The sequence below is a fragment of the Geodermatophilus sp. SYSU D01180 genome (genome assembly GCF_054050415.1).
The window spans coordinates 399309-456612 of record NZ_JBJGZH010000001.1 but is presented as its reverse complement, the minus strand read 5'-3'; the positions used below and the strand labels follow the sequence as shown (position 1 = coordinate 456612).

49 protein-coding genes (2 of these 49 only partly in view) are annotated in these 57304 nt (G+C 75.7%); 23 read left to right on the top strand and 26 right to left on the bottom strand.

Annotation, left to right across the window (positions count from 1 at the left end; genetic code table 11):
• Window positions 1–1136, top strand: partial view of a DUF3500 domain-containing protein gene (locus tag ACI8AA_RS02005; protein WP_457042843.1) — the 3' portion only. 115 nt of this gene lie to the left of the window's left edge; the window shows 1136 of its 1251 coding nt (coding positions 116–1251); its start codon lies off the left edge, out of view; the stop codon is at window positions 1134–1136.
• Between the two features lie 7 nt (window positions 1137–1143).
• Here the strand turns inward: ACI8AA_RS02005 and ACI8AA_RS02000 are convergent, their stop codons facing one another.
• The 10 genes from ACI8AA_RS02000 to ACI8AA_RS01955 all read right to left on the bottom strand — a co-directional run bounded on the left by ACI8AA_RS02000 (window position 1144) and on the right by ACI8AA_RS01955 (window position 12535).
• Window positions 1144–2238, bottom strand: a complete 1095-nt coding sequence (locus tag ACI8AA_RS02000) for a hypothetical protein (protein ID WP_457042842.1) — start codon at window positions 2236–2238, stop codon at window positions 1144–1146.
• Between the two features lie 93 nt (window positions 2239–2331).
• Window positions 2332–2505, bottom strand: a complete 174-nt coding sequence (locus ACI8AA_RS01995) for a hypothetical protein (RefSeq protein ID WP_456928512.1) — start codon at window positions 2503–2505, stop codon at window positions 2332–2334.
• Between the two features lie 80 nt (window positions 2506–2585).
• Entirely contained in the window at window positions 2586–4052 is a 1467-nt protein-coding gene (locus ACI8AA_RS01990) for a rhamnulokinase (RefSeq protein WP_457042841.1), read from the bottom strand.
• A gap of 31 nt (window positions 4053–4083) precedes the next feature.
• On the bottom strand, window positions 4084–6120 hold the full coding sequence (locus ACI8AA_RS01985) for a bifunctional aldolase/short-chain dehydrogenase (protein ID WP_457042840.1): 2037 nt from the start codon (window positions 6118–6120) through the stop codon (window positions 4084–4086).
• A gap of 73 nt (window positions 6121–6193) precedes the next feature.
• Window positions 6194–7375 carry an L-rhamnose isomerase gene (gene rhaI, locus ACI8AA_RS01980; RefSeq protein ID WP_457042839.1) on the bottom strand — a complete coding sequence of 394 codons (1182 nt, stop codon included), beginning with the start codon at window positions 7373–7375 and terminating at the stop codon, window positions 6194–6196.
• Entirely contained in the window at window positions 7372–7734 is a 363-nt protein-coding gene (locus ACI8AA_RS01975; RefSeq protein WP_457042838.1) for an L-rhamnose mutarotase, read from the bottom strand. Before ACI8AA_RS01975 ends, rhaI begins: the two co-directional genes overlap by 4 nt.
• Before the next feature lie 66 nt (window positions 7735–7800).
• Window positions 7801–8889 (bottom strand): rhamnose ABC transporter substrate-binding protein, encoded by a 1089-nt coding sequence (gene rhaS / locus ACI8AA_RS01970; RefSeq protein WP_457042837.1) that lies wholly within the window; start codon window positions 8887–8889, stop codon window positions 7801–7803.
• A 58-nt stretch (window positions 8890–8947) separates the two neighbouring features.
• Entirely contained in the window at window positions 8948–9964 is a 1017-nt protein-coding gene (locus ACI8AA_RS01965) for an ABC transporter permease (RefSeq protein ID WP_457042836.1), read from the bottom strand.
• Window positions 9954–11033: an ABC transporter permease gene (locus ACI8AA_RS01960; protein ID WP_457042835.1), complete on the bottom strand. Its 1080-nt coding sequence runs from the start codon at window positions 11031–11033 to the stop codon at window positions 9954–9956. Before ACI8AA_RS01960 ends, ACI8AA_RS01965 begins: the two co-directional genes overlap by 11 nt.
• Complete coding sequence (locus tag ACI8AA_RS01955; RefSeq protein ID WP_457042834.1) at window positions 11030–12535, bottom strand: sugar ABC transporter ATP-binding protein; 1506 nt, start codon at window positions 12533–12535, stop codon at window positions 11030–11032. Before ACI8AA_RS01955 ends, ACI8AA_RS01960 begins: the two co-directional genes overlap by 4 nt.
• Before the next feature lie 246 nt (window positions 12536–12781).
• Here ACI8AA_RS01955 and ACI8AA_RS01950 point away from each other — a divergent pair, with 246 nt between their 5' ends.
• From ACI8AA_RS01950 to ACI8AA_RS01930, 5 genes are all read left to right on the top strand, one after another.
• Window positions 12782–13813 (top strand): LacI family DNA-binding transcriptional regulator, encoded by a 1032-nt coding sequence (locus ACI8AA_RS01950; protein ID WP_457042833.1) that lies wholly within the window; start codon window positions 12782–12784, stop codon window positions 13811–13813.
• Entirely contained in the window at window positions 13810–14583 is a 774-nt protein-coding gene (locus tag ACI8AA_RS01945; RefSeq protein WP_457042832.1) for a (Fe-S)-binding protein, read from the top strand. Before ACI8AA_RS01950 ends, ACI8AA_RS01945 begins: the two co-directional genes overlap by 4 nt.
• 11 nt (window positions 14584–14594) lie before the next feature.
• Entirely contained in the window at window positions 14595–16109 is a 1515-nt protein-coding gene (locus ACI8AA_RS01940) for a LutB/LldF family L-lactate oxidation iron-sulfur protein (RefSeq protein WP_457042831.1), read from the top strand.
• Window positions 16106–16726, top strand: a complete 621-nt coding sequence (locus ACI8AA_RS01935; RefSeq protein WP_457042830.1) for a LutC/YkgG family protein — start codon at window positions 16106–16108, stop codon at window positions 16724–16726. The genes ACI8AA_RS01940 and ACI8AA_RS01935 overlap by 4 nt, the downstream gene beginning before the upstream one ends.
• Window positions 16727–16881: 155 nt before the next feature.
• Complete coding sequence (locus ACI8AA_RS01930) at window positions 16882–19584, top strand: S8 family serine peptidase (protein ID WP_457042829.1); 2703 nt, start codon at window positions 16882–16884, stop codon at window positions 19582–19584.
• A gap of 41 nt (window positions 19585–19625) precedes the next feature.
• Here the strand turns inward: ACI8AA_RS01930 and ACI8AA_RS01925 are convergent, their stop codons facing one another.
• The gene (locus tag ACI8AA_RS01925; protein ID WP_457042828.1) at window positions 19626–19988 is read right to left on the bottom strand and encodes a thioredoxin family protein; all 363 of its coding nucleotides are present in this window, start codon (window positions 19986–19988) and stop codon (window positions 19626–19628) included.
• A 140-nt stretch (window positions 19989–20128) separates the two neighbouring features.
• Between ACI8AA_RS01925 and ACI8AA_RS01920 the strand changes: the two genes are divergently transcribed.
• Window positions 20129–21412 carry a PP2C family protein-serine/threonine phosphatase gene (locus ACI8AA_RS01920; protein ID WP_457042827.1) on the top strand — a complete coding sequence of 428 codons (1284 nt, stop codon included), beginning with the start codon at window positions 20129–20131 and terminating at the stop codon, window positions 21410–21412.
• Between the two features lie 24 nt (window positions 21413–21436).
• On the opposite strand, the gene ACI8AA_RS01915 is transcribed toward ACI8AA_RS01920, so the two are convergent.
• Window positions 21437–22279 carry a patatin-like phospholipase family protein gene (locus ACI8AA_RS01915; protein ID WP_457042826.1) on the bottom strand — a complete coding sequence of 281 codons (843 nt, stop codon included), beginning with the start codon at window positions 22277–22279 and terminating at the stop codon, window positions 21437–21439.
• A gap of 176 nt (window positions 22280–22455) precedes the next feature.
• Between ACI8AA_RS01915 and ACI8AA_RS01910 the strand changes: the two genes are divergently transcribed.
• Window positions 22456–24429, top strand: a complete 1974-nt coding sequence (locus ACI8AA_RS01910; RefSeq protein WP_457042825.1) for an alpha-amylase family protein — start codon at window positions 22456–22458, stop codon at window positions 24427–24429.
• 15 nt (window positions 24430–24444) lie between these two features.
• Here the strand turns inward: ACI8AA_RS01910 and ACI8AA_RS01905 are convergent, their stop codons facing one another.
• The gene (locus tag ACI8AA_RS01905; RefSeq protein WP_457042824.1) at window positions 24445–25242 is read right to left on the bottom strand and encodes an alpha/beta fold hydrolase; all 798 of its coding nucleotides are present in this window, start codon (window positions 25240–25242) and stop codon (window positions 24445–24447) included.
• A gap of 78 nt (window positions 25243–25320) precedes the next feature.
• Here ACI8AA_RS01905 and ACI8AA_RS01900 point away from each other — a divergent pair, with 78 nt between their 5' ends.
• The 3 genes from ACI8AA_RS01900 (at window position 25321) to ACI8AA_RS01890 (ending at window position 29472) form a co-directional block, all read left to right on the top strand.
• A complete protein-coding gene (locus tag ACI8AA_RS01900; RefSeq protein WP_457042986.1) occupies window positions 25321–26259 on the top strand; it encodes an alpha/beta hydrolase in 939 nt (312 codons plus the stop codon).
• 85 nt (window positions 26260–26344) lie between these two features.
• Window positions 26345–27853, top strand: coding sequence for a diguanylate cyclase domain-containing protein (locus ACI8AA_RS01895; protein ID WP_457042823.1), 1509 nt, complete (start codon window positions 26345–26347; stop codon window positions 27851–27853).
• Window positions 27854–28053: 200 nt separating this feature from the next.
• Window positions 28054–29472 carry an NAD(P)/FAD-dependent oxidoreductase gene (locus ACI8AA_RS01890; protein ID WP_457042822.1) on the top strand — a complete coding sequence of 473 codons (1419 nt, stop codon included), beginning with the start codon at window positions 28054–28056 and terminating at the stop codon, window positions 29470–29472.
• A gap of 59 nt (window positions 29473–29531) precedes the next feature.
• Here the strand turns inward: ACI8AA_RS01890 and ACI8AA_RS01885 are convergent, their stop codons facing one another.
• Together ACI8AA_RS01885 and ACI8AA_RS01880 are read right to left on the bottom strand one after the other, a co-directional pair.
• Entirely contained in the window at window positions 29532–30134 is a 603-nt protein-coding gene (locus ACI8AA_RS01885; protein ID WP_457042821.1) for a hypothetical protein, read from the bottom strand.
• Window positions 30127–31815 carry a PHP domain-containing protein gene (locus ACI8AA_RS01880; RefSeq protein ID WP_457042820.1) on the bottom strand — a complete coding sequence of 563 codons (1689 nt, stop codon included), beginning with the start codon at window positions 31813–31815 and terminating at the stop codon, window positions 30127–30129. Before ACI8AA_RS01880 ends, ACI8AA_RS01885 begins: the two co-directional genes overlap by 8 nt.
• 174 nt (window positions 31816–31989) lie before the next feature.
• Here ACI8AA_RS01880 and ACI8AA_RS01875 point away from each other — a divergent pair, with 174 nt between their 5' ends.
• Entirely contained in the window at window positions 31990–32697 is a 708-nt protein-coding gene (locus tag ACI8AA_RS01875) for a class I SAM-dependent methyltransferase (protein ID WP_457042819.1), read from the top strand.
• A gap of 69 nt (window positions 32698–32766) precedes the next feature.
• Here ACI8AA_RS01875 and amaB read toward each other — a convergent pair whose 3' ends face one another.
• From amaB to ACI8AA_RS01860, 3 genes are all read right to left on the bottom strand, one after another.
• Window positions 32767–34296: an L-piperidine-6-carboxylate dehydrogenase gene (amaB, locus tag ACI8AA_RS01870; protein WP_457042818.1), complete on the bottom strand. Its 1530-nt coding sequence runs from the start codon at window positions 34294–34296 to the stop codon at window positions 32767–32769.
• Window positions 34297–34394: 98 nt separating this feature from the next.
• Window positions 34395–35552 carry an NAD(P)/FAD-dependent oxidoreductase gene (locus ACI8AA_RS01865; RefSeq protein WP_457042817.1) on the bottom strand — a complete coding sequence of 386 codons (1158 nt, stop codon included), beginning with the start codon at window positions 35550–35552 and terminating at the stop codon, window positions 34395–34397.
• An 86-nt stretch (window positions 35553–35638) separates the two neighbouring features.
• A complete protein-coding gene (locus ACI8AA_RS01860) occupies window positions 35639–36475 on the bottom strand; it encodes an HpcH/HpaI aldolase/citrate lyase family protein (protein WP_457042816.1) in 837 nt (278 codons plus the stop codon).
• A 133-nt stretch (window positions 36476–36608) separates the two neighbouring features.
• Between ACI8AA_RS01860 and ACI8AA_RS01855 the strand changes: the two genes are divergently transcribed.
• The 3 genes from ACI8AA_RS01855 (at window position 36609) to ACI8AA_RS01845 (ending at window position 40321) form a co-directional block, all read left to right on the top strand.
• Entirely contained in the window at window positions 36609–37208 is a 600-nt protein-coding gene (locus ACI8AA_RS01855) for a TetR/AcrR family transcriptional regulator (RefSeq protein WP_457042815.1), read from the top strand.
• A gap of 6 nt (window positions 37209–37214) precedes the next feature.
• Window positions 37215–39398 carry an MMPL family transporter gene (locus ACI8AA_RS01850; RefSeq protein WP_457042814.1) on the top strand — a complete coding sequence of 728 codons (2184 nt, stop codon included), beginning with the start codon at window positions 37215–37217 and terminating at the stop codon, window positions 39396–39398.
• A gap of 62 nt (window positions 39399–39460) precedes the next feature.
• Window positions 39461–40321 (top strand): PhzF family phenazine biosynthesis protein, encoded by an 861-nt coding sequence (locus ACI8AA_RS01845; RefSeq protein WP_457042813.1) that lies wholly within the window; start codon window positions 39461–39463, stop codon window positions 40319–40321.
• Window positions 40322–40327: 6 nt separating this feature from the next.
• Here the strand turns inward: ACI8AA_RS01845 and ACI8AA_RS01840 are convergent, their stop codons facing one another.
• The 3 genes from ACI8AA_RS01840 to ACI8AA_RS01830 all read right to left on the bottom strand — a co-directional run bounded on the left by ACI8AA_RS01840 (window position 40328) and on the right by ACI8AA_RS01830 (window position 43390).
• Window positions 40328–40723 (bottom strand): VOC family protein, encoded by a 396-nt coding sequence (locus ACI8AA_RS01840; RefSeq protein WP_457042812.1) that lies wholly within the window; start codon window positions 40721–40723, stop codon window positions 40328–40330.
• Window positions 40724–40834: 111 nt separating this feature from the next.
• Window positions 40835–42184: an NADP-specific glutamate dehydrogenase gene (gdhA, locus tag ACI8AA_RS01835; RefSeq protein ID WP_457042811.1), complete on the bottom strand. Its 1350-nt coding sequence runs from the start codon at window positions 42182–42184 to the stop codon at window positions 40835–40837.
• Between the two features lie 96 nt (window positions 42185–42280).
• Window positions 42281–43390, bottom strand: coding sequence for a trans-sulfuration enzyme family protein (locus tag ACI8AA_RS01830; protein WP_457042810.1), 1110 nt, complete (start codon window positions 43388–43390; stop codon window positions 42281–42283).
• Window positions 43391–43455: 65 nt separating this feature from the next.
• Here ACI8AA_RS01830 and ACI8AA_RS01825 point away from each other — a divergent pair, with 65 nt between their 5' ends.
• Window positions 43456–44046, top strand: coding sequence for a helix-turn-helix domain-containing protein (locus tag ACI8AA_RS01825; protein ID WP_457042809.1), 591 nt, complete (start codon window positions 43456–43458; stop codon window positions 44044–44046).
• Window positions 44043–44771 carry a B3/B4 domain-containing protein gene (locus ACI8AA_RS01820; protein WP_457042808.1) on the top strand — a complete coding sequence of 243 codons (729 nt, stop codon included), beginning with the start codon at window positions 44043–44045 and terminating at the stop codon, window positions 44769–44771. The genes ACI8AA_RS01825 and ACI8AA_RS01820 overlap by 4 nt, the downstream gene beginning before the upstream one ends.
• Here the strand turns inward: ACI8AA_RS01820 and ACI8AA_RS01815 are convergent.
• Window positions 44750–45943 carry an NAD(P)/FAD-dependent oxidoreductase gene (locus ACI8AA_RS01815; RefSeq protein WP_457042807.1) on the bottom strand — a complete coding sequence of 398 codons (1194 nt, stop codon included), beginning with the start codon at window positions 45941–45943 and terminating at the stop codon, window positions 44750–44752. The genes ACI8AA_RS01820 and ACI8AA_RS01815 overlap by 22 nt on opposite strands.
• 126 nt (window positions 45944–46069) lie before the next feature.
• On the opposite strand from ACI8AA_RS01815, the gene ACI8AA_RS01810 reads away from it, so the two are divergent.
• Both ACI8AA_RS01810 and ACI8AA_RS01805 read left to right on the top strand, forming a co-directional pair.
• Window positions 46070–46489, top strand: coding sequence for a hypothetical protein (locus ACI8AA_RS01810; RefSeq protein ID WP_457042806.1), 420 nt, complete (start codon window positions 46070–46072; stop codon window positions 46487–46489).
• 220 nt (window positions 46490–46709) lie between these two features.
• A complete protein-coding gene (locus ACI8AA_RS01805) occupies window positions 46710–48623 on the top strand; it encodes an alpha/beta-hydrolase family protein (RefSeq protein WP_457042805.1) in 1914 nt (637 codons plus the stop codon).
• 50 nt (window positions 48624–48673) lie between these two features.
• Here ACI8AA_RS01805 and ctaD read toward each other — a convergent pair whose 3' ends face one another.
• Window positions 48674–50431, bottom strand: a complete 1758-nt coding sequence (gene ctaD / locus ACI8AA_RS01800) for an aa3-type cytochrome oxidase subunit I (RefSeq protein WP_457042804.1) — start codon at window positions 50429–50431, stop codon at window positions 48674–48676.
• A gap of 246 nt (window positions 50432–50677) precedes the next feature.
• Here ctaD and ACI8AA_RS01795 point away from each other — a divergent pair, with 246 nt between their 5' ends.
• Complete coding sequence (locus ACI8AA_RS01795; protein WP_457042803.1) at window positions 50678–51691, top strand: SGNH/GDSL hydrolase family protein; 1014 nt, start codon at window positions 50678–50680, stop codon at window positions 51689–51691.
• Window positions 51692–51762: 71 nt separating this feature from the next.
• On the opposite strand, the gene ACI8AA_RS01790 is transcribed toward ACI8AA_RS01795, so the two are convergent.
• From ACI8AA_RS01790 to ACI8AA_RS01780, 3 genes are all read right to left on the bottom strand, one after another.
• Entirely contained in the window at window positions 51763–52479 is a 717-nt protein-coding gene (locus ACI8AA_RS01790) for a cache domain-containing protein (protein ID WP_457042802.1), read from the bottom strand.
• Window positions 52479–53228: a FadR/GntR family transcriptional regulator gene (locus ACI8AA_RS01785; RefSeq protein WP_457042801.1), complete on the bottom strand. Its 750-nt coding sequence runs from the start codon at window positions 53226–53228 to the stop codon at window positions 52479–52481. Before ACI8AA_RS01785 ends, ACI8AA_RS01790 begins: the two co-directional genes overlap by 1 nt.
• Window positions 53229–53306: 78 nt before the next feature.
• Window positions 53307–54206 carry an MBL fold metallo-hydrolase gene (locus ACI8AA_RS01780; protein ID WP_457042800.1) on the bottom strand — a complete coding sequence of 300 codons (900 nt, stop codon included), beginning with the start codon at window positions 54204–54206 and terminating at the stop codon, window positions 53307–53309.
• A gap of 248 nt (window positions 54207–54454) precedes the next feature.
• Between ACI8AA_RS01780 and ACI8AA_RS01775 the strand changes: the two genes are divergently transcribed.
• The 3 genes in view from ACI8AA_RS01775 to ACI8AA_RS01765 are tightly spaced (at most 38 nt apart) and all read left to right on the top strand, a layout consistent with a single transcriptional unit that may run on beyond the window.
• Window positions 54455–55633, top strand: coding sequence for an NAD(P)/FAD-dependent oxidoreductase (locus ACI8AA_RS01775; protein WP_457042799.1), 1179 nt, complete (start codon window positions 54455–54457; stop codon window positions 55631–55633).
• A gap of 38 nt (window positions 55634–55671) precedes the next feature.
• On the top strand, window positions 55672–57207 hold the full coding sequence (locus ACI8AA_RS01770; RefSeq protein WP_457042798.1) for an aldehyde dehydrogenase family protein: 1536 nt from the start codon (window positions 55672–55674) through the stop codon (window positions 57205–57207).
• Window positions 57208–57239: 32 nt separating this feature from the next.
• Window positions 57240–57304, top strand: partial view of an aminotransferase class III-fold pyridoxal phosphate-dependent enzyme gene (locus tag ACI8AA_RS01765; RefSeq protein WP_457042797.1) — the start only. Its footprint extends 1096 nt past the window's final position; 65 of the gene's 1161 nt are visible here — the first part of the coding sequence; its start codon is at window positions 57240–57242; its stop codon lies off the right edge, out of view.

The following is a 57304-nucleotide window of genomic DNA, read 5'->3' as shown; positions in this document are numbered from 1 at the left end:
CCGGCGGGCTGGTCGAGGGCTGGACGCCGCTGTACCTCGCGCCGTTCCGCGGGGTGACCGAGGACGGCACGCTGCGGCCGGAGGTGCACCGCTGGGAGCGCGCGCGCCCGGGCGAGGAGGCGCCGGTCGCGGCGATGGTCGAGGCGGCGGAGGCGCTGCTCTCGCTGCTGTCGCCGGAGGACCGCGAGCGGGTGTCGTACGCCGTCGACGCCCCGGAGTGGCAGACCTGGGCCAACCCGGAGTTCCTGCAGTTCGACACCGGTCTGCGCCTGGAGTTCCAGCCGCCGGCGGTGCGCGCGGCGGCGCTGGCGCTGGTCCGCGCGTCGCTGTCGCCCGAGGGCGCCGACCTCGTGCACGCCGCGATGCTGGTCAACGGCTTCCTCGGCGACGTCGTCGGCCTGCCCGCGCTGCTCGGCGAGTGGAGCTACAACCTCGCCCTCTACGGCACCCCGGACCCGCGCACGCCGTGGGGCTGGCAGCTCTACGGCCACCACTGCGCGGTGAACGTGCTCGTGGTCGAGGGCCGGATGGTGGTCTCGCCGGTGTTCGTCGGCGCCGAGCCCGACGAGATCGACGACGGCCCGCACGCCGGCGTCTCCGGCCTGTTCGCCGACCGGATCGCCGCCGGGCTCGCCGTCATGGCCGCGCTGACGCCCGAGCAGCGGGCCGCCGCCACCGTCTACGAGCAGATGGTCGACCCGGCGATGCCGCCCGGCCGGGTGCACCCCGGTGACGAGCGGCACCTGGCCGGCGCGTTCCAGGACAACCGGGTCGTCCCCGTCGAGGGTGTCCGCTGCTCGGAGCTGTCCGAGCAGGCGCGCGCCCGCGTGCTCGACGTCGTCGCGACCTTCCTCGCGCTGCTGCCCGCCGGTCCCCGGGCCGCGCGGCTGCGCGAGGTCGAGGCGCACCTGGACGAGACGTGGTTCAGCTGGATCGGCGGGTCCGAGCCGGGCGACGTCTTCTACTACCGGGTGCAGTCGCCGGTGGTCGTCGCCGAGCTCGACCACCACTGCGGGGTCTTCCTCGACTACGACACCCCGCAGCCGTTCCACGTGCACACGGTGCTGCGCACCCCGCACGGCAACGACTACGGCCGCGCCTGGGTGCGGCAGTGGCGGGAGCGCACCGGCGGCTGAGCAGGCCTCAGCTCGCCGCCTCCTCGTCCTGCTCGTCGTCCTCGTCGTCCGGCTCGTCGTCCGGCTGTCCCTCGTCGCCCGCCTCGTCGTCGTAGCCGTCCGCCGGGCCGGCCATGACGGCGTAGAGGTCCTCGAGGACGTCGAGCGCGGTGTCGATGTCCTCCGGCGCGCGGTCGGCGAGCGCCCCGAGCGACTTCACCCGCTCCTCGCTGAGCAGGTCGGGCAGCCGCTCCAGCAGCGTGGCAACCGCCTGCGGCCCCTGGCCGGTGAGCGCCCGGCCGACGCGCAGCAGCGCCCGGACCGCGGCCGCGCCGCGCCCGTTGCCGAGCAGCTCGCCGGCCTGGTCCAGGTTCTCCTCGGCCAGCACCCGGTCCAGGCCGGCCGCCACGCGCTCCACCCGGTCGTCGTCGAGGACCTGGCCGGCGCGGTCGACCACGTGCGGCAGGCGGTCGTCGGCGAGCAGCAGGTCGAGCCGGGCGAGCAGCCGGCCGAAGCGCTCGTCGGCGGGGAGGTCCAGCAGGCGGCCGACGCGCTCGTCGGCCGCCAGGTCCAGCAGCCGGCCGATGCGCTCGTCACCGGCCAGGTCCAGCGCCTTCGCGACCCGGTCGCCGGTGACGAGCTCGAGCAGCGCGTCGAGCCGGTCGACCCGGTCCGGGGAGGCCAGCCGGTCGATCCCGGCGCCGAGCTGCTGCAGCCGGCCGGAGGAGAGCAGCGCGTCGAGCGCGTCGAGGGCCCGCGGCACGACGTCGGCCCGCGCCCGCACGGAGTCGGCCACCCGGGACATCCCCGCGATCCGGTCGGGGGTGAGGACGGCGACCAGCCGGTCGGTCAGCGCGGCCACGGCGGCCGTCCGCTCGGGGGTCAGGACGCCCGCGAGCCGCTGCACCACACCGGTGGCCGTGTCGACCACGTCGGGCGCCGCGGCGGCCGCCCGCGCCACCGCGGGGGCGACCCCGTCGAGCAGCGTGCGCGTGCTCCGGAGCACGTCGTCGGCCATCGGCAGCAGGTTCTCCGCGCGCGGCAGGGCGGCGCCGAGCGTGCGGACCGACTCGACGAGGGTCCGGGGGAGGTCGAACAGGTCCGCGGGGTCGGGCAGGCGCATTGGCCCCCACTACCCGCGCGGTGACCCGACTCACTCACGCGAGGTCGTGCTCTGCCCCGCCGGTGGGGGCAGAGCACGAGCGCCGGCCGGACGTCAGGAGCTGTGCACCTCGTCGTAGCCGTAGTCGCCGCCCGGGTCGTCGTGCCCGGTGCGGTCGGCCGGCTCCGCGCCCACCGGGGGCACCGGCGCGCGCGCCGCCCCGGCCGCGGCCTCGTGGGCCATGTCGTAGCCGTAGTCGCCGTCGGAACGCTCAGCCGGCTGGGTCACGGCCCCTCCTCGACGCCGTCGGGATCGTGCGGCCGATGGTCCGCGCCCGGCCGGGACGCGGGCAAGGGCCGCCGCCGCGGTCAGCGGGCGAGGCGCGCCTCGGTCGCGGCCCAACCCGCGTCCGAGCCCGACGGCCGGTACTCCACCAGCGCCTGCGTGGTGCGCAGCAGCCGGCGCATCTCCCCCAGCCCGCCCTCGAGGGCACCGAGCGCGCGGGCCTGCACCAGCGCGTTGCCCAGCGCCGCGGCCTCCACCGGACCCGCGAGCACCGGCCGCTGGCAGGCGTCGGCGGTGAGCTGGCACAGCAGCGCGTTGCGCGCTCCCCCGCCGACCAGGTGGACGACGTCGACGTCGCGGCCGGACAGCCCGACCGCCGCCCGCACCGTGCGCCGGTAGGCCAGCGCGAGGCTGTCGACGATGCAGCGCACCGTCTCGGCCTGGCTCTGCGGCGGCGTCTGCCCCGTCTCGGCGCACGCCTGCGCGATGCGCGCGGGCACGTCACCCGGGGGGAGGAACCGCGGGTCGTCGACGTCGACCACCGCCGTGAACGCCGGCACCCGCGCGGCAGCGGCGAGCAGCTCGGGCAGGTCGGCCGGCAGCCCCGCCGCGGTCCAGGTGCGCAGCGACTCCTGCAGCAGCCACAGCCCCATGACGTTGTGCAGGTAACGCACGGTGCCGTCCACGCCGAGCTCGTTGGTGAAGCCCGCCGTCCGGCCGGCCTCGGTGAGCACCGGCTTCTCCAGCTCCACCCCGACCAGGGACCACGTCCCGCAGGAGACGTAGGCGAACCGGTCGCCGCGCGCCGGGACCCCGGCCACCGCCGACGCGGTGTCGTGCGACCCGACGGCGACCACCGGCACGTCGCCGAGACCGGTCTCGGCGCGCACGTCGGCGGTGAGCCGGCCGATCTCGTCGCCGGGCTGCACGAGGTCCGCGAGCAGGTCGCGCGGCAGCTCCAGCCGGTCGAGCAGGCCGGTCGCCCACTGCCGCGTCGTCGCGTCGAGCAGCCCGGTCGTGGAGGCGTTGGTGACCTCCGCGACCCGCGCGCCGGTCAGCCAGTACGCGAGCAGGTCCGGGACGAGCAGCGCCTGCCGGGCGGCGGCGAACCGCGCCGTCCCGCGCATGGCGGCGAGCTGGAACACCGTGTTGAACGGCAGGTGCTGCAGCCCGTTGACCCGGTACAGCTCGTCGGGCGGGACGACGGCGTGCACCGCCGTCACCGCGGTCTCGTGCCGGGCGTCCCGGTAGTGCACCGGGTTGCCCAGCAGCGCGCCGTCGGCGTCGAGCAGGCCGACATCGACCGCCCAGCTGTCGATGCCGATGCCGTCGAGACCGTCGGCCTCGCGCCCGGCCGCGCGCAGCCCGTCGAGCACGCCGGCGTACAGGCCGAGGACGTCCCAGTGCAGCGTCCCCGCCGTGCGCACCGGCCGGTTGGGGAACCGGTGCAGCTCGGTGAGGTCCAGCCGCCCCGGGCCGACCCTCGCGGCCATGACCCGGCCGCTGGAGGCGCCCAGGTCGACGGCCGCGAGGGACAGCTCGCGAGTCACGAGTCCGCCCTTCGCGCGCGGAAGGCGGACATCACCGGAGGAAGGCGGCGGCGACGCCCGAGTCGACCGGGACGTGCAGGCCGGTGGTGCGGGTGAGCTCCCCGCCGGTGAGGGCGAAGACGGCGTCGGCGACGTGCTCGGGCAGCACCTCGCGCTTGAGCAGCGTGCGCTGGGCGTAGAACTGCCCGAGCTCCTCCTCCGGCACCCCGTAGACGGCGGCGCGCTTGGCGCCCCAGCCGCCGGCGAAGATGCCCGACCCGCGGACGACGCCGTCGGGGTTGATGCCGTTGACCCGGATCTGGTGCTCGCCGAGCTCGGCGGCCAGCAGCCGGACCTGGTGGGCCTGGTCGGCCTTGGTCGAGGAGTAGGCGATGTTGCTCGGGCCCGCGAACACGGAGTTCTTCGAGGAGATGTAGACGACGTCGCCGCCCATCCCCTGCTCGATCATGATCCGGGCGGCCTCGCGGGAGACGAGGAAGCTGCCCTTGGCCATGACGTCGTGCTGCAGGTCCCAGTCGCGCTCGGTGGTCTCCAGCAGCGGCTTGGAGATCGACAGGCCGGCGTTGTTGACCACGAGGTCCACGCCGCCGAAGGCGAGCACCGCCTCGCGGAACGCGGCGGCCACGGCCCCGGCGTCGGACACGTCGGCGGCCACGCCGATCGCGACGTCGGAGCCGCCGATCTCGGCCGCGGCGTCGGTGGCCTTCTGCAGGTCCAGGTCGGCGACGACGACGCAGGCGCCCTCGGCGGCCAGCCGCACGGCGATCGCCTTGCCGATGCCGCTCGCCGCACCGGTGACCAGTGCGACCCGGGTGGCCAGCGGCTTGGGCTTCGGCATCCGCTGGAGCTTGGCCTCCTCCAGCGCCCAGTACTCGATGCGGAACTTCTCGCTCTCGTCGATCGGCGCGTAGGTGGAGACCGCCTCGGCGCCGCGCATGACGTTGATGGCGTTGACGTAGAACTCGCCGGCCACGCGGGCGGTCTGCTTGTTGGCGCCGAAGCTGAACATGCCGACGCCGGGCACCAGCACGATCGCCGGGTCGGCGCCGCGCATCGCCGGCGAGTCCGGGGTGGCGTGCCGCTGGTAGTAGGCGGCGTACTCGGCGCGGTACTCGGCGTGCAGCTCCTCCAGCCGCGCGACGACGTCCGCCACCGGCGCGGTGGCCGGCAGGTCGACGACCATCGGCCGCACCTTGGTGCGCAGGAAGTGGTCCGGGCAGGAGGTGCCCAGCGCGGCGAGGGGCTGCAGCTTCTCCCGCGACAGGAACTCCAGGACGACGTCGGAGTCGGTGAAGTGGCCGACCTGCGGCCGGTCGGTGCTCGCGAGCCCGCGGATGACCGGCGCCAGCGCGGCCGCCTTCGCCCGGCGCTCGTCCTCGGGCAGCGCCTCGAAGCCGGGGACGACGGCGCCGAACGGCTCGGCCTCCCCCTTCTCGGCGAGGAACCGCTCGGCGGTCCGGATGACGTCCAGCGAGTTGGCCTCGGCCTCCGCGGCGGTGGCGCCCCACGCGGTGATGCCGTGGCCGCCGAGGATGCAGCCGATGGCCTGGGGGTTCTTCTCCTTGATCGCGGCGATGTCCAGGCCGAGCTGGAAGCCGGGGCGGCGCCACGGCACCCAGACGACGCGGTCGCCGAAGCACTCGCGGGTCAGCGCCTCGCCGTCGGCCGCCGTCGCGAGGGCGATGCCGGAGTCCGGGTGCAGGTGGTCGACGTGCGCGGCGTCGACGAGGCCGTGCATGGCGGTGTCGATCGACGGGGCGGCACCGCCGCGGCCGTGCAGGCAGAAGTCGAACGCGGCGACCATCTCGTCCTCGCGGTCGACGCCCGGGTAGACGTCGACCAGCGAGCGCAGCCGGTCCAGCCGCAGCACGGCCAGGCCGGACTCCTCCAGCGTGCCGAGGTCGCCGCCGGAGCCCTTGACCCACAGCAGCTCGACCGGCTGACCGGTCACCGGGTCGGTCCCGGTGCCCTTGGCGGAGGTGTTGCCGCCGGCGTAGTTGGTGTTGCGCGGGTCGGCGCCCAGCCGGTTGCTGCGCTCGAGCAGCTCACGGACGACGGGGTTGGTCACGAGGGTGCTTCCTTCCGGGGACGGCAGAAATGGCCATTTCTGCCGGAGAGGTGAGGGGCGGTCGGGTCCTTGCTCAGGCGCCCCAGGAGGCCTGGGTGCCGCCGATGCGCTCGCGGGCGATGCGCTCCTGGTGGCCGGAGCGGGCGTAGGCGGCGTACGGGTCGGCGTCGAGGCCCTTCGACTCGCGCAGCTCCGCCAGCAGCGGGCGGACGTCGGTGGAGAAGGCGTCGGTCAGCGCGCCGTGCGCGGCGAGCACGTCACCGGAGGACTGCGCGGCGGCCAGCGCCTCGCGGTCGACCAGCAGCGCCTTCGCGGTGGCCTCCTGCACGTTCGTCACCGAGCGGATCTGGCCGGGGATCTTCGGCTCGATGTTGTGGCACTGGTCGAGCATGAAGTTCACGCCGGCGCCCGAGAGCGCGTCGGCGGCCACGATCTCGTTCATGATCCGGAACAGCTGGAACGGGTCGGCGGAGCCGACGATCAGGTCGTCGTCGCCGTAGTAGCGGGAGTTGAAGTCGAAGGCGCCGAGCCGGCCCACCCGCAGCAGCTGCATGACGATGAACTCGATGTTGGTGCCCGGCGCGTGGTGGCCGGTGTCGAGCACGACCGCGGCCTGGTCGCCGAGGGCCAGGCAGTGCAGCAGCGAGGTGCCCCAGTCGGGGACGTCCATCGCGTAGAAGTACGGCTCGTAGAACTTGTACTCGAGCAGCAGCCGCATGTCCGGGTCGAGCAGCGCGTAGACCTGCTGGAGGGAGTCGGCGAGCCGGTCCTGCCGGCCGCGCAGGTCGTCCTGGCCGGCGTAGTTGGTGCCGTCGGGCAGCCACAGCTTCAGGTCGGTCGAGCCGGTGGCGCGCATGACGTCGACGCACTGCGCGTGGTGGGCGATCGCCTTGTCCCGCACGGCCTTGTCGGGGTGGGTCAGCGACCCGAGCCGGTAGTCGTCGTCCTGGAACAGGTTGGAGTTGATCGCGCCGATCGAGACGCCGAGGTCGGCGGCGTGCGCGGCGAGCTTGGGGAGGTCGTCGACGAGGTCCCACGGGATGTGCAGCGACACCCGCGGCGCGGCGCCGGTGTAGCGGTGCACCTGGGCCGCGTCCTCGATCTTCTCGAACGGGTCGCGGGCGACGCCCGGCTGGCCGAAGACCTTGAACCGGGTGCCGGAGTTGCCGAACGCCCAGGAGGGCAGCTCGATGGTCTGCTCGGCCAGCGCGGCGAGGGCACGGGCTCGGCGATCGGGGGTGCCGGGGTCGGTCACGAGGGGTCTCCGTTCGGGGCGGGAGCGGTCGACGAGAGCGCCACGAGCTGGGCGTCGAGGTCGAAGACGAGGTCGAGCGAGGCCTTGCCGCGGCCGTCGCCGGTGGCGAAGAAGGGGGCCATCTCGGCCTCCCACCGGGCGCTCACCTCGGTGGCGTCCACGGCGGCCTGCGCGGCGGCGAGGTCGTCGGTCTCCACGATCCCGACGAGCAGGCCGTCCTCGCGCAGGTAGAGCTGGTAGGCGCCCCAGCCGGCGTCGCGCAGGGCGTGCAGCATCTCCGGCCAGACGGCGGCGTGCCGCTCGCGGTACTCGGCGAGCCGGTCCGGGCGGACCTGGAGGGTGAAGCAGGCGCGGGGCACGGGGTCTCCTTGCGGGGGTCCCGGTCCCGCCGCCGGGGAGCCGGCGGCGGGACCGGGCGCGACGACTCAGAAGTCGAAGTCGTCGATGTTGTCGGCGGTGAACACGGTGGGCTCGCCGAGCACGACGACGCCGTCGGCGCCGACCTCGTACTCGCCGAGGTCACCGGCCTCGAAGGTCTCGCCCTCCTCGCCGGTGATCTGGCCGGCGGCCAGCGCGGCGCCGGCGTAGGCGGCCAGGTAGCCCAGGTCCTCGGGGTTCCACAGCGCGAAGGCGGTCACCGTGCCGTCCTGCACGAACTCGCGCATCTGGTTCGGGGTGCCGAGGCCGGTCAGCGCGACCCGGCCCTTGTACTCCGAGCCGGACAGGTAGCGCGCCGCGGCCGAGATGCCCACGGTGGTCGGCGAGATGATGCCCTTGAGGTCCGGGTAGGTCTGCAGCAGACCCTGGGTCTCCTGGAAGGACTTCTCGTCCTCGTCGTCGCCGTAGACCGTCGTCACGATCTCCATGTCCGGGTACTCCTGCGCGGCGTACTCGGTCATGAGTTCGATCCAGGCGTTCTGGTTCGTGGCGTTCGCCGTCGCCGACAGGATCGCCACCTGGCCGGCGCCGCCGATCTGCTCGGCCATGAGGTCGATCTGGGTCTGCGCGATGCCCTCGGCCGTCGCCTGGTTGATGAACAGGTCGCGGCACTCGGGGTCGGTGTCCGAGTCGAAGGTGACGACGCTGGCGCCGCCGCTGCGGGCCTGGTCCAGGGCGCTGCAGATGGCGTTCGGGTCGTTGGCCGAGGTGAGGATGACGTCGGCGCCCTGCTGGGTCAGCGTGTTGATGTAGCTGACCTGCGAGGAGGCGCTGGCCTCCGACGGGCCGACCTGGCTGAACTCGCCCTCGACCTCGCCGACGGCGCGCTCGGAGCCGGTGGCGGCGACGTCGAAGTAGGGGTTGTTCAGCTGCTTGGGCAGGAAGGCGATCGCGAGGTCCGCGGGGATCTCGGCGTCCGGGTCCGCGGAGGCGCCGGCGGCGTCGCCGCCACCGCTGCTCCCCTCGTCCTCACCGCGGGTGGTCCCGCCGCAGGCGGCGGTGGTGAGCACGACGGCGGCCACCGCCACGCCGGTCAGGCCACCGCGCAGGCGGCGGCTGGTCAGGAACAGCGACATCGGGGTCCCTCTCTTCGGGTGGGTGGGGTCTGGTGGTGCGGTGGTGCGGATCAGGGGGTCAGGTCGCGGCCGGGCGTCGTCGCCGGCCCTTGACCCGGGCGGCGACCTGCGGCGCGACGACGGCGGTGATCAGCAGGACGCCGGTGACGATGTTCAGGACGTCCGAGGGCACGTTGACCAGCTGCAGCGCGTTGCGGACCGAGGCCAGCAGCAGGGCGCCGGCCATGACGCCGAGCAGCCCGCCGCTGCCGCCGAAGATGGACACGCCGCCGAGCAGGATCGCCGCGATGACCTGCAGCTCGAGGCCCGTGGCGTTGTCGGCGCGGGCGCTGCCGTAGCGGAGGGTCCAGTAGACGCCGCCGAGCGCGCTGACCACGCCGGTGGCGACGAACAGCCACAGCTTGGTGCGGGCGACGTCGATGCCGCTGAACCGGGCGGCGTCCTCGCTGTTGCCCATCGCGTACAGCGAGCGGCCGACCGGGGTGGCGTGCAGGACCACCGCGGTGATCGCGACGAGCACCAGCAGCGGGAGGACGACGGTGGGGATGCCGGTCGAGCCGATCGAGCTGATCGCCCACGTCGTCCAGGCGCGCGGGAAGTCGGCCACCGCCTGGTCGCCCAGGACGACGAACGCGAGCCCGCGGTAGAGCGCCAGCGTGCCGATGGTGACCGCCAGCGAGGGCAGCCCCAGCCGGGTCACGAGGAACCCGTTGACCGCGCCGAGCACCGCGCCCAGCACGAGCACCAGCAGGATGATGCCCTCCAGCGGCAGCCCGGCCACCCACAGCTGGCCCATGACCGCGCTGGACAGGCCGACGACGCTGGCCACCGACAGGTCGATCTCGCCGGTGACCACGACCAGCGTCAGCGGCAGCGCGATGAGCGCGATGACGACGACGTCGAGCAGCAGGAAGCCGGCGTTGCGGGTGCTGGCGAAGCCCTCGACCGTCACCGAGGCGATGATCAGGAACAGCACGAGGAACGTGGTGATGACGCTGCCGCTGGGCAGGGTCAGCCCGCGGCGGGCCGGCGCGGCGGCCGGCGCGGCCGGGGTGGGGGCGGTCTCAACGGTCACGGCGGGCGTTCCTCCCCCGGAGGCGGGCGGCCAGGCGCAGCTGCAGCGCCCGGTCCAGAGCGATGGCGGCGAGGATCAGCGCGCCGACGGCGGCGTCCCGCCAGAACGGGTCCAGGCCCAGCTGCGGGAGCGCGGTGCCGATCGTGGTGAGCAGCAGCGCGCCGAGCGCGGCGCCGTAGACCGAGCCGCTGCCGCCGAAGATGGCGACCCCGCCGACGACGCAGGCCGCGACGACGAACAGCTCCTGGCCGGTGCCGGCGGTGGTGTCCAGCGTCTGGAACCGCGCGGCGTAGAGGACGCCGGCGAGCCCGGCGAGCGCCCCGTTGACGACGAAGGCGGTGAGGACCCGCCGGCCGACCGGGATGCCCGACAGCCGCGCGGCCTCGGGCGCCGAGCCGATGCCGTACAGCTCGCGGCCGCTGCGGAAGGTCCGCAGGTAGTAGCCGACGACCAGGACGACGACGACGGCGATGAGGAACAGCACCGGGATGCCGAGCAGCCGGGCGCCGCCCAGGGACTTGAACCCGGCGGGCAGGTCGGCGGCGTTGATCTGCAGCCGGTCGGCGCTCGACGCCCACAGCGAGTCCAGCCCGCGGAAGGCGTAGAGCGTGCCGAGGGTGACCACCAGGGAGGGCACCCCGGCGGCCGCCACGATCAGGCCGTTGAGCAGGCCGCACACCGCGCCGACGGCCATGCCGGCCAGGATCGCGACCACCACCGGCGTGCCGGGGGCGACCACCAGCAGCGTGCCGGTGGCGTAGGCCGACAGGCCCAGCACCGAGCCGACCGACAGGTCGACGTTGCGCGTGACGATCACCATCGTCTGGCCGGCGGCCAGGACGGTGAGGATCGCCGCGGACAGCAGCAGGTCGCGGACGTTCTGCCCCGACAGGAACCGCGGGTTGGCGATCACCGTCACGACGACGAGCAGCACGAGGGCGGCGAGGATGCCGAGCTCGCGCACCACGAACAGCCGGTGGACCAGCGCCGACCCGCGGCGGCCGGTGCGCTCGGGCGCGGCCAGCTCCTCCGGCAACGCCGCGGGCGTCCTGGTCAGGGGCGCGCTCACCGGGCGGCCCCCGCGGTCGAGGTGCCCTGGCCGGTCGCGGCCAGCATGACGCTGTCCTCGTCGGCGCGGGCGCGGGGGATGTCGTCGACGAGGCGGCCCTCGGAGACGACGAGGACGCGGTCGGCCATGCCGAGCACCTCCGGCAGTTCGCTGGACACCATGACGACGGCCAGCCCCTCGGCGGCCAGCTGCGACAGCAGCCGGTGCACCTCGGCCTTGGTGCCGACGTCGATGCCGCGGGTGGGCTCGTCGACGATCAGCACGCGCGGCTCGGTCGACAGCCACTTGGCCAGGACGACCTTCTGCTGGTTGCCGCCGGAGAGCGTGGACACCGGGTCGGAGAGCTTCCCGGCCTTGACCTGCAGCCGCTGGGACCACTCGGTGGCCTGGACGCGCTCGGCGCGGGAGCTGAGCAGGCCGGCCCTCGCCAGCTTCCAGCGCCGGGTGAGGGTGGCGTTCTTCTCCACCGACAGCTCCATGACCAGGCCCTGCTGGCGGCGGTCCTCGGGGACCAGCGCGATGCCGGCGGCCATGGCCGCGGCCGGGTCGCCCTTCCTCAGCGCCTTCCCCGACACCCGGACCGAGCCGGCGTCGTAGGGGTCGACGCCGAAGACCGCGCGCACGATCTCGCTGCGCCCGGCCCCGACCAGCCCGGCCAGCGCGACGATCTCGCCGGCCCGCACGTCGAAGGAGACGTCGGCGAACACGCCGCGGGTGGTCAGGCCGCGCACCTCGAGCACCACGTCGCCGGGCTCGACGTCGACCTTCGGGAACAGCGAGGAGACCTCCCGGCCGACCATCCGGCGGACCACCTGGTCGACGGTGAGGTCGCGGGCGAGGTCGGTGGAGACCCACTGCCCGTCACGCATCACGGTGATCCGGTCGCAGAGGTCGAACACCTCGTCGAACCGGTGGGAGATGAACAGCACCGCGGCGCCGGAGTCGCGCAGCGACCGGGCGACGGCGAACAGCCGCTCCACCTCGACGCCGGACAGCGCGGCGGTCGGCTCGTCCATGACCAGCACCCGCGCGTCGAACGACAGCGCCTTGGCGATCTCGACCATCTGCTGGTCGGCGATCGACAGGCCGCGCGCCGGGCGGTCGGGGTCGAGCGCGACGCCGAGGCGGTCGAACAGCTCGCGGCAGCGGCGGGCGAGGCCGCGGCGGTCGATGCGCCGGCCCGACAGCAGCGGCTGGCGGCCCATGAAGATGTTCTCCGCGACCGACAGGTCGGGGAACAGCGTGGGCTCCTGGTAGATGACCGCGATGCCGGCGGCCCGCGCGGCGGCGGGGTCGGCGAGGGTCACCGGCCGGCCGTCGAGCAGCACGCGGCCGGTGTCCGGGCCGTGCACGCCGGCGAGGATCTTGACCAGCGTCGACTTGCCGGCCCCGTTCTCGCCGACGAGCGCGTGGGCCTCCCCCGCGCGCAGCTCCAGCTGCGCGCCGCGCAGTGCGGCGACCGCGCCGAAGCTCTTGCCCACGTCCTCGAGGGCCAGGACCACGGTGCCGTCCTCTGCCCGACCGGTCGCCGGCGGCGCAGGTGGCGCCGAGGCGTGGTCCACGACGACCACCTCCGTTGTGAAACGATTCAGGCGTGCTGTGGCGCAGACCATAGGGAGGCGTTTCAAGACGTGTCAACACCGGGTGTCCGGGCCGTGACCGGTGTTTGACACGTTTCAGTCCACGGGCGACCATCGCTGCTGGACGGTGTCCCCCGTCACCCACCCCGACCCCCGTGAGGAGACGCCGTGCCGGTGAGCATCCGCGACGTCGCCGAGCAGGCCGGCGTCTCGGTCGGGACGGTGAGCAACGTCCTCAACCGCCCCGAGGTGGTGAGCGGGCCGACCCGCGAGCGGGTGCTCGACGCGATCGCCGCGCTCGGCTTCGTGCGCAACGAGTCGGCCCGCCACCTGCGCGCCGGGCACAGCCGGACCATCGGCCTGGTCGTCCTCGACATCGCCAACCCGTTCTTCACCGACGTCGCCCGCGGCGTCGACGACGTCGTGGACCCGGCCGGCCTCGCGGTGATCCTGTGCAACTCCGACGACCGCCCGGAGAAGGAGGCCGCCCACCTCGACGTGCTCGCCGAGCAGCGGGTGCAGGGCGTCCTCATCACCCCGACCGCGAAGCCGTCGCCGCACCTGGACTCGCTGCGCCGCCGCGGGGTGCCGGTGGTGCTGGTGGACCGGCGCGCGAGCGGTCCCGACCAGTGCGCGGTCGCCGTCGACGACGTCCTCGGGGGCCGGCTGGCCGCCGAGCACCTGCTCGAGCGCGGGCACCGGCGGATCGCCTTCATCGGCGGGGCGTCGGGCCTGCCTCAGGTGCAGGAGCGGCACGCCGGCGTCGTGGCCGCCGTGCGGGAGGCCACCGGCGACGGCGACGCGCTGCTGGTCCTCTCCCCCGAGCACCTCACCGTCCAGGGCGGCCGCGAGGCCGCCGCGCGCATCGTCGGCCTGCCCGCGGCCCGCCGGCCCACCGCCGCGGTGTGCGCCAACGACCTGCTCGCCCTCGGCGTGCTGCAGGAGATGGTCCGCCAGGGCGTGCGGGTGCCCGACGACTTCGCGATCGTCGGCTACGACGACATCGACTTCGCCGCGGCCGCCGCGGTGCCGCTGACCTCGGTGCGCAAGCCGCGGGCGGCGCTCGGGTCGCGGGCCGCCGAGCTGCTGCTGGACGAGGCGCGCGGCGAGGGGCACGTGCACGTTCAGGAGGTCTTCGAGCCGACGCTCGTGGTCCGCGAGTCGAGCATGGTCTTCCGCGACAGAGAGGGGACCCCGTGAGGGTCGCGCTGTTCGCCACCTGCCTGGTGGACACGGTGGTGCCGCAGGTCGCGCTGGCCACCGCACGGCTGCTGGAGCGGCTGGGCCACGAGGTGGTCGTGCCGCCGACGCAGGCCTGCTGCGGGCAGATGCACGTCAACACCGGCTACCGGCGCGAGGCGGTGCCGATCGTGGCCAACCACGTGCGGGCGTTCGCCGGCGCGGACGCGGTCGTGGCGCCGTCGGGGTCGTGCGTGGCCTCGATCCACCACCAGCAGGCCGCCGTCGCCCGCCGCGCCGGCGAGGAGGGGCTGGCCGCCGAGGCCGAGGCGCTGGCCGCGCGCACCCACGAGCTGTCGCAGTTCCTCGTCGACGTGCTCGGCGTGACCGACGTCGGCGCGTACTACCCGCACCGGGTCACCTACCACCCGACCTGCCACTCGCTGCGCCTGCTGCGGGTGGGCGACCGGCCGCTGCAGCTGCTGCGCGCCGTCCGCGGGCTGGAGCTGGTGGAGCTGCCGGGCGCGGAGTCCTGCTGCGGGTTCGGCGGCACGTTCGCGGTGAAGAACGCCGACACCTCGACGGCGATGCTCACCGACAAGATGGCCAACGTGCTCTCCACGCACGCCGAGGTGTGCACCGCCGGGGACGCCTCCTGCCTCATGCACATCGGCGGCGGGCTGTCCCGGCTGCGCTCGGGCACCCGGACGGTGCACCTGGCCGAGATCCTCGCCTCGACGGAGGACGACGTGAGCCCCACCCGGTCCACCGCCCCCGCGGTCCGGGCCTGAGGGCGGCGGACATGGCCATTCCTGCCCCCTCGGAGCCGACGCCGCTCGCGCCGGGCGCACCCCGCTCCGGGACGACGTTCCTCGGCCTGCCGACCGCGCCCCGCGGCGTCGGCCACCTGCGCGGCGACCGGCCCTTCCCCGACGCCGCCCGCACCGCCCTGCGCGACGGGCAGCTGCGCGCCAACCTCGGCCGCGCCACGACGACGATCCGCGGCAAGCGCGCCGCCGTCGTCTCCGAGGTGCCGCACTGGGAGCAGCTGCGCCAGGCCGGGAAGGCGCTCAAGGCCGCCACGATGGCCCGGCTCGACGAGCACCTCGAGGAGCTCGAGCGGCAGGTCACCGCGCGCGGCGGCACGGTGCACTGGGCCCGCGACGCCGCCGAGGCCAACCGCATCGTCACCGACCTGGTCCGGGCCACCGGCAGCGACGAGGTGGTCAAGGTCAAGTCGATGGCCACCCAGGAGATCGGCCTCAACGAGGCGCTCGAGGCCGCCGGGATCAGCGCCGTCGAGACCGACCTCGCCGAGCTGATCGTGCAACTGGGCGAGGACACGCCGTCGCACATCCTCGTGCCGGCGATCCACAAGAACCGCTCGGAGATCCGCGAGATCTTCAGCCGCACCATCCCCGGCGTCGACCCCGGGCTGACCGACGAGCCGCGGCAGCTGGCGATGGCCGCCCGCGCCCACCTGCGCGAGCGGTTCCTGCGCGCGCGGGTCGCCGTCAGCGGGGCCAACTTCGCCGTCGCCGAGACCGGCACGCTCGCCGTCGTCGAGAGCGAGGGCAACGGCCGGATGTGCCTGACGCTCCCGCAGACGCTGATCACCGTCATGGGGATCGAGAAGGTCGTGCCGCGCTGGGAGGACCTCGGCGTCTTCCTGCAACTGCTCCCCCGCTCCTCCACCGGTGAGCGGATGAACCCCTACACCTCGCTGTGGGCCGGCGTGACCCCCGGCGACGGGCCGCAGGAGTTCCACCTCGTGCTGCTCGACAACGGCCGGACGGCGGTGCTCGCCGACGAGGTGGGCCGCGAGGCGCTGCACTGCATCCGCTGCTCGGCCTGCCTCAACGTGTGCCCGGTGTACGAGCGCACCGGCGGGCACGCCTACGGCTCGGTGTACCCCGGCCCGATCGGCGCGGTGCTCTCGCCGCAGCTGACCGGCGTCGAGGACAACGCCTCACTGCCGTACGCGTCGTCGCTGTGCGGGGCCTGCTACGACGTCTGCCCGGTGGCGATCGACATCCCGTCGATCCTGGTGCACCTGCGGGCGGAGCACGTCGAGGCGCAGGAGCGGCCCACCGCCGAGGCGGTGGCCTTCCGCGGGCTGTCGCGGGTCATGAGCAACCCGCGGCTGTGGCACCTCGCCCAGCGCGCCGCCGGGCTCGGCCGGCTGCTCGCCCGCGGGAGGCCGACGCTGCCGGGCGCGCTGCCGCCCCCGGCGAGCGCCTGGACCCGCACCCGCGACCTGCCCACCCCGCCGGGGAGGACGTTCGTGCAGCAGTGGAACGAGGAGCACGGCCGGTGAGCGCCCGCGAGGAGGTGCTCGGCCGGATCCGGACGGCGCTGGGCCCGGAGCGGCCGTCGGTCGCCGTCCCGCCGGTGCCGGCGCCGCGCGAGCTCCCGGTGGCCGAGCTGCTGGACCTGCTCGCCGAGCGGGTCGAGGACTACCGCGCCACCGTGCTGCGCTGCGCGCCGGGCGACGTCCCGGCGGCCGTCGTCCGCGGCCTCGACGCGGCGCTGGGCGCGGGCTGGGACCCGGCGGGCGTCGTGGTCGCGCCCGGGGTGCCGGCCGCGTGGCGGCCCGCCGGCTCGGCCGAGGACGACGGCCGGCCCGCGGTGGAGCTCGCCGCGTTCGCCGCGACGCTGACCGGCGTGGCGGCGGCGGTCGCCGAGACCGGCACGCTGGTCCTCGACGGGTCGCCGCGGTCGGGCCGGCGGGCGCTGTCGCTGCTGCCCGACGTCCTGGTCTGCGTGGTCGAGGCCGCGCAGGTGGTGCCCGACGTGCCCGACGCCCTGGCCCGGCTGGACCCGGTCGCCCCGCTGACGATGGTCAGCGGCCCGTCGGCGACCAGCGACATCGAGCTGCAGCGGGTCGAGGGCGTGCACGGCCCGCGCACCCTGGTCGTCGTCCTCGCCGGCTGACCCGTCCCCTGCGGCGTCGGGGACGTGGTCGGCTCCCCCGTCGGGGTCACCGCTCGTGGTCGATTAGATACGGACGGTCCCGGTCCGTGTGAGGCTCCCCGCCGTCAGCGGCGCCCTCCCGGCGTCCGCGCGGACGACGGGGAGAGGGCAGCGGGATGGCGACTGCAGGACCGGAGGGTCCGGGCGGCTGGCACGCGAACCGGGCCGGGCGGGCGACCGCCGCGGTCGTCGCGGCCGTCCTCGGCTTCGGCGGGGCCGCTGCCGTCGACACCGCGCTCGCCGACCCGCCGCTGGTGGAGGCCGGTGACCCCGCACCGGCCGGTGACGGGCGCACCCGCCTCGTCGTCGACGACCCCGCGGGCATCGACGCCGCCACGCTGACCGCGCTCGACGGGCTCGCCGGCGTCGACTCCGCGCAACTGCTCTTCGACGGCACCGCCCTGCTCGCCGGGTACGGCATCACCCCCGACGCCGTCCGGGCACTGCTGCCCGACGCGGCCGTCACCGTGTCGGTGCCCGGCGAGGCGCTCGGCCAGGCGGTCACCGACCCGTACTGGGCCGCGTTCGGCTACCACCTGTCCAACACGGGCGCCAACGCCTACAACCAGGCCGCGGTCGCCGGCGCCGACGTCGCCGCGCCCGCCGGCTGGCAGGCCGGCACCGGCCGCGGCACGGTCATCGCGGTCGTCGACAGCGGCGTGATGACCAGCCACCCCGACCTGGCCGGCGCCCTGTGGACCGACCCCGGCGAGCCGTGCGGGACGGCCGACACCGACGGCGACGGCTACGCCGGCGACTGCCACGGCTGGAACTTCTACGCGAACTCCCCCGACGTGACCAACGGCGGCGGGGACAACTCGCACGGCACCGGGGTCGCCGGGGCGGCCGTCGCCCGCGCGGGCAACGGCGAGGGGCTGGCCGGCGTGGCGCCCGACGCCACCGTCATGCCGCTGGTCATCGGCAGCGGACGCAGCGTCGACCTGTACCTCGGCGCGCAGGCGATCCGCTACGCCGCCGACCACGGCGCCGACGTCGTCAACGCCTCCTGGGGTGGCCCGGGCGGCGCCCAGATCCTGCGCGACGCGATCGCCTACGCCAACAGCAAGGGCGTGGTCGTCGTCGCCGCGGCCGGAAACGACGCGCTGGACCGCGACACCTCGCCCTTCTACCCGGCGAGCATCAACGCGCCCAACGTGCTCACCGTCGGGGCGAGCACCGCCGCCGACACCGTCGCGTCGTTCTCCGCCTACGGCGCCGGCACGGTCGACGTCTTCGCGCCCGGCAACCTCGTGGTGGCGCCCAGCAACACCGGCGGGTACGGCGCGGTCAGCGGCACCTCGATCGCCGCGCCGCAGGTCGCCGCCGCCGTCGCGCTCTACCGGGCGCACGACCGCGCCGCCTCGGCCGGGGACCTGGCCGAGCGGCTGCTGCGCGACGCGCGGCCGGTGGCCGCGTTCGCCGGCCGGTCGGTCACCGGCGGCCGCCTGTCGCTGGCGGCGCTCGGCGCGACCGGCGCCCCGGTCTCCTACACGTTCACCGGCATGCACGCCGACCCCGGCACGGTGGCCCCGACCGTCGTCACCGGCGGCAGCGCCCCGGCCGGCGCGTACTCCGTCCGCCTCGGCCTGGGCATGGAGCACGACGGCGAGGTCTACGCGCTGACGCGGCAGCCGGTCACCGTCGGCGGCGTCACCGCGGCCACCGACGACGAGGGCCAGGTGGAGTTCGACCTGGGCTCCCGCCCCGGTCCCGCGGCGACGGTCACCCCGAGGACGGATCTGGCCGAGGGCCGGTACGTGCTCACCGCGCAACTGGTCCGGGACGGCGTGGACGTCGGTCTGTCCTCCGCGGCCCCGCTGCTGGTCGGCGTCGAGTACCAGGCGCCGGGCGCGGTCTCCCCGGCCCCGTCGTCGCCGGCCCCGGGCACCCCGGTCCCCGGCACCTCCACGCCCGGCACCTCGACCCCCGGCACCTCCACGCCGGGCACCCCGACGCCCGGTGCCTCGACCCCCGGGACCGCTTCGCCGGCTCCCGGGACCGGCTCCCCTGCGCCGGGCGCCACCAGCCCGCGCACCCCCGCTCCCGGCACCCCGACTCCCGGCACCCCGGCCCCCGGCACCCCGGCGCCGGGCACCCCGGCTCCCGGCACGTCCGCCCCGGGCACCCCGGCGCCGCGCACTCCCACGCCCGGCACCCCGGCTCCCGGCACCTCCACCCTGGGCGCCCCGGCTCCGGGGACGCCCACCCCGGGCCCGTCCGCCCCGGGGAGCGGCACCCCCGCACCCACCGCCCCGGTCCCGGGTGCCCCGGCCCCGGACCTCGGCGGCCGCACGGACTACCCGCGGGTGGGCCCGTTCCGGCTGACGTCGGTCAGCCCGACGCGGGTGAGCACCGCCGGCGGCACGCGCGTGGTCGTCACCGGCGAGGCGATCCCGGCGGGCGCCCGCGTCCGGATCGGCGCCACCACGGCCGCGACGGTGACCGCGGTGTCGGCGACCGGCCTGAGCTTCACGACGCCGGCCCGGGTCGCGGGCAGCTACGACGTCTGGGTGTTCGCGCCGGACGGCACCTCCACGGTCCTGACCGCCGGGCTCACCTACGTCGACGCCGCGTCCGCCCCGACGCAGCCGGGCACCGGACCGCAACCCGGGACCGGCACCCCGCCGGGCGCGACGCAGCCCGGCGCGACACAGCCCGGGGCCGGGACCCCGCCCGGCACGGCGCAGCCGCCGGCCGCGGACCCGGTCGTGACCGGACCCCACGGGGAGCGGCTGGTCCGCACCGCGCGGTTCGCGGCGCTCGGCACCGCCGTCTGGGCCGTCGACTGCACGCGCTCCTGCAGCGGCCTGGCGATCTGAACCCCGGGGCCCGCGGCACCGCCCGGTGCCGCGGACCCCGCTCAGTCCAGCGGCTCGGGGTAGGTCGCCCGCACCGCCTGCATGTCCAGGGCCCGGACGGTCTCCACGAGCAGGTCGACCGAGTCCGCGGGGATCCACCCGGGCTCGGCGAAGACCAGCACGCCGTCGCGGTAGACCCGCAGCGTCGGCGCCGACCGCACGCCCAGCTCGGCGGCCAGCGCGGCCTCGGCGTCGGTGTCGACGGCGGCGAAGCGCAGGTCCGGGTGCCGCGCCGCGGCCCGGTCGAACACCGCGGTGAACGCCCGGCTGGTGCCCGACCGCGACGTCCGGAAGTCGACCAGCACGATGCCCGGCCCGGACACCGTCGTCGCGAAGTCGGCCGCGCCGATGCTCGCCGTCGTCATGTCCGCCTCCCGTCCCCTCCCCCAGTGTGGCCCCCGGTCCCCGGCCGCACAGCCGCCGCGAGCTGCGGGTCCGCGGGTGACGGCTGCCGTACGCTCCGTACCGGCACCCCGTGCACAGGGGAGCCGGGACGGGAGCCGGGGTGAGCAGCGACGACGGGACCGGGGACGTCGAGCGCTACCGGTACCTCGCCGAGGTCACCGAGTCCCTGACGCAGAGCCTGGACACCGGCACCGCCGCCGAGCAGCTCGCCCGCCTGGTGGTGCCCGTCCTCGCCGACTGGGCCACGGTCACCCTGCTCGCCGGCGACGGCGCCCCCGGCAGCTCCGCCCGCGCGCACCGGGACCCCGAGCGCCTCGACGACGTCGACACCTACCTCGCCGGCCGCGTCACCGCCCCGCGCGACCAGGCCGCGCTCGCCTCGGTCCTCTCGTCCGGCGAGCCGGTGCAGCTGGAGCGCATCGAGGCGGACCTGGGCCCGGAGTCGATGCCCGAGGGCCCGGTGCGCGCGGCCTGGGAGCGGCTGGACCCCCGGTCGAGCCTGTTCGTGCCGCTGCAGGCGCGCGGCACGGGGTTCGGCGTCCTGTCCCTCGTGCGGTGCGGCGACCGGCCGCCCGCAGGCCCCGCCGACGTCGCGCTCGCCGTCGAGGTCGCCCGCCGTGGGGCGCTGGCGCTGGACAACGCCCGGCTCTACGGCCGCCAGCTGCGGGTGGCCGAGACGCTGCAGCACAGCCTGCTCACCCCGCCGCCGCAGCCACCCGGCCTCGAGGTCGCCGTCCGCTACCGGCCGGCGGTGTCGCAGCACCTGGTGGGCGGCGACTGGTACGACGCGTTCCCCCGTCCCGACGGGACCACGGTGCTGGTCATCGGCGACGTCGCCGGGCACGGCGTCGAGGCCGCCGCGGCGATGGCGCAGCTGCGCAGCGCGGTGCGGACCCTCGCCTACGACTCCCCCGACGGCCCGGCGCGGACGCTCGACCGGGTCGACCGGGTGCTGGCCGGCCTGCACGTCGGCACGCTGGCCACCGCGCTGGTCGCGCACCTGGCACCGGCGCCCGGCGGCTCCGGCCGGCTGCTGCGCTGGTCGTCGGCCGGTCACCTGCCGCCGCTGGTGCTCGGCGCCGACGACGCGGTGCGGCTGCTCGACACCCCGCCCGAGCGGCTGCTCGGCACCGACGAGCCCGGCCTGCGCCGCGACCACGAGGCGGCGATCGCGCCCGGCGAGACGCTGCTGCTGCTCACCGACGGGCTGGTCGAGGTCGGCCGGCAGGGCATCGACGAGGGGCTCGCGGCCACCGCCGAGGCGCTGTCCGGGCTGTCCGGACTGGCCGCGGACGCCCTGTGCGACCGGCTGCTCACCCGGGCCCTGCCCGGCCGCACCGACGACGACGTCGCGGTGCTCGCCGTCCGCGTCCTGCCGGACTGACGCCGCCCGACGTCCTCCGGGTGGTCAGCCCCAGAAGGCGCGGACCTCGTCGGCGACCCGCGCGGCCTGGGCGCGGCCGGCGCGGGCGCAGGGCCCGCGGGTGGCGGGGTCGAGCGGGTTGGTGCCGAAGGCGCGCACCGCGTCCTCGTCGGCGAGCACCAGGTGCGCCTCGCCCTCCCGGCGCAGCGCGGCCAGCTCGTCGTCCAGCGACGGGCCCAGCGGGCTGCCGGCGATCCCCGCCATCGGCGCGACGACGAGCACCGTCCCGCAGCCGGCGGCGAGGTCGGCGTTGGTGGCCGAGCGCATCCCGCCGTCCATGAACCGCCGCTCGCCGATCGTGATCGGCGGGTAGACGCCGGGCACCGCGCAGGACGCGGCGACGGCGTCGGGCAGCGGGAAGCCGGTGTCGCGGTCGACGGCGAGGAACTCCCCGTCCGCGGTGTCGACCGCGGTCACCACGAGCCGCTGCGCGGGCCACTCCGGGGACCCGATCCGGCCGCCGATGACCGCGCGCCGCTCGGCCTCGGGCATGGTCTGCGCCGACAGCGCGAGCCCGCCGATCCGGGCGCGCGCGTCCTGCTCGCCGGTCGCCCCGGCCAGCGCGGCGGCGAACGAGGCGAGGAAGGCGGCGCCGTCGAACTCCACCGCCCGCTCGGTCGCCGGCACCGGGCCGAGCTGCGCGGCGTAGAGCTCCTCGAGGTCGGCACCGGTGCGCAGCAGCGTGCCGACGACCGAGCCGGCCGAGGTGCCGACCACGAGGTCGGCGTCGCGGACGTCGACCCCGGCCTCGGCCAGCCCGGACAGCAGCCCGATCTCCCAGGCGATCCCGGCGATGCCACCGCCGCCGAGGACCAGTGCGCGGCTCACCTCAGGACTCCGGGGCGAGGAGCGGGAGGACGTCGGCGACGTCCCCGGGCCAGGCGGACTGCACGGGTGGCGGGGTGGCGGACACGGGCGCCAGTCTGCGGGACCCGGCGACGCCGTCGGGGTGCGGGCCGCCCCACCGAGGTGCACGCGGGGCCCGGACGCGATACGCAGGGCACATGAGCACGGGGGCCGAGCAGCTGCGGGCCGGGGCCCGGCGGGCGTGGGCGGCGCTGCGGCCGGACCTCGCGGACGAGGCGGTCGCCGCCCTCGGCGAGGCGGAGGCCGACGCCTTCCTCACCCGCGCCGACCTGGCGCTCTACGACGTCCACGAGCCGCTGGCGATCCTCTACGGGGACGCCGCCGACGACCTGTTCGCCCGCGGGCTGCGCGCCGCGCTGGCCGCGGCGGCCGAGCGGCCGGAACCGCTGCGGCGGATCGACCGGCGACGGGAGATCGACCCCGCGTGGTTCCAGCGGGCGCGGGTGCAGGGCTACGTCTGCTACGTCGACCGGTTCTGCGGCACCCTCGGCGAGCTGCCCGGCCGGCTCGGCCACCTCGCCGAGCTCGGCACCACCTACCTGCACCTCATGCCGCTGCTGCGGCCGCGGGAGGGCGAGAACGACGGCGGCTACGCGGTGGCCGACTACCGCGCCGTCGACCCGCGGCTGGGCACCATGGCCGACCTCGAGGCGGTGGCGGCGGCGCTGCACGAGCGGGAGATGGCGCTGTGCATCGACCTCGTGCTCAACCACACCGCCCGCGAGCACCCCTGGGCGCGGGGCTGGCTCGCCGGCGACCCCGCCTACGCCGGCTTCTACACCGCCTTCCCCGACCGGACGATGCCCGACGCCCACGACGCGACGATCCCGGAGGTCTTCCCCGACCGGGCCCCCGGCTCGTTCAGCTGGGTACCCGAGGCGCTCGGCGGCGCCGGCGGCTGGGTGTGGACGACGTTCTGGCCGTACCAGTGGGACCTCGACTACACCAACCCCGAGGTGGCGCTGGCGATGGCCGGCGAGATCGCGTGGCTGGCCAACCGGGGCGTCGACGTCTTCCGCATGGACGCCGTCCCGTTCATGTGGAAGCGGCTGGGCACCAGCTGCCAGAACCAGCCCGAGGGGCACACCCTCCTGCAGCTGCTGCACGCGCTCACCCGGCTGGCCGCCCCCGGCGTGGTGTTCAAGGCCGAGGCGATCGTCTCCCCCGACGACCTGGTCGCCTACCTCGGCGGCCACGACCGGTACCGGCCCGAGTGCGAGCTGGCCTACCACAACTCGCTCATGGTGCTGCTGTGGAGCAGCCTGGCCACCCAGGACGTCCGGCTGGCCCGGCAGGCCCTGCGCCGGATGCGGCCGATCCCGCCCACAGCCACCTGGTGCACCTACGTCCGGGGCCACGACGACATCGGCTGGGCGGTCACGGACGAGGACGCCGCCGCCGTCGGGCTCGACGGGTTCGCCCACCGCCGGTTCCTCAACGACTTCTACGCCGGCCGCTTCCCCGGCTCGTTCGCCCGTGGCGCGCCGTTCCAGGAGAACCCGGTCACCGGCGACGCGCGGATCTCGGGGTCGGCGGCGTCGCTGTGCGGCATCGAGGACGCGCTCGACCGCGACGACCCGGTCGCCCTCGACGCCGGGGTGCGCCGGCTGCTGCTCCTCTACTCGGTCGCCTACGCCTTCGGCGGCGTCCCGCTGCTCTACATGGGCGACGAGCTCGCGCAGCGCAACGACGCCTCCTACCTCGCCGAGCCCGAGCGGGCACCGGACAACCGCTGGATGCACCGCCCGCCGATGGACTGGGCGGCCGCGGCCCGCCGCGGGGACCCCACCACGGTGGAGGGCCGGGTGTGGGCCGGCATCCGCCGGCTCGGGGAGGTGCGCCGGTCGCTGCTGGCGCTGCGCGGCGGGGTGGAGTCCACGGTGGTCGACGTCGGCAACGACGCGGTGCTGGTCTGGCGGCGCAAGCACCCCCGCAGCGGCGCGTTCGTCGGGGTGGCCAACTTCTCGCCGCACCCGCAGCGGGTCGACGCCGACACCGTCACCGGGTTCGGCACCTTCGCGCAGGTGCACGGCAGCGACGGTCCCCTGCCGGTCCGGGACGGCCTGCTGCTGGTCCCCGGCCTCGGCCACGCCTGGTTCGCCGAGCCCTGACCGGTGCCGACGACGTCACCCGCGGAGGAACCCCGCGACCAGCGGCGCCAGGACTCCCGGCGCGGCGACGTGGCCGGAGCCGGGGAGCACGCGCAGCGTGCCCGCCGGGAGGAGCTCCGCCACCCGCCGGGCCACCTCCCGCATGAACGGCGGGCTGTCGCCGCCGACCAGCACGAGCCCGGGCCGCCCCGCGCGGCGGGCGACGTCCTCGGGCACCGCGCCGCCGGTCTCGACGGAGCCGAGCACCGCCAGGTCGTACGCGAGCGTCGGGGCGAGCGCGACCAGCTCCGCCCACCGCGGCGTCGCCCGCATCGCGTCGACCACCTCGCCGGGCATCCCGGCGCCGCGGCACCACCGGTCCATCGCCTCGTCCCGCTGCCCGGCGGCCAGCAGGTCCAGCAGCTCGACCGCGAAGGCGCGGCTCTCGTCCCGGAACGCGGGGTCGTCGGGGGCGAAGGGCGGGTCGTGGAGGACGAAGCGGTCCACCGGCAGGCCCGCGGCGACGGCGCGCAGCACCAGGGCGGCGCCGGAGGAGTGCCCGTAGAGGGACGCACGCCCGCCGACCGCGTCGACCAGCGCGGCGAGGTCCTCGACCTCCCGCTCCACCGCGTACGGGAGCGTGTCCCCGCTGTCGCCGCGACCCCGCCGGTCGTAGGCCACCGACGTGCGGTGCTCGCCCAGCGCCCGCGCGGTCGGGCGCATCAGCGCGCGGTCGCAGGTCGCGCCGCACACCGTCACCAGCGGCGGTCCGGAGCCCCACACCTCGTAGGCGACGGGGGTCCCGTCCGCCGAGCGGACCGTCTCGAACGTCATGCCGGGGAGACCGGCGGACGGCGCGCCACTCATCGGCACCACTGACCGGCACGACACCGAGGAGGACACGTGGCACGGATGGACCTGAGGGTGCGGCTGCTCGGCCGGCTGCTCGCGCGGGCGTCGGTCACGCGGATGGACGACGAGCGGCTGCGGAGGGCGCAGCAGCGACGCGTGCCGCACAACCCGGTCACCGACCTGCTGCTCGGCGGCGTGGCCCCGGGCGTGCGGCTCACCGACGGGACCGTGCGCGGCGAGGTCGGCAAGGTGCCGGTGCGCAGCTACCGGCCGGAGTGGGCGACCGGTCCGCTGCCGCTGGTCGTGAACTTCCACGGCGGCGGCTGGACGCTCGGGAACCTCGACTCCGCGGACTGGCTGTGCAGCTCCGTCTCGGCCACCGTCGGCGCCGTCGTCGTCTCGGTCGAGTACCGGCTCGCGCCCGGGCACCGCTGGCCGGCCGCCGCCGAGGACTGCTACACCGCCCTGACCGACGTCGTGGAGCGGGCCGCCGAGTTCGGCGCCGACCCCGAGCGGGTCGCGGTCATGGGCGACAGCGCGGGCGGCAACCTGGCCGCCGTCGTCTGCCTGATGGCGCGCGACCGGTCCGGCCCGCGGATCGCGCACCAGGGCCTCGTCTACCCGTCGGTCGACCTGACGATGAGCAGCCCGTCGATCGAGGAGAACGCGTCCGCGCCGATCCTCACGAAGGCCGACTGCCTCGCCTTCCGCGACCACTACCTGGGCGGGCAGGACCCGCACCACCCGCACGCCTCGCCGCTGTACGCCACCGACCACGCGGGCCTCCCGCCGGCGCTGGTGCAGGTGGCCGAGCACGACCCCATCCGCGACGACGGCGTGCGCTACGCCGCGGTGCTGCGGGACGCGGGCGTGCCCGTCCGGCTGACCGGGTACGTCGGCATGCCGCACGGGTTCCTCGCCTTCCCGCGGCTGTGCCGGTCGGCGCCGCAGGCGCTGGCGGAGCTGTGCGCGGAGCAGGCGGCGGTGTTCAGCCGCTGATCTCCCCCCGCCGGGTGATGGACCCGCGGACCGGACCGGTCGATGCAGAGGAGGAGAACCCCTTCCCGAGCACGAGGGCGGCAGCATGGTCCGGTCGACGGCGCACCCGCGCCTGGCGGCGACGGTCGTCGTCCTCGCCGCCGCCGGGACGCTGGCCACCACGGTCCTCGGGCCGTCCGGCGCCGCGCTCGCCTCGGACCTGACCCAGACGCTGGCCGCCCTCGCCGCCGGCGCCGCGACCGCGCGGTTCGCCGTCGCCAGCACCGGCCTGCGGCTGCGGTCGGCCTGGGCGCTGCTCGCCCTGGCCTGCACGTCCTGGGGCGCCGGCCAGGCGTACTGGACCGTCCTCGCCACCCGCGGCGAGGCGCCGTTCCCGTCGCTGGCCGACGTCGGGTTCCTCGGCTTCTGCCTGTTCGCCGTGCCGGCGCTGGTCCTGCACCCGGCCGGCGGCGGGCGGACCGGCCGCCTGCAGCGGCTCCTCGACGCGGTGATGACCACCGGCGCGGTCGGCCTGGTCAGCTGGCAGACGGCGCTGGGTGCGGTGCTGCGCGACGACACCGGCCACCACGTCGGCATCCGGCTGCTGCTGGCCGCCTACCCGGTCACCGACGTCGTCCTGGTCGTGCTGGCCGTCCTGCTGGTCACCCGCACCGCCGGCGACCGGCGGCCGCTGAACCTGCTCGCGGCCGGCGTCACCGCCCTGGCCGTCGCCGACAGCGCCTTCACCTACCTCTCGGCCACCGGCGCCTACGACGGCGGGACGGCCGACCTCGGCTGGACCGCCGCCTTCGTCCTGCTGGCCGTGGCCGGGCTGTGCCGGACGACGCTCCCGGGCGCCACCGGGGAGCCCGACGGCGGCGCCGGTGCGGTCCGCGGCTCGGGCACCGCGGCGTCGCTGCTGCCCTACGTCCCGGTCGCGGTCGCGCTGGCCACCGCCCTGGCCCGCAGCATGGCCGGCCTGCCGCTGTCCCCCGGCGAGACGCTGACCGCCGCCGTCGTGATCGCCGCGCTGATGGTCCGGCAGTACGTGACCGTCCGGGAGAACGTGCGGCTGGCCGGCGACCTCGCCGCCCGCGAGGCGCAGCTGCGGCACCTGGCCTTCTCCGACCCGCTGACCGGCCTGGCCAACCGGTCGCTCTTCCTCGACCGGCTCGAGCACGCCCTGGCGCTGCACGCCCGGGACATGCGGCCGGTCGCCGTCGTCTTCCTCGACCTCGACGACTTCAAGTCGGTCAACGACACCCTCGGCCACGCCGCCGGCGACGAGCTGCTGCTGCGGGTGGCCGAGCGGCTCACCGGCGCGCTGCGCGGCGGGGACACGGTGGCCCGGCTCGGCGGCGACGAGTTCGCCGCGCTGCTCGAGGACGGCGGCGACCCGCTGGAGGCCGCCGCCCGCATCACCGCGGCGATGGCCGTGCCGTTCACCGTCGCCGGCCGCGCCCGCGCCGTCGGCGCCAGCACCGGCGTGGTGGCACTGGCCGCCGGCGACGCCGCGGTGGGCGCCGACGAGCTCATGGCGCGCGCCGACGCGGCGATGTACGCCGCCAAGCGCGCGGGCAAGGGCCGCGTCGTCCACCACGGCGCCCCGGCCTAGGCCCGCCCTCCCGACTGCCGCTCCGCCACTACCGTCAGGGGTCCCCCAGCGGCTGCTCGGGTCGTCGCGCGATCAGAGAGCCCCTGGCCCCTGTCGGTCCCCGGCCCCCCGGAGGACCGTCGCGTCGGGACGACACGACGACCCAGGGGGCGATCGGTGTGCCACGGATGGGCGGACGAGCGGTCGTCGTCGGGGCGAGCATGAGCGGACTCCTGACCGCCAGGGTGCTCACCGAGGCGTTCGACCGGGTGACGGTGGTCGACCGGGACGTGCTGCCCGACGAGCCTGCCGCACGGCGAGGCGTACCCCAGGGACGGCATCCGCACGGGCTGCTCGCCCGCGGTCGGGAGGTGCTGGAGGAGTTCTTCCCCGGCCTCACCGAGGAACTGGTGCAGCACGGAGCCGAGATCGGCGACATGCAGCGCGACGCCCGCTGGTACAACGACGGGCACCTGCTGTACCGGTCCCCCATCGGGATGCAGGGCCTCGCCATGAGCCGACCGCTGGTGGAGGACCGGGTCCGGGCCCGCGTCCTGGACCTCCCCGGCGTCGAGGTGCTCGCACCGGCCCGACTCCTCGACCTGACAGCGGTCGACGGGCGGGTGTGCGGGGTGCGGGTGCGTCGCTCCGATCCCGTCGCCAGGAGCACGGAGGAGGAGGCACTCCACGCCGACCTGGTGGTCGATGCGACCGGGCGCGGATCGCACACCCCGTCCTGGCTCGAGTCGCACGGCTTCAGCCGGCCGACGGAGTCCCGGATCGACGTGGACGTCCGCTACACGACCTGGGTGGTCCCCCGATACGACGACGACCTCGACGGCGACCGCGCCTGCCTCATCGGGGCCACCACCGCAGTCCCCCGGTTCGGCGCCGCCCTGGCGCTGGAAGGGGGACGCTGGATCGTCAGCGCGGGTGCCTACCGACCCGACGCCGCGCCGACGGACCTGGCGGGTTTCCGGACCTTCGCGGCCCGCCTGCCCGCACCGGAGGTCGCCCAGCTCATGGCGGACCGGGAACCGATCGAGGGCCCGCACGTGTACCACTTCGTCGGGAGCACGCGACGGCACTACGAGCGGTTGACCCGGTTCCCGGAGGGCCTGCTGGTCACCGGTGACGCCTTGAGCAGCTTCAACCCGGTCTACGGCCAGGGCATGACGGTGGCGGCCATGGAGGCCCTCGTTCTGCGGCAGCTGCTCACTGCCGGCGTCGACGACCTCGCCCGGCAGTTCTTCCGTCGCGCCGCGCGTCTCGTCGACGTTCCGTGGGACATCGCTGCCGGCAGTGACCTGCGGCAGCCCTCGGTCCTCGGACGACGTTCGGCGCGAGTACGCGTGGTCAACGCCTACATCGCACGGGTCCAGGCCGCTGCTGCGGTCGACGCCGGGGTGGGCTCGGCGTTCCTCCGGGTGGCCAACCTGATCGACCGGCCCGAGTCGTTGCTGCGGCCGCGGCTCGCGGCCAGGGTGCTCCTGGCGCAGCGGCGCGCCGTCCAGGGCGCTGCACCCGTCGCCGACCGGCCGAGACCCGTCGTCGAGGTGCCCCGGCCACGTGAAGTGCCGGAGGACGGGTCCGCCGAGGCCGAGGACGGAACCTCGCGTCCTGTCGGCGGCCGGGCCTGATCCCGGCGGCGAGCTCCCTGTCCCCCGTCGATCGCGGGCCCGCCTCGGGCCACCGTCCCTCAGTGGTCGCTGCAGCAGGCCCGCGGGGTCGGTGACTCGAACGGACACACCTCGCGGTCGTCCCAGGCGTTCACCGGCAGCACGAGGACGCCGTCGCGGTACTCCGGGCGCAGGTGCCCGCGGGTGCGCAGCACCAGGCCCGGGGCGTCGGCCACGCCGAGCAGGTCGACCGCCTCGATCGCGCACCGCGCGGTCAGCTCGGCCAGCGGGAACCGGTCGGGCAGGTCGTCCTGGCCGGGGAAGCGGACCAGCCGCCCGGAGGCCCGGTCCCGGTGCGCCCGGGCGACGCCGGCCGCGTGGTCGCCGTGCCCGGCGTCCCCGCCGAGCCGGACCTCGCCGTCGCCGCCGGCCAGCACGACCGCCTCACCGGGGCGGAGCCAGCCGGCGACGGCCCCGGCCAGCCCCGCCGACCGGGGCGCGCGGAGGGTGCCGGCGTGGTGGCCGCCCTCGGCCGACCGGACGACGTGCGTGGCGACCTGCGTGGCGCCGACCCGCCGGCCGAGGTCGAGCAGCCGGTGCTCGACCCCGGCCAGCGCGCTCCACGAGCTGCCGGTGTCGCCGCAGAGCGCGACCCAGCAGGCGCCGGAGGAGGACTCAGCCAACGGTGACGAACACCGGGTTCGAGTAGAACCACAGGTCGGTCCACGGGTCGCTGTCGCCGACCGGGTCCTGCCGCGGCTCGATGCTGCCGGGGGCGCTGACGTTGCCGTCGGTCCCCCGCAGCCGCAGGTAGAACGACCGGTCGACGCGGCGGATCACGTGGTTGATGACGACCTGGCCGTTGCCGCGGACCTCGAAGGACTCCGCGACGCGGGTCTCCGGGGCAGCCTGGGTGTCCCGGTCGGCGGCCGGGCCGGTGACCGGGCCCGTGATCAGGTCGACGCGGCGCAGCTGCGGCACGTCGCCGTGGGCGTTGGGCTGCCGCCGCTGGGTGATGCGGATCTGCACGTGCACGTTCTCGCCGCGGCCCACCCGCACCTGCTCGCCGAGGGTCCCCGGCGCGTTGCCGCCGCCGTCGCCCCGGACGGTGACCTCCAGGCCGTCGATCAGGTCGCCGTGGACGACGAACGCGCGCCCGGCCCGCAGGCCGTCCATGACGGCGCCGTAGTCGCGGGCGGTCGACCCCACCCAGGTGCGCGAGTAGTAGCCCGGGAAGTAGTCGCCGCGGTCCACCTGCGGGGTGCCGCTGTCCACCGGGTCGCCGTACCGGCCGTTGGCGGTGAACCAGGCGCTGCTGTCCTGGCCCCTCGGGCGGACCAGCCGGTCGAGGTGGACGGAGTGCGAGTCGGAGTTGGCGGTGATCCACCACGGCCGGCCCTCGGCCAGCAGCGAGTCCCAGACCCCGCCGACCTTCGCCGTCATCCAGTCGAAGCCGCCGAAGGTCCGGTAGGACTCGGGCGGGTAGCCCGGCCAGCTGTTGGCGTTCGGGGAGTTGCCGTAGAAGCCGCGCGCATCGCCCGGCCCCTGCGGGGTGGGGATGCCGGCGGCCTGGTGACCGGGCGCGCCCTCGAAGCCGATCGCCACCCGCGGGTCGGCGTCGCGCCAGGCGCGGATCTCGTGCGGCGAGTCCAGGCCGTTGCGGGCCGGGTGGTTGGCGAGGAACAGCGCGTTCGGGGTGCGGCCGGCGAGCATCTGCCGGCCCAGCCACCGGATGCCGGCGACGGCCTGCGCCTCGTTGGCCGGCGAGCCGGCGGAGGTGCCCCGGACCGCGCCGTCGAACTGGTTCTCGAACTCCTTCAGCACGGCGACCTCGTGGTCGCCGGGGGCGACGAACACGGTGCCGTGCTCGGCGGCCGGGATGTTCCACTCCAGGCCCTGGAACACCAGCACGTCCCGGTGGGCCGTGCGGGCGGCGCGGACGTCGGGGTTGACCAGGTCGACGCCCAGGCGCGCGTGGGTGGCGGACCCGTGGTCGGTGATGACCAGCCAGTTCACGCCGTTGCGGCGGGCCTGCTCGACCTGGTCCCGCACGGTGTAGAGCCCGTCGGAGCTGTACTGCGTGTGGATGTGGTGGTCGCCGTTGAGCCAGGTGTACCCGCCGGCGCTGCCGCTGCCCGCGCGGGGGGCGGCCTGCGCGGTGCGCGGCGCGCCGGCCACCGTCGCGCCGACCGCCAGCCCGAGGACCCCGGCCGCCTGCAGGAACCGGCGGCGCGAGAGGTCGCCGGGCGAGAGGTCCTGGTCGGGGACCGAGACGTCGCTGTAGGGCGTCCAGGCGGCGGGCTCGTGCTCGTGGCCGTGGTCGTGGCCGTGGTGGTGGTCGTGGTGGTGGTGCGGACCGGGCACGTCTCTCCTCGGGGAGCGGCGACAGGAGGGCCGGCCGCGGGGAGCGGTCCCGGCCCCGCCCAGTACTCAGGACCGAGGTGACCGACGGGTGGCCGGTCGGTGGCGCACCGTGGTGCCCGGCGTGACGTCTGCGCGCCGTCTGCGGGACGTGCGCGGGGATGCCAGGGTGGACGGGTGACCGACGTCCAGCACCGCGACGGCCGCCGCACGGCCGCCGTCCGCACCTACCGGGGGCACGGCATCCACGCGGCCCCCGGTGTGCACGAGTACGCCGCGGGCCTGGCCCGGACGCTGCTCCCGGACGGCGGGCGGGTGCTCGAGGTCGGCTCCGGCTGCGGCGCGCTGGCGCTGCGGCTGCGCGACGCGGGCGTCGACGTCGTCCCCACCGACCTCGACCCGCCGCACGACTGGATCGCCCGGCTCGACCTCGACGACCCGGACTGGACCGAGGAGACCCGCGGCCCGTTCGACCTGGTCGTGTGCGTGGAGACGCTCGAGCACGTGGAGAACCCGCGGCAGGTGCTGCGCTCGATCCGGGCCCTGCTGCGCCCCGGCGGCCGGCTGCTGGTGAGCACGCCGAACGTCACGCACCCGCACTCGCGGCTGCTGACCCTGCTGCGCGGGGCGCCCTACATCTTCGGCCCGAGCCACTACCACTCCCCCGGCCACATCACCCTGCTGCCGGACTGGATGCTCACCGAGCACGTGCGGCTGGCCGGGTTCGACGGGATCGAGGTCACCACCGCCGGCGACACCCTCTACACCGGGCCGATGCGGCTGGCCTACCGCGTGGAGATGGCGGTGCTGCGGCTGCTGGGCATCCGGCAGCGGGCCACCTCCGGCGACGGCGTCTGCACCTTCGTCACCGCCACGGCCGTCTAGCCACCCGAGCGGGTGCGCGGGGGCCGCGTCCCGGCAGGCGGAACGCGGCCCCGGCGCACACCGTCCCCGTCAGATCGGGAACTCGACCCCCTGCGCGAGCGGCAGCTCACCGGAGAAGTTGATCGTGTTGGTGGCGCGGCGCATGTAGCCCTTCCACGCGTCCGAGCCGGACTCGCGGCCGCCGCCGGTGTGCTTCTCCCCGCCGAACGCGCCGCCGATCTCCGCCCCCGAGGTGCCGATGTTGACGTTGGCGATGCCGCAGTCGGAGCCGTCGGCGGCGAGGAAGCGCTCGGCCTCGGCCTGGTCGGAGGTGAAGATGCTCGACGACAGCCCCTGCGGGACATCGTTGTTCAGCGCCACCGCCTCCTCCAGCGTGCGGTAGGGCAGCACGTAGAGGATCGGCGCAAACGTCTCCTGCCGGACGATGTCGGTCTGCCCGGGCATCCGGACCAGCGCGGGCTCGGCGTAGTACGCGTCCGGCGCCTCGTCGGCCAGCCGCCGTCCCCCGCCGGCCAGCACCTCCCCGCCCTGCTGCCGGGCGGCCTCGAGCGCGTCCTGCATCGCCTTGAACGCGGCGTCGTGGACCAGCGGGCCGACCAGCGTGCCCGGCTCCAGCGGCGAGCCGATCGGCAGCCGGCGGTAGGCGGCCGCGACCCGCTCGGTGAGGGCGTCGACGACGTCGACGTGCGCGATCAGCCGGCGCATCGTGGTGCAGCGCTGCCCGGCGGTGCCGGCGGCGGAGAACACGATCCCGCGGGTGGCGAGGTCGAGGTCGGCCGACGGCGTGACGATCGCGGCGTTGTTGCCGCCGAGCTCCAGCAGCGACCGGCCGAAGCGGTCGGCCACCCGCGGCCCGACGAGACGGCCCATCCGCGTCGACCCGGTCGCCGACAGCAGCGCCACCCCCGGCGACTCGACCAGCGCCTCGCCGACGTCGGCGCCGCCGAGCACGACCTGGCTCAGGCCCTCCGGCGCCCCGGTCTCCGCGATCGCCCGGTCCAGCAGCCTGGCTGCGGCGAGCGCGGACAGCGGCGCGAGCTCCGAGGGCTTCCAGACGACGGGGTCGCCGCAGACCAGCGCGAGCGCGGTGTTCCACGACCAGACGGCGACCGGGAAGTTGAACGCGCTGATGACGCCGACGACGCCGAGCGGGTGCCAGGTCTCCATGAGCCGGTGGCCGGGACGCTCGGAGCTGATCGTGCGGCCGTACAGCTGCCGGGAGAGGCCGACGGCGAACTCGCAGATGTCGATCATCTCCTGGACCTCACCGGCCGCCTCGGAGGTGATCTTCCCGACCTCGACGCTGACCAGCGTGGCGAGGTCGGCCTTGTGCTCGCGCAGCAGCTCGCCGAACCGGCGGACCAGCGCGCCGCGCACCGGCGCCGGGACCGTCCGCCAGGTGCGGAACGCCTCGTTCGCGCGCTCGACGGCGGCCGCGACGTCGGCCGCGGTGTCCCGGCGCAGCGAGGCGACCCGCTGCCCGTTCACCGGGGAGGTCACCGGGAAGTCGCCCGCGATCGCGTCGAGGTCGACGCCGCAGCGGCCGGCGGCGTCGGCCGCCAGGCGCGCGAGGTCCTCGGCGGTGGGCAGGGTGGTCACAGGAGCGCTCCTCGGGTCGAAGGACGGTGTTCGAGTCGGTCCGGCCCTCTGCAAGGGTCCCGCCGCGAGTGTGCGAGCGGTGGGGGGCAGAGGGGTCCTCAGACGATGTTCAGTTCGGGGCGGACACCCTCGCCGGCGAACCGGCGGACGTCGAGCCCGGAGACGTCGACGAACGGCTGCGCGCCGACGTACAGGTCACGCACCACCTCCCCGACCGCGGGCCCCATGAGGAAGCCGTGGCCGGAGAAGCCGGTGGCGTACAGGAACCCCTCGACGTCGGCGGCGCGGCCGATGAGGGCGTTGTGGTCCGGCGTCATCTCGTACAGGCCCGCCCACCCACCGGCGACGCCGACGCCGGCCAGCGCGGGCGCCCGCCGCTCGATCGCCTCGCCCAGCCGTGGCAGCCAGGCGTCGGAGCGGGTGAGCCGGAAGCCGGGGGTCTCGTCGGGGTCGGACATGCCCATGAGCAGGCCCTCGCCCTCCCGGTGGAAGTAGAACGAGGTGCCGAAGTCGATGGTGAACGGCGTGTGCGGGTCCAGGCCCGGCACCGGCTCGGTGACCAGGATCTGCCGGCGCAGCGGGCTCACCGGCAGGTCGACGCCGGCCCACGCGCCGACCTGCGCCGACCACGGGCCGGCCGCGCAGACCACGGCCCCGGTCTCGATCGTGCCCGCCGCCGTGGCGACCGCGGCGACCCGCCCGTCGCGGACGTCGATGCCGGTCGCCGGGCAGTGCGGCAGCACGGTGACCCCGGCCCGCCGCGCGGCGGAGGCGTAGCCGAGCACGACCGACTCGGGCGTGCAGTGCCCGTCGGTGGGCGACCACGCGGCGGCCAGCAGCCCGTCCGGGTCGACCATCGGGGACAGCCGCACCGCCTCGGCGACGTCGACCATCCGGCTGGGCACGCCGAGGTCGTTCTGCAGCGCGACCGCCGCCTCGAAGTCCGCGACGGCCGCTGCGTCGTCCAGGAGGAACAGGTAGCCGACCGGGGCGAAGTCGATCTCCTGCCCGAACCGGGCCGGGAAGTCGCGGAAGGTCTCCAGGCTGCGGGCGCCGAGGGCGACGTTCACCGGGTCGGAGAACATCGCCCGCACGCCCCCGGCGGCCCGGCAGGTCGAGCCCGACCCGAGGGCGTCCCGCTCCAGCAGGACGACGTCGGGCACCCCGGCCAGCGCGAGCTCGTAGGCCGTGGCCAGCCCGACGACCCCGCCGCCGACGACGACGACCGAGGCCGAGCGGGGCAGCTGCCGGGTCATGGGACCTCCTGCTCAGGACGGGACCGGAGCCCCATCCTGGGCCCTGGAGGTCCCCCGCACCACGACCCGGCCGCCGCGTGGCCCGATCAGGCGGGCCGGACCCCGAAGGTCTCGGCCAGCCGCTCGATCTTGCGGGCCCGGCCCAGCCGGGGCAGGTCGCTGCCGTCGCGGATCACCTGGCCGCGGGCCTCGAAGTCGGCGAGGAAGTCCAGCGCCCACGCGACGTCGGACGGCGCGGGGCTGATCACCTCGTTGATGACCGGCGCCTGCTCGGGGTCCAGGCACAGCTTGCCGGTGAGCCCGAGGGTCACGGTGACCGCGGACTGCTCGCGCAGCACCGGGTGGCTGGTGCTCACCGTGGGGCCGTCGATCGGGCCGGGCAGGCCGCCGATCCGGCTGGCCACGACCAGCCGGGAGCGCGGGTAGGCCATCGCCAGGTCGTCGGCGCTGGTGCCGGTGTCGCGGCGGTAGTCGCCGCTGCCGAAGGCGAGCCGGAAGGCGCCGCGGGCGCGGGCGATGCCCACCGCCTCCTCGATGCCCAGTGCGGACTCCACCAGCGCGAGCACCGGCGTCGAGCCGCCGAGCCGGTCGAAGGTCTCGGTGACGTGCTCGCCGGCCTCGGTCTTGGCCAGCATCACGCCGGCCAGCCCGGGCAGGCCGGCGAGGGCGGCGACGTCGTCCTCCCAGAACGGCGTCGAGTGGTCGTTGATCCGCACCCAGGTCGACCGGTCGCCGTCCTGCAGCCACTCGACGACGCCGGCGCGGGCCTCGTCCTTGCGGGCCGGGTCGACGGCGTCCTCGATGTCGAGCACCACCTGGTCCGCGCGCGAGGCGTACCGCTCCGCGAAGAGCTCCGGGCGGGCGCCGTTGACGAGGAGCCACGAGCGCGCGTCCGCCGGGCCGACCCTCCTGCGTGTCGTCATGACGTCATCCTCGCCCGGTGCGGACGGGGACCCGGGAGCGACTCCCGGCCAGCGGGATGCTGTGAGCGACCCCACGCCGACCGGATCGGGCGGTCGGCCGACCGGATCGGTCGGTCCCCCGTAGCCTGGGAGCGTGGCCCGCCCGTTCCGGCAGCAGATCGACGAGGGGATCCTCGACCGCGCCGCCGCCCTCTTCGCCCGGCGCGGCTACGCCAAGACGTCGGTGCAGGACGTCGCCGACGCCGTCGGCCTGTCCAAGGCCGGGCTGCTGCACCACTACCCGAGCAAGGACGCGTTGCACGAGGCCGTGCTCGCCCAGGCCGGGACGCTCGGCAGACGGGTGCTCGACCAGGTGGCGCACCTGCCGCTGGGCCCGGCGCGCGACCTCCGCGCCGTCGAGGTGCTCGTCGACGTCGCCCTGGCCCACCCCGGCGTCGTCGCCCTGCTCCTGGCGCCGGCCACGCAGGGCGAGCCCGGCGCCGAGGGGGCCCTCACCGAGGGGGCGGGCGCCATGGCGCTGGCGGCCTTCGGCGTCGACCCGGAGACCGCCGAGCCCGAGCGGTGCGTCCGGGTCGTCGGTGCGCTCGGCGCGCTCGCCGTCCTCACCCTGGCCGCCCGCCAGGCAGAGCTGACACCGGCGTGGCGGCCGTACGTCGTCGCGACCTGCTTCGACGCGCTCGGCCACCGCCGTCCGGGCGCGACCCCTTCCCACCCCACCCAGGCGGAGGCCTGATCGTCCATGGCAGTCCTGTTGTCCCGTCTCGGGACCTCCTCCGCGCGGCACCGGTTCGCCGTCCTCGCCGTGTGGCTGCTGGTCCTCGTGGCCGGCGGCGTCGGCGCGGTCACCCTCTCCGGGCCGACGTCGACCAGCTTCTCCATCCCCGGCCAGGAGTCCACGACCGCGCTGGAGCGGATCGGCGAGGAGTTCGGCGCGGGCGCCGGCGGCGTGTCCGCGCGGGTCGTCGTCGCCGCACCCGAGGGCGCCACGCTGACCGCGCCGGAGAGCGCCGCCGCGGTCGCCGGGCTGGCCGGCACGCTCGGGCAGTTGCCCGGCGTCGTCTCCGCGACCGACCCGCTGGACCCGGCCGCGCCGTCGGTGAACCCGCAGCAGACGGTCGGCTACAGCACGGTCACCTACGACGCCGAGGCCGGCGGGGTCACCCCCGAGGAGCAGGACGCGCTGCGCGACGCCGTCGCCGACGCCCGCGACACCGGGCTGACCGTCGAGGTCACCGGGCAGGCGCTGGAGGAGGTGCCGGCCGTCGGCGGCCCGGCCGAGGTCCTCGGCGTCGTCGTCGCGCTGGTCGTCCTGGCCGTCACCTACGGCGCGCTCGCGGTGGCCGGCATGAACCTGCTGACGGCGCTCGTCGGCGTGGGCGTCGGCGTCCTGGGCATCACCATCGCCACGGGCTTCGTCGACCTGTCCTCGACCACGCCGATCCTCGCCGCGATGCTCGGCCTGGCCGTCGGCATCGACTACACGCTGTTCATCGTCACCCGGCACCGGCAGGAGCTGCTGCGCGGCACCGACGTCCACCGGTCCATCGGGCTGGCCGTCGGCACCGCCGGCTCCGCGGTGGTCACCGCCGGCCTCACCGTCGTCATCGCGCTGGCCGGCCTGTTCGTCGCCGGCATCCCGTTCCTGACCCAGATGGGTCTGGCCGCGGCCGCGACGATCGTCGTCGCCGTGCTGGTGGCGCTCACGCTGGTGCCGGCGGTGCTCGCCCTGCTCGGGCACCGGGTGCTGCCGCGCAGGCGCCGTGCCGCGGCGACCGCCGGGACCGCCGCGCCGGCCCGCGGGCGGGGCTTCCTCGGCGGCTGGGTCGGCACCGTCACCCGGTTCCGCACCGCCTCGCTGCTGCTGGCCATCGTGGGCCTCGGCGTGATCGCGATCCCGGTCGCCTCCATGCAGACCACGCTGATCCAGACGCCGGCCGAGGGCACCTCCGCCGCCCGCGCCGACGCGCTGCTGGCCGCGGGCTTCGGCGAGGGCTTCAACGGCCCGATCACCGTGCTGTTCGAGGGCGACCGCGCCGCGGAGGCCGCCGGGCAGGCCGCGGGCGCGGTCAGCGGCCTCGACGACGTCGCGCTGGTCGCGCCGCCGGTGCCCGACGCCGACGACACCGCCGCGCTGCTCACCGTCATCCCCGAGTCGGGCCCGACCACGCAGGCCACCGAGCAGCTCGTCGCCGACCTGCGCGCGCAGCTGGCCGACCTCGACGGCGTCGACGCCTACGTCACCGGCGCGACGGCGGTCAGCGTCGACGTCGCGCAGAGCCTGGACGAGGCACTGCCGAAGTACCTGCTGCTCGTCGTCGGGCTGGCGCTGGTGCTGCTCGTGCTGGTCTTCCGGTCGCTGCCGGTGCCGCTGGTCGGCGTCCTGGGCTTCCTGCTGACCATCGGCGCCTCGCTCGGCGCGACCGTGGCGGTGTTCCAGTGGGGCTGGCTGGCCGACGTGGTCAACCTGGACACCACCGGCCCGCTGCTGAGCCTCACCCCGATCCTGGTCATCGGCATCCTGTTCGGCCTGGCGATGGACTACCAGGTGTTCCTGGTGTCCCGGATGCACGAGGCGCACAGCCACGGCACCCCGCCGCTGGAGGCCATCCGCACCGGGTTCCGGCAGGCCGCGCCGGTGGTCGTCGCCGCCGCGCTGATCATGTTCAGCGTGTTCGCCGGGTTCGTCCCGGCCGGCGAGGCGACGATCAAGTCGATCGCCTTCGCGCTGGCCATCGGCATCCTGTTCGACGCGTTCGTCGTCCGGATGGTGCTGGTGCCCGCCGCGCTGGCGCTGCTCGGGAGCGCCGCCTGGTGGCTGCCGCGCTGGCTGCGCTGGCTGCCGGTGCTCGACGTCGAGGGCGCCGCGCTGGAGCGGCACCCCGGGCCCGCGCGCGAGCCCGCGCTGGCCGGCGAGCCGCGCTGACCCGGGACACCCACGGCCGGTCTCCCCTCCCGGGGAGGCGGGCCGTGCTGTCTCATGTCGGCGTGGTCACGGCTCCGGCCCCCCGTCCCGAGGTCCTGCGGTACGTCGCGTTCAGCGACGACCCGTCCGGCGGCAACCCCGCCGGGGTCGTGCTCGACGCGACCGGCCTGACCGACGACGAGATGCTCGCGATCGCGGCCGACGTCGGGTTCTCCGAGACGGCGTTCCTGCTCCCCCGCGGCGACGGCCTGGACGCCCGGTACTTCAGCCCGCTGGCCGAGGTGAGCTTCTGCGGCCACGCGACGATCGCCACCGCCGTCGCGCACGCCGAGCGCGCCGGCGCGGGGACGCTACACCTGCGCACCGCGGCCGGCGAGGTGCCGGTCCGCACCGAGCGCGGCCCCGACGGCGGATGGACGGCGACCCTCACCAGCGTCCCGCCGCGGACGGAGCCCCTCGCGGACGCCGACCTGCGCGACCTGCTGGCCCTGCTGCAGCTGGCCCCGGGCGACCTCGACCCCGCGCTGCCGCCACGGGTGGCCTACGCCGGCGCGTGGCACCCGGTGCTGGCCCTCGCCTCCCGCGCGCGGCTGGCCGTGCTCGACTACGACGTGGCCGGGCTCGGCCGGCTGATGGCCGACCGCGGCTGGACGACGGTCGCGCTGGTGTGGCGCCAGGACGCGACCACGTTCGCCGCGCGCAACCCGTTCCCGCCCGGCGGCGTCGTCGAGGACCCGGCCACCGGCGCGGCCGCGGCGGCGCTGGGCGGCTACCTGCGGGAGGGCGGGCACGTGGCGGTGCCCGCCCGGCTCACCGTGCTGCAGGGCGCGGACATGGGCCGGCCGAGCACCCTGTCGGTGCACGTGCCGGCCGGGAGCGGCGGCGTCGAGGTGAGCGGCACCGCCGTCCCCCTCCCGGGGTGAGCCGCGTCAGGCGCGGGCGTCCTCCTGGTCGATGCACAGGACGTTGCCCTCGCTGTCGGTGAACCAGGCGGCCTTGCCCATGCCGGGGATCGAGGCGATCTCCCCGCTCCACTCGACGCCGGGCATGTCCCCGTACACCTCGAAGGCGACCCCGCGGGACTTGAGCTCCTTCACCTGGGCCTCGACGTCGTCGACGTGGAACTGGGCGATGGTGTGCCCGGCCTGCCCGGCGTACTCGGTCCGGTAGACCCCGAACCGGGTGCCCCCGGCGGTCTCGTACTCCAGGACCTCACCCATGAGCTCGCGTACCGGGGTGAGTCCCAGCTTGTCGGCGTAGAACGTGCGCGCCCGGTCGAGGTCGCTCGCCGGGATGTTCGCCGCGACGCGGCTGTCGTCCAGCATGGCCGGCTCCCGAGTGGTGGGACGGGTCCCCCGCGCTGACGTCCGCGGACGCTAGCCCCGGCCCGGGTGCAGGGGCAACGGAGACCGGGCCGGTCCCCTTCGGACCCCGCCTCAGACCAGGCCGTGCGCGTGGACGGCCTCGGCCACCTCCAGGAAGCCGGCCACGTTCGCGCCGAGGACCAGGTCGCCCGGGGAGCCGTACTCCTCGGCGGTGGCGTGGCACCGCTCGTGGATGCCGCGCATGATCTCCTCCAGCCGGGCCTCGGTGTGCTCGAAGGTCCAGCGGTCGCGCGAGGCGTTCTGCTGCATCTCCAGCGCGGAGGTCGCCACTCCCCCGGCGTTGGCGGCCTTGCCGGGCGCGAACGCGACCCCGGCCTCGCGGAACACCCGGACCGCGTCGGGCGTGGCCGGCATGTTGGCCCCCTCGACGACGTAGCGGCAGCCGCCGCGGGCGAGGACGGCGGCGGCGTCGCCGTCGAGCTCGTTCTGCGTCGCGCTCGGGATCGCGACGTCGCAGGGCACGTCCCAGATGCTGCCGTCGGCCACGAACGACGCCGAGCCGACCCGCTCGGCGTACTCGCCGATCCGCGCCCGCTCGACCTCCTTGACCTGCTTGAGGACCTCGAGGTCGATGCCCTTCTCGTCGACGACGTAGCCGCTGGAGTCCGAGCAGGCGACCACGGTCCCGCCGAGCTGGTGCACCTTCTCCACCGCGTAGACGGCGACGTTGCCCGACCCGCTGACGGTGACGCGCCGGCCGTCGAAGGACTCCCCGGCCGCCTCCATCATCGCCTCGGCGAAGAAGGCCGCCCCGTAGCCCGTGGCCTCGGTGCGGACCAGCGCGCCGCCCCAGCCCAGGCCCTTGCCGGTGATGACCCCGGACTCGTAGCGGTTGGTGATCCGCTTGTACTGGCCGAACAGGTAGCCGATCTCCCGGGAGCCCACGCCGATGTCGCCGGCGGGCACGTCGGTGTACTCGCCGAGGTGCCGGTAGAGCTCGGTCATGAACGACTGGCAGAAGCGCATGACCTCGGCGTCCGAGCGGCCCTTGGGGTCGAAGTCGGAGCCGCCCTTGCCGCCGCCGATGGGCATGCCGGTCAGCGCGTTCTTGAACACCTGCTCGAAGCCCAGGAACTTGACGATCCCGAGGTTGACCGACGGGTGGAAGCGCAGCCCGCCCTTGTAGGGGCCGAGGGCCGAGTTGAACTCGACGCGGAACCCCCGGTTGATCTGCACCTCGCCGGAGTCGTCCTGCCAGGGCACCCGGAAGATGACCTGCCGCTCGGGCTCGCAGATGCGCTCGACGGTCTTCATCTCGGTGTACTCGCTGTGCCGGCTGAGCACCACGGCGAGCGACTCGAGCACCTCGCGGACCGCCTGGTGGAACTCCGGCTCCGCGGGGTTGCGTCGCAGCACCTCCTCGTGGATGCGCTCGACCACCGGCGGGAGGCTGTCGGCCACGGGGTGTCCCTCCGCTCCTCGGCCGGATCCGTCCGGATCCGCGGGTGCGGCCATGATGCGCTCCCCGGCCGCGCGCCCCGGCACCCACCCCGGGACCTACCCGGCGGCCTCCAGCGCGGCCGCGAGGTCGGCCCACAGGTCCTCGACGTGCTCGATCCCGACGCTGAGGCGCACCAGCCCGGCCGGCACGTGCTCCTGCCCGGGCAGCTTCGCCCGCCGCTCGACCGTCGACTCCACGCCCCCGAGGCTGGTGGCGGACGCGACGACCCGGACGTGCGCGCACACCGCGTCCGCGGTGGCGGCGTCGGCGACCTCGAAGGCGAGCACCGCGCCGGGCCCGCGCATCTGGCGGGCGGCGAGGGCGGCGTGCGGGTCGCCGGGCAGGCCCGGGTAGCGCACCCGCAGCACCGCGGGGTGCGCGGCCAGCCGGCGGGCCAGCTCGCCCGCGGACTCCTGCGCCCGGCGCAGCCGGACGGCGAGGGTGCGGGCCCCGCGCAGCGCGAGGAAGGCCTCGAGCGCGCCCGGCGTGGCCCCGGCGACCTCGCGCCGGCGGGCCAGCCGCGCCCGGTCCTCCGGACGGCGGCACACCACCGCGCCGAGCAGCAGGTCCGAGTGCCCGCCGATCGCCTTGGTCGCGCTGTGCACGGCGAAGTCGGCGCCGAGCCGCAGCGGGTTCTGCAGCAGCGGGGTGGCGAAGGTGTTGTCGACGGCGACGAGCGCGCCGCTCGCGGCGGCGACCGCGGCGACGTCGACCACCTGGAGCAGCGGGTTGCTCGGCGTCTCCAGCCAGACCAGGTCCGCGTCGCCGGCCGCGGCGGCGAGCGCGCCGGCGTCGGCCGCGTCGACCGTGCGCACCGCCCAGCGCCCGCCGGCCGCCGCGCCGTCCGCGAGCAGGGCGCGCAGGCCGGTGTAGCTGTCCCGGGGCACCACCACCCGCGCCCCCACCGGCAGCAGCTCGAGGACCGCGGCGATCGCCGCCATCCCGGAGGAGAAGGCCACCGCGGCGCCGCCCTCCAGGTCGCCGAGCAGCTCCTCGAACGCCTCCCAGCCGGGCGTGCCGTCGTCGCGGGAGTACTCGCGCCCCGCCGTCCCGGCCGGGGCGGCGCGGAAGTTCGACGCCGGCACGATCGGCACGTTCAGCGGCTGCCCGGGCGTCCCGCTCCCGCGACCGAGGACCGCCAGCCGGGTCTCCGTCCGCAGCTCCACGGACACCGCCTCCTTCGATGCAGTATGTTGCACTTCAGAAGGCAGCGTACGAGGGAAGGGTCGGGATGGCGCAAGCGCCCGGGGTCAACGAGCTCATCGGGCAGCGGGTCCGGCAGCACCGCACCGCCCGCGGCTGGACCCTCGACGAGCTGGCCGACCGCTCCGGCGTCAGCCGCCGGATGGTCATCACCATCGAGCACGGCGAGGGCAACCCGAGCATCGCCACCCTGCTGCGGATCAGCGACGCCCTCGGCGTCGGCCTGCCCGTGCTGGTCGACGTCGAGCGCCCCCGCATGCTGACCGTCACCGCCGCCGGGGAGGCGCCGGTGCTGTGGCGCGGCCCGTCCGGCGGTCGGGCGCTGCTGGTCGCCGGCACCGAGCCGCCCGACGTCGTCGAGCTGTGGGACTGGACCCTGCACCCGGGCGAGGAGCACGCGAGCGAGCCGCACAGCGCCGGCACCCGGGAGCTGCTGCTGGTGCTCGGGGGCACGGTCGGCCTCCGCGTCGGGGACCGCACCGACCGGCTGGCGGCCGGGGACTCCGCCGCCTTCGCCGGCGACGTCCCCCACGGCTACGCCGCCCCCGCCGACGCGCCCGGCCCCGCCCGCTTCGCCCTGACCGTGTTCCAGCCCGACGTCACCGGAGGACGCAGATGACCGACCCGCAGGAGTGGCTGGCCGCGGCCGCCGTCGACGACGCCGTGCTCGCCCTGCGCCCGGACTACCGGGCGCTGCTGCTCACCGCCGACGGGCTCGAGGGCGGCCCCAGCGACGCGGCCAGCGAGCGCGTCCTCGCCGCCGCCGAGGCCACCGCGCGGGAGCGGCTCGACGGGCGCCGGCCCGAGGAGCTGCCGCACCCGGCCGCCTGGCGGGAGGCCTACCGGGCCTTCGGCGCCAAGCCGCAGCGCACCCGGCCCAGCGTCGAGGCGCTGCTGCGCAGGCTCGACCCGGACGGGCTGCCGCGCATCGACCGGATCACCGACGTCTACAACGCCGTCTCCGTCGCCCATCTGCTGCCGCTCGGCGGGGAGGACCGCGCCGCCTACGCCGGCCCGCCGCGACTGGTGCGCGCCGACGGCAGCGAGCCCTTCGACACCACCGCCGGCGGCGAGCCCGCCGTCGAGCACCCGGAGCCCGGCGAGGTCGTGTGGCGCGACGACGCCGGGGTCACCTGCCGCCGCTGGAACTGGCGGCAGGGGGTCCGCACCCGGATCACGACCGGCACCACCAGCGCGCTGTTCGTCCTCGACGTCCTGGACCCGATGACCGACGACGACGCGCACGCCGCGGCCGACGCGCTCACCGAGGCCCTGCTCGCGCTCGGCCCCGGCGCCGTCGTCCACCGGCGGCTGCTCGGCGCTCAGGCGTCGACGGGGGCGTAGAGCCCGGCGGAGGAGCTCGCGCCGCTGACGACCAGGTCCGCCACCACGCGGGAGGCGACCCACGCCTGCACGTGGCCGGTGCCGTTGTAGCCGCCCAGCGCGAGCACCCGCCCGCCGGTGCCGGGGACCGGCCCGCACCGGGGCATGGGGTCCTCGGCGAAGCCCACGACACCGGCCCACCGGTGCGTGACCGGCGCCTCGGCCCGCAGTTCCTCGCGCAGCCACCGGTCCAGCCGCGCCTGCACCGGCGCGGAGACCTCGGCGCGGTCGGTCCAGCCGGCGTCCCCGTCGAGGTCGGAGAAGCCGCCGAGGGCGATCCGGCCGTCCGCGGTCTGGTGCACGTACTCGTGGCCGTACCGCGCGTAGACGGGGAACGGGAGGACCGCCCGGCCGAGCGGTGCCGTGGCGAGCATGTTGAGCCGCCGCGGGCGCACGGCCGCCGCCGTGGGGACCAGCGCCGCAAGGTCGCCGTCGACGGCCACGACCGCCCGGTCGCAGCGCACCGTCCCGGCCGCCGTCCGCACGACGACGCCGTCCCCGTCGGCGGCCGGCGGCGCGACCACCGCCGAGCGCTCGAAGACCCGCGCGCCGCGCGCCTCCAGTGCGGCGGCCAGCGCCCGCAGCCAGCGGACCGGGTGCACCGACCCGTCGTGCGGGAGGAGCAGCCCGGCGCGCTCCGGCCGGGCGAGCGGGCCGGGGAGGTCGTCGCCCGCCACGACCTGCCCGGGGAAGCCGTCCTCGGCGAGCGCCGCGGCGTTGGCCCGGACGTCGTCGGCCTCGGCCGCGTCGACGGCGAGCCGGAGCAGCCCGTCGACGCGGAAGTGCGCGCGGGCGCCGACGGCCTCGGCCACCTCGAGCACCTCCCGCTGGGCGGCGAGCGTCGCCGCGTGGACGGCGACCGCCCGTTCCCGCCCCCAGAGCGCGCGGGTCTCGTGGTACATCGGCGCGGCGCCGGCGATGAAGAAGCCGCCGTTGCGGCCGCTGGCGCCCGACGCCACCTCGTGCCGGTCGACCACGACCACCGAGAGGCCGGCGTCGAGCAGCCGCCGGGCGGTCGCCAGCCCGCCGACGCCGGCGCCGACCACGCACACGTCCGCCCGCACCTCCCCCTCCAGCGGGGACCGGGGGCGGTACGGCTCGTCCTGCCACAGGGGCACCAGGCTCGCGTCCACGGGCTGATCGTCGTGCACCGCCACCGGCGTGGCGGTCAGGTGTGGTCCCGCGGGTCTCATCCGCCGCGGACGACGCAGCGCCCGCCGCCGGAGGGCACGGTCGGCGGCATGTCGAGGTGCGTGTCCGTGCTGGCGCTCGTGGCCCTGGGAGCGGGACTCGTCTCGTGCTCCTCGTCGGACTCGGCGGACTCGGCAGCGACCTCCCCGGCGACGTCCTCGGGCGCGGGGGTGTGCGGTCCCGCGGAGGACCTGCGCACCTCCCTGGCGGCGCTGCGGGACGTCCCGGTCGTCGAGCAGGGCACCTCCGCGCTGGAGGAGGCCTGGGCGACGGTGGAGGAGGACTGGGGGCAGTTCGCGGACGCGGCCCGTGCCGAGTACGGCGGAGACGTCGACGACGTGCAGGCCGAGGCCGACGCCGTGCGAGAGGCCGTCGACGCGGCGCAGGCCGATCCGTCCGCCGGCACGCTGAGCACGGCGGCGGCCGCCGTCGGCTCGTTCGTCCAGGGAGCCGACGCCCTCCTGGAGGAGACGACCTCGGGCTGCTGACCGCGCCGGCCGCGGGACGGGCGGCGCGCCCGGGAGCGGCGTGCGCGGACGGCGTCGGACCCCGGTGGCGACCCTGCAGGCTCGCACCGGGAGGGTGAGCCGCGACCCACCCCACCGGGCCCACCATGCGGTCATGGGACGTGCACGAGCCCGGACGGGACGGACACGAGCGGGACGGCAGGGCCGCGGGGGGACCCCGGTCAAGAGCACCGCACCCGACGTGGGGCTGGCGGTGGCCGCGGCGATGGCCCCCGGGACGTTCGCCCCCTCCCTCTCCTCCCGCAGCGCGGCGGACCAGGGACTGGTGACCGGGCTGGCCACGGGACTGCACTACGTGCTCTCGGCCGGGACGCAGGACGCGCTGGAGGCCACGGCACGCCTGCTCCTCAGGGGGACGCCGTCCGGGTCGGCGCGGAGCGCCGGGACGATCGCGGTCGACTGCGCGGCCGTGCCGCTCGGCCTGGCGGCGCTCCGGGCGTTCCCGCCGCGCGCCGACGACCCGCTGCGCGGCGTCGTGCGCCAGGCGGCCTGGCGACTGGGTGCCACGGGGTTCGGGAGCGCGCTGCTGGGCGGGGCCCGGCTCGGCGCGCAGGCGCTGGACGACCGCCTGCGGCTGCACGGGCGCCTGGCCTCCGTCCCGCTGGCGATCCCCCTGGGTCTGGCGGTCGCCTACGTGCTGGACCGGTTGCGGGCCGGTGAGCACGCGAGGAGCACGGCCGGGGCGGAGGCCCCGTCACCGCTGTCGTCCCTCGGGGTCGCGACGGGGGTCGTCGGCTCCTTCGCGGGGGTCGCCTACGGCGAGCACGCCCTCGTCGACCTCCTCGCCCGCCGGCTGGGGACGGTCCTGCCCGGGCCTCCGGAGATCTGGCGCCCGGTGGGCCACGCGGGCTTCCTCGCCGGCCTGGGGCTGGGTGCCTCCACCGTCTGGCACCGGGCGATGCGGCGGATCGAGGCGAGGACGTCGGTCGACGTCCCGGTGCTCGAGGCGGGCGAGAGCGACCGGTGGGTGCCGGCGACCGTCAGCGGCGGCCCCGGCAGCCTCGTCGCCTGGGGAGGCATGGGGCGCGACGGCCGGCTGCACGCGCTCGCCTCGGTCCGCCCGCGCCCGGTCGCGGAGCTCCCGGACGGCGTGCCGGACCTGTCCATCGAGACCGTCATGGGCACGCCCGCGCGCGCCGCCCCCGTCCAGGTGTACGTCGGGCTGGACAACGCGCCGACCCCCCGCGCGCGGGTGGACCTCGCGATGGCCGAGCTGGAGCGGACCGGCGCGTTCGACCGGTCGCTGCTGGTCCTGGTCTCGCCGACCGGCACCGGCTACGTGAACTACGTCGCCACGGCGGCGCTGCAGTACCTCGCGCTCGGCGACGTCGCCACCGTGGCCCTGCAGTACTCCCGCCGCCCGTCGCCGCTGTCCCTCGGCATGGTCCCCCGCGCCCGGGAGCAGAACCGGCTGCTGTGGCTGCGGGTCCTCCAGCGCCTGCGGGACCGTCCCGGCCGCCGTCCGCGCGTCGTCGTCTTCGGCGAGAGCCTCGGCGCGCACACCAGCCAGGACGTGTTCCTGCACTGGGGCACGCTCGGGCTCGACGCGATGGGGATCGACCGGGCGCTGTGGATCGGCACGCCGTACGGGAGCGGGTGGATGCGCCAGGTCACCCGCGGCGACCGCCTCGACGTCGACCCCGACGCCGTCGCCGTCGTCAACGACCACGCCCAGTACGCCGCGCTGGCCGGACGACGCGGCCGCCCGCCCCGCTTCGTCCTGCTCAGCCACGACAACGACGGCGTGACGAGGTTCGGGCCGGACCTGCTCTGGTACCCCCCGGACTGGCTGGGCGCCGCGCGGCCCCGCCCCGAGCCGGTCGCCGCCGGCAGTCCCCGCGGCGTCCCCCCGGCGATGCGCTGGCGCCCGCTGACGACGTTCTTCCAGAGCCTGGTGGACATGAAGAACGCGCAGACGTCCGGGCCCTTCGGGGCGACGCAGCACGACTACCGCGCGGACCTCCCCCGCTTCCTCTCCGACGTGTTCGGGCTGCCCGCGTCCGAGGAGCAGCTCCTGCGGATCGAGCAGACGCTGCAGGTGCGCGAGACGGTGCGCGAGCGGATGTTCGCCGCCGTCCCCGGAGCCGTCGACTGACCGGCCCGGACGGGCGGGCCCCGGACCGGCGCGCCGCCCGGGCCGGCGGGTCAGGTGAAGTCGGGGTCGTTCGGGCCCTGGCGCGGGCCGGTGCCCTCGACCAGCTCACTGACCCCGCCGTAGGGCTGGTGCCGCTTGCCGACGTGCGCCTCGGCGTGCAGCCGCGGCACCAGGTCCGGGTGGTGCGCCTCGAAGGCCGGGCGCTCCGACCGGATCCTCGGGATCTCGGTGAAGTTGTGCCGCGGCGGCGGCGAGGACGTCGCCCACTCCAGCGAGTTGCCGTACCCCCAGGGGTCGTCGCGCAGCGCGGGCCGCCCGTACCGCCACGACGTCACCACGTTGTAGAGGAACGGGATGATGGAGGCGCCGAGGACGAAGGAGAAGATCGTCGAGACGGTGTTGAGCGCGGTGAAGCCGTCGGTGGGCAGGTAGTCGACGTACCGCCGCGGCATGCCCTCCTCGCCCAGCCAGTGCTGGACCAGGAAGGTGCCGTGGAAGCCGATGAAGGTCATCCAGAACTGCAGCTTGCCCAGCCGCTCGTCCATCATCCGGCCGCACAGCTTGGGGAACCAGAACGCGATGCCGGCGTTGGCCGCGAACACCACGGTGCCGAAGACGACGTAGTGGAAGTGGGCGACGACGAAGTAGCTGTCGTTGACGTGCCAGTCCAGCGGCGGGCTGGCCAGCAGGACCCCGGTGAGGCCGCCCAGCAGGAACGTCACGAGGAAGCCGATCGACCAGAGCATGGGCGTCTCGAACGTCAGCTGGCCGCGCCACATGGTGCCGATCCAGTTGAAGAACTTGATGCCGGTCGGCACGGCGATGAGGTAGGTCAGGAACGCGAAGAACGGCAGCAGGACCGCGCCCGTCGTGTACATGTGGTGCGCCCACACCGTCACCGACAGCCCGCCGATGAGCAGCGTCGCGCCGACCATCCCCTTGTAGCCGAACAGCGGCTTGCGCGAGAACACCGGGATGACCTCGGTGATGATGCCGAAGAACGGCAGCGCGATGATGTAGACCTCGGGGTGGCCGAAGAACCAGAACAGGTGCTGCCACAGCATCGGCCCGCCGTTCTCGTCCGAGTAGACGACGGCGCCGAGGTGGCGTTCGGCCAGCAGCGCGAACAGCGCCGCGGTCAGGATCGGGAACGCGAACAGCACCAGGATGCTGGTGACCAGCGTGTTCCAGGTGAAGATCGGCATCCGGAACATGGTCATGCCCGGCGCCCGCAGGCAGGCGATCGTCGTGGCGAAGTTGACCGCCCCGAGGATGGTCCCGAGGCCGCTGACCGCCAGGCCCGCGATCCACAGGTTCCCTCCCATCCCCGGGGAGTGCGTGCCGTCGGACAGCGGGGTGTAGGCGTACCAGCCGAAGTCGGCCGCGCCGGTGGGGGTGAAGAAGCCCGAGACCGCGATGAGGCTGCCGAACAGGAACAGCCAGTACGAGAACGCGTTCAGCCGCGGGAACGCGACGTCCGGCGAGCCGATCTGCAGCGGCATGACCAGGTTGCCGAACGCGAAGAACAGCGGCGTCGCGAAGAACAGCAGCATGATCGTGCCGTGCATGGTGAAGAGCTGGTTGTACTGCTCGGGCGACAGGAACTGCAGCCCGGGCTGGCCCAGCTCACCGCGGATCAGCATGGCCATGAAGCCGCCGACGATGAACCAGGCGAACGACGTGACCAGGTACATCAGGCCGATGGTCTTGTGGTCCGTGGTCCGCAGCAGGTTGCTGAGCCGGGACCCCCGGGCGGGCGGGGGCTGCGCATACGGGCGGCTGACGATGGGCGCCGGGGCGATGGTCATGGTGCGCCTCCGTCATCACCGTGTCTGGCGCTGACTGCAGATCACGGTAGGAGGCCCGGACGACCGCGGCAATGCACCTCGCGCCGGCGGCGGACACCCGCTGTGGGACCCGCCGGTGGGCATCGCCACCGGGGCCCCGGCGGCGCGATCGACACGCGGCGGCCACACCCGGGCAGCACGTTGACCGTAAAAACGACAGCGCTATAGGTTCACCGCCCCACCCCAGCGCTCCCCCGGAGGTCCCCCATGCCCACCGCCCGTCGTTCCGCCCGTGCGGCCGTGCTCGCCGCCGTCCTGGTCCCGACCGTCTGCGCCTCCTCCGCTGCGGCGGCGGCACCGGAGAACAGGCCCGGCAACCAGCCGACCGGTCCGGTCCGCGAGGTCGTGTCCTTCGGGGACAGCTGGTCGGACGCCGGCACCTTCGGCTTCGTCTTCGGCACGACGCCGGGCGAGGCGTGGCCACAGCTGCTCGCCGCCGAGTACGGCGCCGACCAGGAGGTGAACCGCGTCGTGACTCAGGGAGAGGACGGCGCCGTCGTCTCCGAGGAGACCGTCGGCGGCCTGAACTACGCCGAGGGCGGGGCCTTCGTCGCGCCGATCACCGACGACCCGGACGGCACCCCACGCCCCATGACCGCCCAGCTGGAGACGTTCCTGGACGAGCACGGCTCCTTCGACAGCCACCAGCTGGTCACCGTCTGGGCGGGCGGCAACGACATCCTCACCTACCTGGCCGGCGACGAGGAGCAGGCCGCACGCTTCGTCGTCGGGGACCTCACCGGCGAGGAGATCGAGCAGGCGACCGACGAAGTCGTGGCGGTGGCCCAGCGCGAGGCGGACCTGGTCGCCGACATCCTGGCCGCCGGAGCCAAGCGGGTGGCGGTGCTGAACATGATCGACCTCGGGATCACCGCCGAGGGACCCGGGATCCAGGCCGGGGGCAACGCGCTGGCCGGGGCGCTCACCACCACCTTCAACCTGGCGCTGGCCGACGCGCTCCCCGAGGACCGCCGGGTCCGGCTGGTGGACGTGGCCGGCCTGTTCGCCGACGTCGAGGCCTCCCCCGCCGCGTACGGGTTCGAGGTCGTGGACGGCGACGCGTGCACCGACGGCGGGTTCGCCTGCGGGCCGGACGCCTGGGTGAGCCCGGACGCGGACCGCACGTACGCCTTCGCCGGCTACGGCCACTTCACCGCCGCCACGCGGGAGCTCATCGCCGGCTTCGTGCACGACGAGGCGGCCGCTGCCAGGCACGTCTGACCGACCGTCCGGGAGGCCTCCGCTGCGGTCCGGCAGCCGGGGCCTCCCGGACCGCGGCACCCGCGGCGGGGTCAGAGACGGACGACGGCCCAGCCGAACTCGGTGATCCCGGTGCGCGCCGTCACCGGGCCCACCTCCGTGGCGGCCAGCCTCGTCCCGGTCTCCAGGTGCGGGTGGATCGCGGTGATGACCCGGTCCTCCTCGTCGAGCAGGGCGGTGGCCCCCGCCTCCACGAGCAGTCGCTCGACGGCGTCGAGGAAGGCACGGACGTCGAGGTCCGCGGCGACCACGCCCAGGGTCTCGCCGCCCACGGCGAGCGGCACGGCCGCGGTCATCGTGACGTCGTCGGTCCCCCAGCTGTCGACGTACGGGGAGAGCAGCGTGGGCGCCCCGCTGGCGTAGGGCACCCGGAACCAGCGGGCCCGGGGGACGTCGTAGAAGGAGTCGGACCGGGGGTTGAGGACGTGCTGCTTGACGCGGACCTCGCCGTCCCGGACGACCCACCAGGCCATCGAGGGCACCCCTGCCCCCGACTCGGTCGGCGGGCGGACCGCCAGACCGGCGCCGGTGACCAGCGCCCGGTTCCGGAGCATCGCGCTCACGTCGGGCTCGAGGGCGTCCCAGGCCCGCGGTTCGCCGAAGACGGGGTGCCGGGTGAGGTCCAGCCGCCGGGCGGCCGTCTCCCCGAGGCCGGTCAGGTCGCGGAAGACCGGGGCGGTGAGCTCGACGACACCGGCGGCGACGTCCCGCAGCGCGCCGTCGGCGGACGCCGACACCGGACCGGACATCAGACGGCCCACCCGCGGGTGCGCAGCTCCGCGACCCGGCCGGCCACGTGGTCGACCGCCCGGATCACGCACCCGCGGGCGACGTCGGGCTCCGCGTCGCGGACGGCGCGGACGGTGGCCTCGAACAACTGCGACACGGTCGACCTCACACCTGTGTCCACGTACGCGAGGGTCAGCAACGGCGCGTACTCCACCTGCAGACCGATCATGCTCGTGCTCAGCCGCACCGACTGCGCCGCCGCCGCCAGCTCGATGAGGAACCGGCTGTCGGCCCGGCGGGCCTCCACCTCGTCGCCGGCGGTGGACAGCCGGCCGCTGCCCCGCTCGAGCAGGGCGACGTTCTCGGCGGAGGCCCGGCGGGCGGCGAGCGCCGCGGACTCCGCCGCGACGGCGCGCCGCCAGTCGGCGAGGTCGCGCAGGTCGAGACCGGACAGCGGGCGAGCCTGCTCCGCCGCCGCACGGAGCTGGTCCGGCCGCCCGGCGGTGACGACGGTGCCGCCCCCGCGGCCACGCTTGGTGGTGACCAGGCCTTGGTCCCGCAGCTGGGTGAGGGCCTCCCGGAGGGTCACCGGGGAGATGTTGAACTGCGCGGCGAGGTCGGCCTCGGCCGGCAGCTGCTCGCCCTCGGCGAGCACTCCGAGGGTGATGGCGGTGCGCAGCCGGACCGCCACGACGTCCGCCCGGCCCTGGTCGGCCAGCGGCGCGAAGAGCACCCGCCGCGTCAGCGTCGACAGCAGATCGGTGCGCACGTCACCTCCGGTCCCGTGGCGTCGCGGACGCCGATCCCGCCGGCCACCCTAGTGCGCCCGGCCGGCGCGGACCCCGGGCTAGAGGGCCTGGAAGACACCGTCGTCCTCACGCACCCGCCCCGCCTGCCGCAGGCGCTCCAGGTGCAACTCGGCCGTCCGGCGCTCGACGGCGGCCACGAAGGGCAGCCGGACGTGGGGGCGGTACACCAGCCGCCGGGCGGCGACCTCGGCCACCGTCAGCGGCTCGGTCAGCATCGCGAGGAGCGCCTCGTCGCGGCGGTCGATCACCGCGGCGAACTCCTCGAGCCGGGCGAGGAACTCCGCCCGGCCCTCGACGACCCCGCGCTGGTGCGCGGTGCCGTACCAGCGGGCTTCGACGCCCCGGAGCCGCGCCAGGGAGGCCTCATAGGCGTCCAGGTCGCTGCCGACGTCGCCGTAGTACGGACCGAAGGACGTCAGGTCGATGTCCCCGGTGAAGAGGAAGCCGTCGGGCTCGACGAGGAAGCCGCAGTGGCCCGCGGTGTGCCCGGGGAGGTGGACGACGGTCAGCGTCCGCCCGCCGAGGTCGATCACCTCGCCGTCCGTGACGGGCCGGACGTCCGCGTGGCCGACGAGGGAGAACGTGTCCCGCAGGGTCGCGCGGAACTCCGCCGCCTCCGGGCCGGCGATCCCGAACCCCGCCAGCAGGACCTCCGGGTCCCGGACCGCCGGGGCGTCGGCCGGGTGCACCAGGGCCGGCACCTCGGGGAAGACGTGCAGCCCGGAGACGTGGTCCTCGTGGCCGTGGCTCACCGCCACCAGGTCTACCGCCCCCGTGGCCCGCCCGCGGCGCGAGACCTCGAGGGACGGGTCGACGAGGACGGTGACCTCGGACCCGGAGACCAGCAGCGAGTTGCCGCAGGGATAGCGGCCGCCCTCCGGGGAGGCGAGGACGGTCACGCCCCCGTACCGGACGTCGTGGTCAGCACCTGGACGCATGTGTGCAGTGCACCCCTTCGCGGCGGCGGGCACCGGCCGGACGCGCTCAGAACACGATCCGGTAACCGCTCGGCCGATGACCGTTGACTCAAACCGACAGGCTTATATGTTTACCCGCACGCCGAGGTGGACCTCCGGCCGACGACCCGGCCGACGTCCACCCGCAGCCACAGCAGGCCGGACACCCACGCGGCCGCTGGACGAGGTTCCCCCGCTGAGGCCCCCTGCTGACTCCCGAGGAGTTCGACGTGAGTGATGTCCGTGTCGCGGTGATCGGCGCCGGGGTCTGCGGGCTGTCCACCGCCACGGAACTCCAGGACCTCGGCGTGGGGGACGTCGTCGTCCTCGACGCCGGCCACCCCGGGGACGGCTCGTCCGGGCTGTCCGTCGGCATGGTCGAGACCCAGTACGTCGAGACGGCCGACATCGCGGTCCGGGCGCACGGCCGTCGCCACTACGACCGCCTGGAACGCGACCACGGCCTGACCTTCGTCCACGGCGGCTACCTGCGCACCGCCCGCAGCGCGGCGGACCTCGGCGCCTACGGGCGCAGCCTCGAGCGGCAGCGCGCCGCGGGCGTGCCGGACGCCGAGGTCCTGACCCCGGCCGAGATCGCCCGACGGTGGCCGCAGCTGGTGGTCGACGACCTCGTCGGCGGGCTCTTCGGCCCCTCGGACGGGCACATCGACGGCTACGAGTACTGCACGCTGGCCGCCCGGCTCGTCCGCGAACGGGGCGGACGGGTCCTGACGAACGAGCCGCTGGTCGGCGCGGAGGTGTCCTCCCGCGGGTGGATCCTGACGACCGCCCGCGGGACGGTCGAGGCCGACGTCGTGGTCAACGCGGCGGGCCCGTGGGCCGGCGCGGTCGGCGACCTGCTCGGGGCGCCGGTGCCGCTGGTCCCGCAGCTGCACGGTGCGGTGACCATCGAGCTGGCCGAGCCGCTCACCCCCCTGCTGCCCTTCGTCATGGACTACGTGCCCGGTTCCGGACGGGCCGGCGTCTACTTCCGCTCCGAGCGCGCCGACCAGCTCATCGCCGGGCTGCACGTCGAGGAGGCGGTCGCCGACGCCGTCTCGCCCGACGTGCCCCTCGGCCGGGTCGACGACGCCTTCCTGGAGGAGCTGGTCGAGCGGCTGACCGAGCGGCTCGCCGACACCGACGGAGCGGCGATCGGGCGCAGCTGGACCGGCCTCTACCCGATGACGCCCGACCACCGGCCGATCGTCGGGCGCCACCCCTCCCGCGCGGACGTCGTGTGCGCCGTCGGCGGCGGCGGCAACGGCATCCAGCTCGCCCCCGCCATCGGCCGGGTCGCCGCCGAGGCGCTCGTCGGCGTCCCCGAGCCGACCTTCGCCGCCACCGACCCGGGCTGGGATCCGGCCCGACTGGCGCCGACGGCGCCGGCCGCCACCCAGGCCCCCTGACCGCCCCGTCCGATCCCCCGCACGCAAGGAGTGTCCCGGTGACCACCAAGCTCGACTACGGATCGACCGACCTCGGCGACGCCGCGCTCGACGCCCGCTTCGAGGCGGCCCTCGCCGAGGCCCGCAAGGGCAGCGAGGTGCTCCCCCACGTCATCGCCGGCCGCCCCGACGAGCGCGGCGCGACGTTCACCCGCGAGGACCCGTGCGCGCCCGGGACCGTGGTCTCCACCGCGCGCACCGCCGACGCCGCCGTGGTCGCCGACGCCGTGGCCGCCGCCCGCGCCGCGACCCGGGGCTGGCGGACGACGCCCCCCGCCGACCGCATCGCGGCCCTGCGGCAGGCGAAGGCCGGCTTCGCCGACCGCGCCGCCGAGATCGCCGGCGTCGTCTCGGCCGAGACCGGCAAGACCCGGCTCGAGGCGCTGGCCGAGGCCCAGGAGGCCGTCGACCTCGTCGAGCACTACTGCGCCGAGATGGAGCGCAGCGACGGCTTCGTCACCCCCCTGCGGTCGGCACCGGGCGAGCGCAACACCGACGTCCTGCGCCCCTTCGGAGTCTTCGCCGTCATCGCGCCCTTCAACTTCCCCGTCGCGCTGGCCGTCAACATGGCCGCGGCCGCGCTGGTCACCGGCAACACCGTCGTCGCCAAGCCGTCGGACAAGACGCCGCGCTCCACGGCGCTGGCCTGGGAGATCCTGGGCGCGGCGCTGCCCGCGGGCGTGCTGAACGTCGTGCACGGCGGCGCGGACACCGGCCGCGAGCTGGCCGGCGCCGCCGTCGACGGGATCGCCTTCACCGGCTCGGCCGCCGTCGGCTGGCAGCTGGTCCGCGAGCTGGGTCAGGGGGCGTACGCCCGGCCGGTGCTCGCCGAGATGGGCGGCAGCAATCCCGCGATCGTCACCGCCACCGCCGACCTCGACGACGCCGCCCACGGCATCGCCCGCTCGGCCTTCGGCCTGTCGGGCCAGAAGTGCAGCGCCTGCCGCCGCGTGGTCGTCGACCGCCGCGTGGCCGACGAGCTCGTCGCCAAGCTGGCCGCCGCGGCCGAGGCGATCGTCGTCGGCGACCCGGCCGACCCGCGCACCGGCATGGGCCCGGTCGCCGACGACGCCGTCAGCCGCCGCATCGACGACGCCCTCGCCACGGCGGCGCGCGACGGCCGGGTGGTCACGGGCGGGCGCGCCGAGGAGCTGGACGGCAACTTCTACCGCCCCGTCGTCGTCACCGACCTGCCGCTGGGCCACCCGCTGACCCGCGAGGAGCTGTTCGCGCCGTTCGTCACCGTCACCGCGGTGGACGGGTTCGACGAGGCGATCGCCGAGGCCAACGCCGTCGACTACGGCCTGTCGGCCGGCGTCTTCACCGGCGACCAGGACGAGGTCGACCGCTTCCTCGACGAGATCGAGGCCGGCGTCGTCTACGTCAACCGGCGTGCGGGCGCGACCACCGGCGCCTGGCCCGGCATCCAGTCCTTCTGCGGCTGGAAGGCCAGCGGCTCGTCCGGCAAGGGCGGCCTGGGCCCCTGGTACCTGCCCGGCTTCATGCGCGAGCAGTCGCGCACCGTCGCCGGCTGACCGACCCCCACCCCACCGACCGAGGAGGCACCGTGACGGTCGCCGAGCTCCGGGACCGCGCCCGCCGCGTCATGCCGGGCGGCAACACCCGCAGCAC

Bases quoted from the DNA above. Each gene is read 5' to 3' on its own strand.
- ACI8AA_RS01910 (WP_457042825.1), top strand. From the start codon at position 22,456: ATGAGCACGGGGGCCGAGCAGCTGCGGGCCGGGGCCCGGCGGGCGTGG.
- ACI8AA_RS01925 (WP_457042828.1), bottom strand. From the start codon at position 19,988: ATGACGACGGCGAGCATCGGCGCGGCCGACTTCGCGACGACGGTGTCC.
- ACI8AA_RS01900 (WP_457042986.1), top strand. From the start codon at position 25,321: ATGGACCTGAGGGTGCGGCTGCTCGGCCGGCTGCTCGCGCGGGCGTCG.
- ctaD (WP_457042804.1), bottom strand. From the start codon at position 50,431: ATGACCATCGCCCCGGCGCCCATCGTCAGCCGCCCGTATGCGCAGCCC.
- ACI8AA_RS01780 (WP_457042800.1), bottom strand. From the start codon at position 54,206: ATGCGTCCAGGTGCTGACCACGACGTCCGGTACGGGGGCGTGACCGTC.
- ACI8AA_RS01795 (WP_457042803.1), top strand. From the start codon at position 50,678: ATGCCCACCGCCCGTCGTTCCGCCCGTGCGGCCGTGCTCGCCGCCGTC.
- ACI8AA_RS01905 (WP_457042824.1), bottom strand. From the start codon at position 25,242: ATGACGTTCGAGACGGTCCGCTCGGCGGACGGGACCCCCGTCGCCTAC.
- ACI8AA_RS01825 (WP_457042809.1), top strand. From the start codon at position 43,456: ATGGCGCAAGCGCCCGGGGTCAACGAGCTCATCGGGCAGCGGGTCCGG.
- ACI8AA_RS01820 (WP_457042808.1), top strand. From the start codon at position 44,043: ATGACCGACCCGCAGGAGTGGCTGGCCGCGGCCGCCGTCGACGACGCC.
- ACI8AA_RS01860 (WP_457042816.1), bottom strand. From the start codon at position 36,475: ATGACGACACGCAGGAGGGTCGGCCCGGCGGACGCGCGCTCGTGGCTC.
- rhaS (WP_457042837.1), bottom strand. From the start codon at position 8,889: ATGTCGCTGTTCCTGACCAGCCGCCGCCTGCGCGGTGGCCTGACCGGC.
- ACI8AA_RS01930 (WP_457042829.1), top strand. From the start codon at position 16,882: ATGGCGACTGCAGGACCGGAGGGTCCGGGCGGCTGGCACGCGAACCGG.
- ACI8AA_RS01895 (WP_457042823.1), top strand. From the start codon at position 26,345: ATGGTCCGGTCGACGGCGCACCCGCGCCTGGCGGCGACGGTCGTCGTC.
- ACI8AA_RS01890 (WP_457042822.1), top strand. From the start codon at position 28,054: ATGAGCGGACTCCTGACCGCCAGGGTGCTCACCGAGGCGTTCGACCGG.
- ACI8AA_RS01865 (WP_457042817.1), bottom strand. From the start codon at position 35,552: ATGACCCGGCAGCTGCCCCGCTCGGCCTCGGTCGTCGTCGTCGGCGGC.
- ACI8AA_RS01840 (WP_457042812.1), bottom strand. From the start codon at position 40,723: ATGCTGGACGACAGCCGCGTCGCGGCGAACATCCCGGCGAGCGACCTC.
- ACI8AA_RS02000 (WP_457042842.1), bottom strand. From the start codon at position 2,238: ATGCGCCTGCCCGACCCCGCGGACCTGTTCGACCTCCCCCGGACCCTC.
- ACI8AA_RS01790 (WP_457042802.1), bottom strand. From the start codon at position 52,479: ATGTCCGGTCCGGTGTCGGCGTCCGCCGACGGCGCGCTGCGGGACGTC.
- ACI8AA_RS01940 (WP_457042831.1), top strand. From the start codon at position 14,595: ATGGCCATTCCTGCCCCCTCGGAGCCGACGCCGCTCGCGCCGGGCGCA.
- ACI8AA_RS01850 (WP_457042814.1), top strand. From the start codon at position 37,215: ATGGCAGTCCTGTTGTCCCGTCTCGGGACCTCCTCCGCGCGGCACCGG.